Source organism: Streptomyces sp. NPDC056503 (assembly GCF_042794995.1).
Lineage (GTDB): Bacteria > Actinomycetota > Actinomycetes > Streptomycetales > Streptomycetaceae > Streptomyces.
In genome coordinates this window covers 56,344-113,432 of the sequence record NZ_JBHTST010000001.1, presented here as the reverse complement: position 1 = coordinate 113,432, position 57,089 = coordinate 56,344, and the positions used below count along the sequence as shown (strand labels likewise).

At 72.7% G+C, this 57,089-nt stretch carries 49 protein-coding genes and 1 tRNA gene (2 of these 50 only partly in view); 22 read left to right on the top strand and 28 right to left on the bottom strand.

Going from position 1 to position 57,089, the window contains the following annotated elements; genetic code table 11:
- Positions 1-1,298, bottom strand: the 5' portion of a protein-coding gene (locus ACFQ8C_RS00495; protein ID WP_383450514.1) for an ABC transporter permease. The gene continues 1,276 nt to the left of window position 1, outside the view; only the first 1,298 of its 2,574 coding nucleotides appear in the window; it begins with the start codon at positions 1,296-1,298; its stop codon lies off the left edge, out of view.
- Complete coding sequence (locus ACFQ8C_RS00490) at positions 1,295-2,083, bottom strand: ABC transporter ATP-binding protein (RefSeq protein WP_383450512.1); 789 nt, start codon at positions 2,081-2,083, stop codon at positions 1,295-1,297. The genes ACFQ8C_RS00495 and ACFQ8C_RS00490 overlap by 4 nt, the downstream gene beginning before the upstream one ends.
- Before the next feature lie 194 nt (positions 2,084-2,277).
- Here ACFQ8C_RS00490 and ACFQ8C_RS00485 point away from each other — a divergent pair, with 194 nt between their 5' ends.
- Both ACFQ8C_RS00485 and ACFQ8C_RS00480 read left to right on the top strand, forming a co-directional pair.
- Entirely contained in the window at positions 2,278-3,810 is a 1,533-nt protein-coding gene (locus ACFQ8C_RS00485) for an MFS transporter (RefSeq protein WP_383450510.1), read from the top strand.
- A gap of 55 nt (positions 3,811-3,865) precedes the next feature.
- Entirely contained in the window at positions 3,866-4,441 is a 576-nt protein-coding gene (locus ACFQ8C_RS00480; protein ID WP_383450507.1) for a nitroreductase family protein, read from the top strand.
- Positions 4,442-4,444: 3 nt separating this feature from the next.
- On the opposite strand, the gene ACFQ8C_RS00475 is transcribed toward ACFQ8C_RS00480, so the two are convergent.
- From ACFQ8C_RS00475 to ACFQ8C_RS00455, 5 genes are all read right to left on the bottom strand, one after another.
- On the bottom strand, positions 4,445-6,718 hold the full coding sequence (locus tag ACFQ8C_RS00475; protein WP_383450504.1) for an FG-GAP repeat domain-containing protein: 2,274 nt from the start codon (positions 6,716-6,718) through the stop codon (positions 4,445-4,447).
- A 261-nt stretch (positions 6,719-6,979) separates the two neighbouring features.
- The gene (locus ACFQ8C_RS00470) at positions 6,980-7,357 is read right to left on the bottom strand and encodes a VOC family protein (protein WP_383450501.1); all 378 of its coding nucleotides are present in this window, start codon (positions 7,355-7,357) and stop codon (positions 6,980-6,982) included.
- Between the two features lie 9 nt (positions 7,358-7,366).
- Entirely contained in the window at positions 7,367-8,482 is a 1,116-nt protein-coding gene (locus ACFQ8C_RS00465) for a cellulose-binding protein (protein ID WP_383450498.1), read from the bottom strand.
- A 180-nt stretch (positions 8,483-8,662) separates the two neighbouring features.
- Positions 8,663-11,158: an SUKH-4 family immunity protein gene (locus ACFQ8C_RS00460; protein WP_383450496.1), complete on the bottom strand. Its 2,496-nt coding sequence runs from the start codon at positions 11,156-11,158 to the stop codon at positions 8,663-8,665.
- Positions 11,159-11,165: 7 nt separating this feature from the next.
- Complete coding sequence (locus ACFQ8C_RS00455; protein ID WP_383450493.1) at positions 11,166-12,164, bottom strand: SMI1/KNR4 family protein; 999 nt, start codon at positions 12,162-12,164, stop codon at positions 11,166-11,168.
- Positions 12,165-12,482: 318 nt separating this feature from the next.
- Here ACFQ8C_RS00455 and ACFQ8C_RS00450 point away from each other — a divergent pair, with 318 nt between their 5' ends.
- Together ACFQ8C_RS00450 and ACFQ8C_RS00445 are read left to right on the top strand one after the other, a co-directional pair.
- Positions 12,483-12,986, top strand: coding sequence for a YwqJ-related putative deaminase (locus ACFQ8C_RS00450; protein ID WP_383450491.1), 504 nt, complete (start codon positions 12,483-12,485; stop codon positions 12,984-12,986).
- A gap of 8 nt (positions 12,987-12,994) precedes the next feature.
- Complete coding sequence (locus ACFQ8C_RS00445; protein ID WP_383450488.1) at positions 12,995-13,477, top strand: SUKH-3 domain-containing protein; 483 nt, start codon at positions 12,995-12,997, stop codon at positions 13,475-13,477.
- Here ACFQ8C_RS00445 and ACFQ8C_RS00440 read toward each other — a convergent pair.
- Positions 13,474-14,790 (bottom strand): sensor histidine kinase, encoded by a 1,317-nt coding sequence (locus ACFQ8C_RS00440; RefSeq protein WP_383450486.1) that lies wholly within the window; start codon positions 14,788-14,790, stop codon positions 13,474-13,476. The two genes, ACFQ8C_RS00445 and ACFQ8C_RS00440, sit on opposite strands and share 4 nt — an antisense overlap.
- A 128-nt stretch (positions 14,791-14,918) precedes the next feature.
- Between ACFQ8C_RS00440 and ACFQ8C_RS00435 the strand changes: the two genes are divergently transcribed.
- From ACFQ8C_RS00435 to ACFQ8C_RS00400, 8 genes are all read left to right on the top strand, one after another.
- Positions 14,919-15,776, top strand: a complete 858-nt coding sequence (locus ACFQ8C_RS00435; RefSeq protein WP_383450483.1) for a hypothetical protein — start codon at positions 14,919-14,921, stop codon at positions 15,774-15,776.
- A 28-nt stretch (positions 15,777-15,804) separates the two neighbouring features.
- Positions 15,805-15,879, top strand: a tRNA-Gln gene (locus ACFQ8C_RS00430).
- Between the two features lie 119 nt (positions 15,880-15,998).
- On the top strand, positions 15,999-17,447 hold the full coding sequence (glmU, locus tag ACFQ8C_RS00425; protein WP_383450482.1) for a bifunctional UDP-N-acetylglucosamine diphosphorylase/glucosamine-1-phosphate N-acetyltransferase GlmU: 1,449 nt from the start codon (positions 15,999-16,001) through the stop codon (positions 17,445-17,447).
- A gap of 120 nt (positions 17,448-17,567) precedes the next feature.
- A complete protein-coding gene (locus ACFQ8C_RS00420; protein ID WP_383450479.1) occupies positions 17,568-18,542 on the top strand; it encodes a ribose-phosphate diphosphokinase in 975 nt (324 codons plus the stop codon).
- Between the two features lie 246 nt (positions 18,543-18,788).
- Entirely contained in the window at positions 18,789-19,382 is a 594-nt protein-coding gene (locus tag ACFQ8C_RS00415) for a 50S ribosomal protein L25/general stress protein Ctc (RefSeq protein ID WP_383450478.1), read from the top strand.
- 90 nt (positions 19,383-19,472) lie between these two features.
- A complete protein-coding gene (pth, locus tag ACFQ8C_RS00410) occupies positions 19,473-20,069 on the top strand; it encodes an aminoacyl-tRNA hydrolase (RefSeq protein ID WP_383450475.1) in 597 nt (198 codons plus the stop codon).
- A gap of 39 nt (positions 20,070-20,108) precedes the next feature.
- The gene (locus ACFQ8C_RS00405; protein WP_383450472.1) at positions 20,109-20,552 is read left to right on the top strand and encodes a hypothetical protein; all 444 of its coding nucleotides are present in this window, start codon (positions 20,109-20,111) and stop codon (positions 20,550-20,552) included.
- A 182-nt stretch (positions 20,553-20,734) separates the two neighbouring features.
- Positions 20,735-21,562, top strand: coding sequence for an LPXTG cell wall anchor domain-containing protein (locus tag ACFQ8C_RS00400; RefSeq protein WP_383450470.1), 828 nt, complete (start codon positions 20,735-20,737; stop codon positions 21,560-21,562).
- Between the two features lie 67 nt (positions 21,563-21,629).
- Here the strand turns inward: ACFQ8C_RS00400 and ppc are convergent, their stop codons facing one another.
- Positions 21,630-24,359 (bottom strand): phosphoenolpyruvate carboxylase, encoded by a 2,730-nt coding sequence (gene ppc / locus ACFQ8C_RS00395; protein ID WP_383450467.1) that lies wholly within the window; start codon positions 24,357-24,359, stop codon positions 21,630-21,632.
- Between the two features lie 238 nt (positions 24,360-24,597).
- Between ppc and ACFQ8C_RS00390 the strand changes: the two genes are divergently transcribed.
- The 4 genes from ACFQ8C_RS00390 to ACFQ8C_RS00375 all read left to right on the top strand — a co-directional run bounded on the left by ACFQ8C_RS00390 (position 24,598) and on the right by ACFQ8C_RS00375 (position 30,108).
- A complete protein-coding gene (locus ACFQ8C_RS00390) occupies positions 24,598-25,581 on the top strand; it encodes an acyl-CoA desaturase (RefSeq protein WP_383450465.1) in 984 nt (327 codons plus the stop codon).
- Positions 25,578-26,273, top strand: a complete 696-nt coding sequence (locus ACFQ8C_RS00385) for a TetR/AcrR family transcriptional regulator (protein WP_206325414.1) — start codon at positions 25,578-25,580, stop codon at positions 26,271-26,273. The genes ACFQ8C_RS00390 and ACFQ8C_RS00385 overlap by 4 nt, the downstream gene beginning before the upstream one ends.
- A gap of 217 nt (positions 26,274-26,490) precedes the next feature.
- A complete protein-coding gene (locus ACFQ8C_RS00380; protein WP_383450461.1) occupies positions 26,491-28,206 on the top strand; it encodes an FG-GAP-like repeat-containing protein in 1,716 nt (571 codons plus the stop codon).
- A gap of 240 nt (positions 28,207-28,446) precedes the next feature.
- Positions 28,447-30,108 carry an FG-GAP repeat domain-containing protein gene (locus ACFQ8C_RS00375; RefSeq protein ID WP_383450458.1) on the top strand — a complete coding sequence of 554 codons (1,662 nt, stop codon included), beginning with the start codon at positions 28,447-28,449 and terminating at the stop codon, positions 30,106-30,108.
- 60 nt (positions 30,109-30,168) lie between these two features.
- Here ACFQ8C_RS00375 and ACFQ8C_RS00370 read toward each other — a convergent pair whose 3' ends face one another.
- A complete protein-coding gene (locus ACFQ8C_RS00370; protein ID WP_383450631.1) occupies positions 30,169-30,996 on the bottom strand; it encodes a trans-aconitate 2-methyltransferase in 828 nt (275 codons plus the stop codon).
- Positions 30,997-31,184: 188 nt separating this feature from the next.
- Between ACFQ8C_RS00370 and ACFQ8C_RS00365 the strand changes: the two genes are divergently transcribed.
- Positions 31,185-31,682: a MarR family winged helix-turn-helix transcriptional regulator gene (locus ACFQ8C_RS00365; protein WP_030494707.1), complete on the top strand. Its 498-nt coding sequence runs from the start codon at positions 31,185-31,187 to the stop codon at positions 31,680-31,682.
- Here the strand turns inward: ACFQ8C_RS00365 and ACFQ8C_RS00360 are convergent.
- From ACFQ8C_RS00360 to ACFQ8C_RS00320, 9 genes are all read right to left on the bottom strand, one after another.
- A complete protein-coding gene (locus ACFQ8C_RS00360; protein WP_383450455.1) occupies positions 31,641-32,411 on the bottom strand; it encodes a LuxR C-terminal-related transcriptional regulator in 771 nt (256 codons plus the stop codon). The two genes, ACFQ8C_RS00365 and ACFQ8C_RS00360, sit on opposite strands and share 42 nt — an antisense overlap.
- Positions 32,412-32,654: 243 nt before the next feature.
- The gene (galK, locus tag ACFQ8C_RS00355; RefSeq protein ID WP_383450452.1) at positions 32,655-33,794 is read right to left on the bottom strand and encodes a galactokinase; all 1,140 of its coding nucleotides are present in this window, start codon (positions 33,792-33,794) and stop codon (positions 32,655-32,657) included.
- A complete protein-coding gene (gene galE, locus ACFQ8C_RS00350; protein WP_383450449.1) occupies positions 33,791-34,768 on the bottom strand; it encodes a UDP-glucose 4-epimerase GalE in 978 nt (325 codons plus the stop codon). Before galE ends, galK begins: the two co-directional genes overlap by 4 nt.
- Entirely contained in the window at positions 34,765-35,808 is a 1,044-nt protein-coding gene (gene galT / locus ACFQ8C_RS00345) for a galactose-1-phosphate uridylyltransferase (protein ID WP_383450448.1), read from the bottom strand. Before galT ends, galE begins: the two co-directional genes overlap by 4 nt.
- Positions 35,809-36,094: 286 nt before the next feature.
- Entirely contained in the window at positions 36,095-36,778 is a 684-nt protein-coding gene (locus ACFQ8C_RS00340; RefSeq protein ID WP_383450446.1) for a LuxR C-terminal-related transcriptional regulator, read from the bottom strand.
- 170 nt (positions 36,779-36,948) lie between these two features.
- Positions 36,949-38,802: a PQQ-binding-like beta-propeller repeat protein gene (locus tag ACFQ8C_RS00335; protein WP_383450443.1), complete on the bottom strand. Its 1,854-nt coding sequence runs from the start codon at positions 38,800-38,802 to the stop codon at positions 36,949-36,951.
- Positions 38,803-38,815: 13 nt separating this feature from the next.
- Complete coding sequence (locus ACFQ8C_RS00330; RefSeq protein ID WP_383450440.1) at positions 38,816-40,666, bottom strand: PQQ-binding-like beta-propeller repeat protein; 1,851 nt, start codon at positions 40,664-40,666, stop codon at positions 38,816-38,818.
- A 112-nt stretch (positions 40,667-40,778) separates the two neighbouring features.
- Positions 40,779-42,584, bottom strand: a complete 1,806-nt coding sequence (locus ACFQ8C_RS00325) for an ABC-F family ATP-binding cassette domain-containing protein (RefSeq protein ID WP_383450437.1) — start codon at positions 42,582-42,584, stop codon at positions 40,779-40,781.
- 75 nt (positions 42,585-42,659) lie between these two features.
- Positions 42,660-43,943: an acyltransferase gene (locus tag ACFQ8C_RS00320; RefSeq protein WP_383450435.1), complete on the bottom strand. Its 1,284-nt coding sequence runs from the start codon at positions 43,941-43,943 to the stop codon at positions 42,660-42,662.
- Positions 43,944-44,230: 287 nt separating this feature from the next.
- On the opposite strand from ACFQ8C_RS00320, the gene ACFQ8C_RS00315 reads away from it, so the two are divergent.
- The gene (locus ACFQ8C_RS00315; RefSeq protein ID WP_383450432.1) at positions 44,231-45,202 is read left to right on the top strand and encodes a hypothetical protein; all 972 of its coding nucleotides are present in this window, start codon (positions 44,231-44,233) and stop codon (positions 45,200-45,202) included.
- 3 nt (positions 45,203-45,205) lie between these two features.
- Here the strand turns inward: ACFQ8C_RS00315 and ACFQ8C_RS00310 are convergent, their stop codons facing one another.
- The 6 genes from ACFQ8C_RS00310 to rsmI all read right to left on the bottom strand — a co-directional run bounded on the left by ACFQ8C_RS00310 (position 45,206) and on the right by rsmI (position 50,833).
- On the bottom strand, positions 45,206-46,114 hold the full coding sequence (locus ACFQ8C_RS00310; RefSeq protein WP_383450429.1) for a 4-(cytidine 5'-diphospho)-2-C-methyl-D-erythritol kinase: 909 nt from the start codon (positions 46,112-46,114) through the stop codon (positions 45,206-45,208).
- Complete coding sequence (gene rsmA, locus ACFQ8C_RS00305; RefSeq protein ID WP_383450427.1) at positions 46,111-46,983, bottom strand: 16S rRNA (adenine(1518)-N(6)/adenine(1519)-N(6))-dimethyltransferase RsmA; 873 nt, start codon at positions 46,981-46,983, stop codon at positions 46,111-46,113. Before rsmA ends, ACFQ8C_RS00310 begins: the two co-directional genes overlap by 4 nt.
- 35 nt (positions 46,984-47,018) lie before the next feature.
- Positions 47,019-48,314 (bottom strand): ubiquitin-like domain-containing protein, encoded by a 1,296-nt coding sequence (locus tag ACFQ8C_RS00300; protein WP_383450425.1) that lies wholly within the window; start codon positions 48,312-48,314, stop codon positions 47,019-47,021.
- Between the two features lie 72 nt (positions 48,315-48,386).
- A complete protein-coding gene (locus tag ACFQ8C_RS00295; protein ID WP_383450423.1) occupies positions 48,387-49,256 on the bottom strand; it encodes a TatD family hydrolase in 870 nt (289 codons plus the stop codon).
- 119 nt (positions 49,257-49,375) lie between these two features.
- On the bottom strand, positions 49,376-49,795 hold the full coding sequence (locus ACFQ8C_RS00290; RefSeq protein WP_383450421.1) for a hypothetical protein: 420 nt from the start codon (positions 49,793-49,795) through the stop codon (positions 49,376-49,378).
- Between the two features lie 192 nt (positions 49,796-49,987).
- Positions 49,988-50,833 carry a 16S rRNA (cytidine(1402)-2'-O)-methyltransferase gene (gene rsmI, locus ACFQ8C_RS00285; RefSeq protein ID WP_383450419.1) on the bottom strand — a complete coding sequence of 282 codons (846 nt, stop codon included), beginning with the start codon at positions 50,831-50,833 and terminating at the stop codon, positions 49,988-49,990.
- A gap of 117 nt (positions 50,834-50,950) precedes the next feature.
- Between rsmI and ACFQ8C_RS00280 the strand changes: the two genes are divergently transcribed.
- Positions 50,951-52,708: a dolichyl-phosphate-mannose--protein mannosyltransferase gene (locus ACFQ8C_RS00280; RefSeq protein ID WP_383450416.1), complete on the top strand. Its 1,758-nt coding sequence runs from the start codon at positions 50,951-50,953 to the stop codon at positions 52,706-52,708.
- 112 nt (positions 52,709-52,820) lie between these two features.
- Here the strand turns inward: ACFQ8C_RS00280 and ACFQ8C_RS00275 are convergent, their stop codons facing one another.
- A complete protein-coding gene (locus ACFQ8C_RS00275) occupies positions 52,821-53,417 on the bottom strand; it encodes an RDD family protein (protein WP_383450414.1) in 597 nt (198 codons plus the stop codon).
- A gap of 204 nt (positions 53,418-53,621) precedes the next feature.
- Positions 53,622-53,792 (bottom strand): hypothetical protein, encoded by a 171-nt coding sequence (locus ACFQ8C_RS00270; RefSeq protein WP_383450413.1) that lies wholly within the window; start codon positions 53,790-53,792, stop codon positions 53,622-53,624.
- Between the two features lie 188 nt (positions 53,793-53,980).
- Between ACFQ8C_RS00270 and ACFQ8C_RS00265 the strand changes: the two genes are divergently transcribed.
- The 3 genes from ACFQ8C_RS00265 (at position 53,981) to ACFQ8C_RS00255 (ending at position 57,008) form a co-directional block, all read left to right on the top strand.
- A complete protein-coding gene (locus ACFQ8C_RS00265; protein ID WP_383450410.1) occupies positions 53,981-55,612 on the top strand; it encodes a penicillin-binding transpeptidase domain-containing protein in 1,632 nt (543 codons plus the stop codon).
- A 65-nt stretch (positions 55,613-55,677) separates the two neighbouring features.
- On the top strand, positions 55,678-56,166 hold the full coding sequence (locus ACFQ8C_RS00260) for a YbaK/EbsC family protein (RefSeq protein WP_383450407.1): 489 nt from the start codon (positions 55,678-55,680) through the stop codon (positions 56,164-56,166).
- Entirely contained in the window at positions 56,163-57,008 is an 846-nt protein-coding gene (locus ACFQ8C_RS00255) for an EamA family transporter (RefSeq protein WP_383450404.1), read from the top strand. The genes ACFQ8C_RS00260 and ACFQ8C_RS00255 overlap by 4 nt, the downstream gene beginning before the upstream one ends.
- Positions 57,009-57,014: 6 nt before the next feature.
- On the opposite strand, the gene ACFQ8C_RS00250 is transcribed toward ACFQ8C_RS00255, so the two are convergent.
- Positions 57,015-57,089, bottom strand: the 3' end of a protein-coding gene (locus tag ACFQ8C_RS00250) for an SDR family NAD(P)-dependent oxidoreductase (protein WP_383450401.1). It continues 666 nt past the right edge of the window; 75 of the gene's 741 nt are visible here — the last part of the coding sequence; its start codon lies off the right edge, out of view; the stop codon is at positions 57,015-57,017.

Here is a 57,089-nt window from a genome sequence, read left to right as displayed (position 1 = left end):
GCCTCGGCCGCGGCCCACAGCGCGCCGCCGCCGGCGAGCGTGAGGAGCAGGCCGACCGCGCCGCGGACCCGTCCGGCGCGTCCGTCGGCGGGGGTGCCGGCGTCGCGGAGGGCGGCCATCGGGGAGATCTTGCCGGCCCGGCGGGCCGGGACGTAGGCGGCGAGGACGGTGACGAGGACGCCGAGGGAGAGGCCGACGACGGGCGTGGTCCAGGCGACGGTGAGGTCGCGGGTGGACAGCTCCATGCCCATGGACGACATGAGCTTCATCAGGACGACGGCGAGTCCGACACCGGCGGCGACGCCGGCGACCGAGCCGATCAGCCCGAGGAGGACGGCCTCGACGAGGACGGAACGGTTGATCTGCCTGCGGTCGGCGCCGATGGCCCGCATCAGGCCGATCTCGCGGGTGCGCTGGGCGACCAGCATGGAGAAGGTGTTGACGATGAGGAAGATGCCGACGAGGAAGGCGATCCCGGCGAAGCCGAGCATCGCGTACTTCATGACGTCCAGGAAGCCGGCCAGGTCCTCGCTGCCCTCGTCCGCGACCTCGGCGGCCGTCTGCACCGTGAAGCCGTCACCGAGCGCGGCGGCGACGTCCGCCTTCAGCGCCGTGTCCGCGACGCCCTCCTCGCCGTCGACCATGACCTGGGTGAACAGGCCCTCCTTGCCGAGCAGCTGGCGCTGCGCGGTGGCGGTGTCGAAGTAGACGAGGGTGGCGCCCGGGTTGGTGACCTTGAACTCCACGATGCCGGCGACCCGGGCGGTGAAGTCGCCGTCGGCGGTGATCGTACGGAGCGGGGTGCCGAGCTTCAGGCCGTGCTTGTCCGCGGTGCCGCGGTCGACGACGACGTCGGTGGGGCCGCGCGGCTCGTGGCCCTCGACGAGCTCCACCGTACGGAGCTCGTACGGGCTCCAGTTGGCGGCGATCGTCGGGGCGCCGCTGGTCGGGCCGACGTTCTTGTTCGCCTGGTCGACGACGGTGACGCCCATGGAGGTGACGGAGCCCTGCGCGTCGGCGACGCCCTTCGCCCCGCTCACCTCGGTGACGACGGAGGCCGGGAAGGACTCGGGGCGGCCGGTGTCCGGGCTCTCGTCCGTCGGGTCGGCCCGCTCCGGGGAGACGGTGACGTCGGAGGCGGTGACGGCGAAGAGCTTGTCGAAGGTCGTGTTCATGGTGTCGGTGAAGACCAGGGTCCCGGACACGAACGCGACGGAGAGGAGCACGGCGACGGCGGAGAGCGCCATCCGCCCCTTGTGCGCGAGGAGGTTTCTCAGCGAGGTGCGGAAGACGGTCATGACGTCCGCCCGCGCGCGTCGAAGTCCTTCATCCGGTCGAGGACGGCCTCGGCCGTCGGCCGCTCCATCTCGTCGACGATCCGCCCGTCCGCCAGGTACAGCACCCGGTCCGCGTAGGAGGCGGCGACCGGGTCGTGGGTGACCATGACGATCGTCTGCCCCAGCTCGTCCACGGAGCGCCGCAGGAAGCCGAGGACCTCGGCGCCGGCCCGCGAGTCGAGGTTCCCGGTCGGCTCGTCGCCGAAGATGATCTCCGGGCGGGCGGCGAGCGCCCGCGCGACGGCGACGCGCTGCTGCTGGCCGCCGGACAGCTCGGTCGGCCGGTGCTTCAGCCGCCCGGCGAGCCCGACGGTCTCGACGACCCGCTCCAGCCACTCCTTGTCGGGCTTGCGCCCCGCGATGTCCATCGGCAGCGTGATGTTCTCCAGCGCGCTCAGCGTCGGCAGCAGGTTGAACGCCTGGAAGATGAAGCCGATCCGGTCGCGGCGCAGCCGGGTGAGCTTCTTGTCCTTGAGCCCGGTGATCTCGGTCTCGTCGAGGAAGATCTGCCCGCCGGTGACGGTGTCGAGGCCGGCGAGGCAGTGCATCAGGGTCGACTTGCCGGACCCCGAGGGGCCCATGATCGCGGTGAACCGTCCGCGGACGATGTCCACGTCGACGTGGTCCAGGGCGACGACCCGGGTCTCCCCCGAGCCGTACGCCTTGACGACCTGCCGCGCCCGCGCGGCGACGGCCGTCCGCCCTCCAGTACCCCCGTGCCTGGGAATGGTCACAGCCGAAGTCACGGTCTTCTCCTCAACGGAAGCGAGTGGTGTGTAAGAACAAGCTAAGAACCGCACCCGTGCCTTCTCGTCCTCCGCCGGGACGACCGTCCCCTGGCTCGCATGGGGGAGCTACCCCTAGGGGTTCCTCAGTCCGTGGTCGGAGTGAGACCCTGTCCGCACTATTTAGGTGTACGAAGAAAGAGAAAGGCGGACAGGTGAAGGACGGCAGAACGGCCTCCCCACGGACCACCCCCGAGGCCCCTCCGGCAGACCCCCGCCGCGGGCCCGTCGTCGCCGCCCTCATGCTCTGCATGGCGCTCGCCGCCCTCGACGGCACCATCGTCGCCACCGCCGTCCCCCAGATCGTCGGCGACCTCGGCGGCCTCTCCGTCTTCTCCTGGCTCTTCTCCGGCTACCTCCTCGCCGTCACCGTCACCCTCCCCGTGTACGGCAAGCTCAGCGACACCTACGGACGCAAACCGGTCCTCGTCGCCGGCACGATCCTCTTCCTCATCGGCTCCGTCCTCTGCGCCGCCGCCTGGAACATGGCCGCCCTCATCGCCTTCCGCGTCGTCCAGGGCCTCGGCGGCGGCGCCCTCCAGGGCACCGTCCAGACCATCGCCGCCGACCTGTACCCCCTCAAGGAACGCCCCAGGATCCAGGCGAGGCTCTCCTCCGTCTGGGCCACGGCCTCCATAGCGGGACCGGTCCTCGGCGGAGTGTTCGCCGGATACGCGGACTGGCGCTGGATCTTCATCGTCAACCTGCCGGTCGGCGGCCTCGCCCTCTGGATGATCCTCCGCCACCTCAGGGAACCCGCCCGCCCCGCCCGCACGGCCCCGGTCCGCGTCGACTGGGCGGGCGCGCTCGGCGTCTTCGCGACCGGCGCGCTGCTCCTGACCGCGCTCGTCCAGGGCGGAGTGGCCTGGCCGTGGCTCTCGGCCCCGTCCCTGGGCCTCCTCGGCGGCGCGGCCCTCCTCGCGGCGCTCACCGTGGCCGTGGAGCGCCGGGCCGCCGAACCGATCATCCCCGGCTGGGTCTGGCGCCGCCGCACGATCGCCGCCGTCAACCTCGCGCTCGGCGCCCTCGGCCTCCTGATGGTCGCCCCGACCGTCTTCCTCCCCACCTACGCCCAGTCGGTCCTCGGCCTCGGCCCGATCGCCGCCGGCCTCGTCCTCTCCTCCTGGACGCTGAGCTGGCCCATCTCGGCCGCGCTCTCCAACCGCGTCTACACCCGCATCGGCTTCCGCCTGACCGCCGTCCTCGGCATCACCGGCGCGCTCGCCCTCCTCCTCGCCTTCCCCCTCCTCCCCTACCCCGGCGAAGCCTGGCAGCCCGCCCTCCTGATGCTCCTCCTGGGCGGCTGCCTCGGCCTCTTCCAACTCCCCCTCATGGTCGGCGTCCAGTCGACCGTCCCCTACGAGGAACGCGGCACCACCACCGCCTCCGTCCTCTTCTGCCGCCAGGTCGGCCAGAGCACCGGCGCGGCCCTCTTCGGCGCCGTCGCCAACGCCGTCCTCGCCACCCGCCTGGGCGGCGGCGACCTCGACGCGGTCGCCCGCGCCCTGGAGGCCCCCGCCTCCCTCACCGCCGAGGCCGCCGACCACCTCCGCCGGGCGGTGGCCGCGGCCGTCGACTACGTCTACCTGGGCGCGGCGGCGGCAGCCGCCCTCGCCCTCCTGGCCCTCCTCACCCTGGCCCCCCGCCGCTTCCCGGTCCTGAAGGAGGCGACGGGGGACGAGGAGTAGAGAGCGCCGCCGACAGGCCGGAATAGCCCCGTGCCGTGGCCGGTTGGAGCGGGACATGCGCCATGATCCGGAGCCGTTCGGCGGTCTGCACCCTCTGCTGGCGGGGCGGTTCAGTCCGTACCGGTTCGACCCGGCGGGCGGCGTCGACGACCACGCGCTCCGGCTGCTGCTGGAGGCGGCGCGGTGGGCGCCGTCGGCCGGGAACTCGCAGCCGTGGGGGTTCTTCACGGCGCGGCCCGGCGAGCCGGAGCACGCGCGCGTGGTGCCGCACCTCGCGCCCGGTTCGGCCCGGTGGGCGGTGGACGCGGGGCTGCTCGTGGTGACGCTGGCGCGGCGCCACGTCGACGACACGGAGCTCCTGTACTCCGAGTTCGCCGACTACGACCTCGGGCAGGCCGTCGCCCACATGACCGTCCAGGCGCAGGCGATGGGCCTGTCGGCCCACCAGTTCCGCGCCTTCGACCTGGAGGGGCTCACCGAGGAGCTGGACCCCGCCCCGGGCTGGGCCGTCGTGTCGATGGTCGCCCTGGGCAGGGCGGCCGACGCCCCGCCCGGGGGCCGGGAGCGGCGCAGCGTCGCGGAGCTGCTGGCCGCCCCCTGGTCACCGGCGGGCCGGGACCCCGGAAGGTAGGCCTCAGAACAGGGAGTCGTACGCCGAGTCCTGGGTGAGGCCCACCTTGGCGCCCCGCTTGAAGGGAGCCGCCCAGTCGCCGGTGCCGGCGTAGAAGGTCTCGTCGCCGTTCCACGCGATGAGGTCGGCGCGGCCGTCACCGTTGGCGTCGCCGACGCCGGTGAGCCCCTTGAAGGCGCCCCACCCGCCGCCGACCCGCTTGCGGGCCGCGAAGGTCCCGTCGCCCTTGCCGAGGTACAGCCAGAGGACGCCGTCCTTGTCGCGGGCGAGGAGATCGCCGGCCTTGGCGCCGCCGAGGTTCCCGGCGGCCGTCAGCTCGTTGTAGCCCCCCCAGCCGGCGCCGATCCGCTTGCGGGCCGAGAAGGGCGCCTTGGTGTTCCCCGTGCCCGGGTACAGCCACAGGACGCCGGTCTTGTCGGTGGCGAGGAGGTCGGAGCGGCCGTCGCCGGTCACGTCGGCGCCGCCGGTGATCCGGTCGTACGCCTGCCAGCCGCCGCCCACCTGCGTACGGGCGGCGAGCGGAGCGGTCCGGTCGCCGGTGCCCCGGTAGAGCCAGAGCACCCCGGAGCGGTCGCGGGCCACGCTGTCGGGGGCGGAGCTCCCCGCCACGTTCCCGACGGACACCAGCCGGTCGTACGCCTTCCAGCCGCCGCCCACCCGGGAGCCGCCGGTGTCGGTGACGGAGCCTCCCGGGGCGGTGGGCCGGGTGCCGTAGCGCCACAGCACGCCCTCGGGGTCCCGGGTGAGGAGGTCGGCGGCGCCGTCGTCGTCGTAGTCGTGCGCGGCGGCGGGGCGGGAAACGGAGAACCGGCCGGTGGCGACGAGCTCGGGGCCGATGCCCTCGTCCGGGCGGGCGGTGAGCGTCCACTCGTACGCGCCGTTGCGGGCGGGCGCGTCCCAGTCCCTGGCCTCCAGGTCCTTGCCGTCCCAGTGCCAGGCGATCCGGCGCGGGGTCCCGGCCACGGTCCCGGCGGGCTTGTCCCACCCGTCGTGCACGGTCGTCCGGCTGGGCAGGTGGGTGACGGTCAGCCACACCTCGCTGTCCCCCCGGGACAGGTCCCAGCCGAGGTCGACGCCGCGCGCGACCCGGTCGCCGGTGAGCTCGTTCGGAAGGGACGAGCCGAGGAGGGTGACGACGGTCGACTGCCCCGTCGACGCGACCTGCTCGACGGTGGGCCGGCCGCCGTCGGCGCGCGGCGAGATCCGGTAGAGGCCCTCGCCGTGCTCGGGCGTGCCACCGCGGACGAGCAGCGAACCGTCGGGCCCCGCCACCGCGGAGGAGTACGCGGTGAGGGCGACGACCTTCTCCCGGGGGTCGGCGATCGACTGGAGGACGAAGGGCCGCTTCGTCGGGTTGTGGCCGCCCGGCACGAAGGTGGACTGCTCGATGTGGGCCTTCTGGCCGGAGGCCAGCCAGCCGCCGACGACGTACAGCGGGTCGCTCCACTCGCCGGCGTCCGGGATCCACTGCTCCTGGGCCGGCGCGTCCCGGCGGACGGCGACGACCCCACTGCCCCCGCTCCGCGACTCCCGCCAGGCGACGTGCGTGGCGGAGACGCCGCCCCACCAGGGCAGTTCGCCCGGGGAGCGGGTGAACCAGCTGTTCTTCCCCGTGGCGGCATCGACGAGGACCTTGACGGTGACCCCTCCGTCGATCGAGCAGTCGTAGAGCGCGGAACGGCTGTCGGCCCAGCCCTCGTCGGCGCCCTGGCAGTCCATCGAGGGCCCGCCGACCAGCTTGCGGAGCTTCGGCGCGCCCCCGGCGAGCGTCTCGGCGTCGAGCGTGGCGGCGTACTGCACCTGGTGGTCGCCCTCGTACCGGCCGAGCAGCAGCGTGTCGCCGGCCAGGCCCGTGTACATGTAGTCGCCGAGCGCGTCGAGGTCGATCGTGACCGGCGCGGCGTCCGCCTTCGCCATGTCGTGGACCGTCAGCACCGAACTCACGGTCAGCATGGCCCGGTCGCCGGTGACCACGAGGTCCGCGCCTCCGGCCGCCGCGGCGGCGCCCGGCAGCACCACCCGGGTCCCGTCCGCGTACCGGGTCCACCGGAACTCCCGCGTGTCGCCGCGGGACTTCGACAGGAACCCGCTCGGGCCCGCGCCGACGACGTCCGCGTCGCGCGGGAACTCCACGGCCGTCTGCCGTTCGTCCTGCGTGGCGACCGGCGCGGCCGTCGCCGGGAGCGTGGTGAGCGTGCCGCCGGTGGCGGCGAGGACGACGGTGACGGCGGCGGCCGCGAGACGGCGGGCGCGCGGGCGCGCGTGTGCGATGTGCATGATCGTTTCCCTCCCCTGGGAAGGGGAGAGGTTAGCCGACGGCCGCGCTCCGGCCGTCGGCGGGGCGGCGGGCGGTGGGGCAGCCGCCGGTGGGCGACCGGCGGCGGGGCGGCCGTCGGCGGGGCGGGCGGGGCGCCGTGTCAGTCAAGTCGGTGGGGCGGGCGGGGCGCCGGTCAGACGGTCAGGCGGTCAGGCGGTCGGGCGGTCGGGCGGTCGGGCGGTCGGGCGGTCGGGCGGTCGGGCGGTCGGGCGGTCGGGCGGTCAGACGCTCCGTCGCTTCCGGGGCGAGATGCAGAAGGGGTGGCCCGCCGGGTCCAGGAGGACGCGCCAGCGGTCAGGGCGGGGCTGGGACGGGGGCAGGGTGGCGCCCAGGGCGGTCAGTTCGGCCTCCGCCTCGTCGAGGTCGTCCACGTCGAAGTCCAGGTGGAGCTGGGACGGGACCTCGCCCGTGGGCCAGGTCGGCGGGCGGTGGTCCTCGACCCGCTGGAAGCCCAGGACCAGGCCGTCGCCGTCCACCAGGGCGGCGAAGTCGGCGCCGGAGCGTTCGTGCAGGGGCAGGCCCGTGGCCTTCGCGTAGAAGCCGGCGAGGGCCAGGGGGTCGGCGCAGTCGAGGTTGACCGCCGTCAGGTTCATCCGCATGCGCGGAGACTACGGGCGCGGGTCGTCGTCCGCCTCGGGGTTTTCCGGGGCCTCCGCCGACGCCTCCGCGTCCACCCCGGGGTTCTCCGGCGCCTCCGCGTCCACCCCGGGGTTCTCCGGCGCCTCCGTGACCGCCTCGCGGTTCTCCGGGCCCTCCCCCGACGCCTCCGTGTCCGTGTCCGGGTCCGTGACCGCCTCGGGGTTCTCCGGGGCGGCGGCCTCCGCCGCCGCTTCCGGCTCCCCGCCCGCCGCCGGGCGGCCCGCGTCGGCGACCGGGCGGCCCGTCAGGGCCGCGAGGGAGTTGCGGATGTGTTCCATGTGGGAGTGGATCTCGTCGCGCGCCTCGTCGTGCTCGCGCAGCACCCGCTCCGTCCCGCGCTCCGTCCGCTCGGCCTCGAGCCGGGCCTCCGCCAGGATCTCCCCGGCCTTCGCCTCGGCGTCCTCCTGGCCGTGCCGCGCCTCCTCCTCGGTACGGGCGAGGTCCCGGCGGACCTCCTCCAGGCGCGCCTCGGCCCGGGCCACCTGCTCGGCGTGACGGGCGTCCAGCCCGGCGGCGGCCGTCTCGGCGGCGCGGTCCGCGTCGGCGCGGGCGGTGCGGTGCTCCTCGGTCTGCCGGGCCAGCAGTTCGGCCGCGCGGTGCACGGTCTCCTCGTACGCCTCCGTCGCCGCCGCCCTGGCCCCCTCCGCGTCCCGGTGGGCGATGGTGGCCTGCTCCTCGGCGCGTTCGCGGGCGGTCTCCAGGGTCGCGCGGGCCTGCGCCGCGACCGCGGTCCGTACCCCTTCCGCGTAGGCGCCGGCCGCCTCCCCGGCCTCCCGGGCCGCGGTGGCCGCCGCCTCCGCGACGGCCTGCGCCTCGGCCTCGGCGGCGCGGACGAGCCGTTCGTCCTCCTGCTCCGCGAGCTTCAGGATCTGCTCGGCGGCCTCGCCCAGGGACTCGTACCGCTGCGGCTTCAGCACCGCGACGGCCTCCCTCAGCGCGGCCAGCTCCGCCTCCCCCTCCTCGACGAGGGCGGTGAGCCGCGCGGCCCGCTCCCACGCCTCGTCGCGGTCCCCGGACAGCCCGTCGAGGTGGCGGTCGACCTGCTCCGGGCGGTACCCCCGGCCCCGTCCGACGGAGAAACTCATCCTGACGCCCCTTCCCTATGGCCTCGCCCTCCAGGATGCGCCATAAGAACGGACAAAAGGCGCCCGACGTGATCACACACCGAGCGCCCTTCGTCACATTCCGCCTAACAAGGCGTCAGAGCGGACGTCCCACGGAAGCCGTCACAGCAGCCCGCCACAGCAGCCCGCCACAGCAATCCGTCACAGCAGTCCGTCCCACATCTGCTCCAACAGCACCGACCACCAGTTCTCCGGCGACGACAGCGCCGCCGGATCCAGCATCGCCAGCTGCGCCTGGAAGTCGACCGTCCAGCGACCCGCCTGCTCCGGCGTCAGCCCGAACCGCAACCGCCACATCCGCCCCAGCAGCGCCATCGACCGCGTGAACTCCGGCAGCCCGGTGTTCACGAACTGCGGCGGCACCGACGCCCCGCCAGGACCGGCCTCCACCGGCACCGCCACGATGTGCGCGGTGCCGTACTGGACGCAGATCGCCCGCCCGAAGTCCGAACCCAGCACCAGGTACGAACTCGCGTCCGCCGCCGCCGGCACCTGCCGCTGCTGCGCCAGCTCCGCCAGCGTCGGCACCACCGGCATCGCCGGCTGCGCCCAGAAGAACGGCCCGAAGTCCGCCGGCAGCCCCGCCCACATGAGCGTCACCGCCACCAGCTCCGGCACACCCTGCCGCGACACGGCCCGCTGGTCGAACCGGAGGATCCCCGGCCCGAACGCACCCGCCAGCTCCTGCGCCACACCCTCCGGCGGCACCGGCGGCGCCGGCTGCACCTGCGGCAGCGGAGCCCGCACCGGGGCCGGCCGCGCCGGACCGTCCGCCACCTGGTGCAACTCGCCCTGGTGCGTGAGGAGCTGCCGCATACCCTGCTGCCGGCCCGCGTGATCACGACCGTACGGGGCGATGCTGGTGATCCGCGCCTGCGGCCACGTCTCGCGGATCATCCGCGCACAGTAACCACCCGGCAGCTCACAGGACTCCAGCTCCGTGTGCAGCTCCAACACCTGCTGCGGCGGCACCCCGAGCCCCCGCAGCTCGTGCAGGATCTGCCACTCCGGATGCGGGGTGCCCGGCGCCGAACGCCGGATGATCTGCTGCTCCGAACCGTCCGGAGCCCGGTACCGCAACACCGCCTGGTACCCGGGACCCACCGTCGGCACACCGGCCGGCGGCTGCTGCGGATACCCGTAGGCCGGAGCCGGACCAGGAGCCGGGACAGGGGCCGGAGCGGCGACCCGACCGGGCGCCTGCGGCGCCGCCGGAGCCGGACCCGGCGGAGGCAACGGCGCACCCGGGCCCACCGGACCCGGCTGGGCCAGCATCGTCGGCGCGTGCTCGATGCCGTGCGCCGGCGTCCCCGGACCCCCGGGAGCACCCGGCGGCGGAGGCGGCGGAGGCGGCACCGCGCCACCACCGGCAGGACCCGCCGGACCCGCCGGACCGACCTGCCCCGGATGCGCCAACATCGTCGCCGCGTGATGCACCGGCTGCGGAGGCGTCACGGGCCCCGGCGGCGCGGGCGGCGGAGGCACCCCCGGACCCCCGGAAGCACCCGGCGGCGGCGTCTGCGGCACCAACTGCGTCGGCACGTACGCGGGCGCGGGCACCGGCCCGCCGGACGTCCCACCGGGCACCCCCGGCGGAGGCGGCGGAGCGACCGGCCCGGCAGCCTGCTTCTTCGGCGGCAACGCCGCCTTGCTCGTCGCCGCGTCCGCGATGTCCCCCGCACCCGCGACCGGCGGAGCGGCGGGCGGCGGCGGAGCGGCACCCGGCACCACGGGCGGCGGCGTCACACCGGGCGGCGTCACACCGGCCGACGGAGCCGCGGCCGGATCCAGACGCGGCGCCACGGCCGTCTTCGGCAACGCGCTCCCCCCGTGCATCAACGCCGTCGGCGCGTCCGCGCCGACCAACGGCGCCGGCACGTCCTCGTCGTCGGCCCCCGACAGCGGCGGCGCGAACACCGTCGCCGGCAACGGCACACCCTCCACCCCACCGGAACTCGCGTTGGCATCCGCCCACGGACTGCCCGGCGACGCCGCCGGAACCCCGTCCATCGCCGTCGGCTCGTACGCGTCGTCATCCGACCCACCGGCCGACGACACCGAAGAGGAAGAAGAAGGCGAATCGAACGAGGGAAGCGGGATCGCCGCCGCCGGCGTCTCCGACCCGACCGCGGAATCCGCCCCCGCCGACGACACCGACGCCCCCGACACCCCACCCGGACCGACCGCGGAAACCGCACCCGCGTCCGTGTCCGTATCGGGCTCCCCCCGCTCCTCCTGCGACGCGTTCGGCCGCTGCGGCAGACCGATCTTGTCCGCCGCGTCCTGCAACCACTCCGGCGGACTCAACAGGAACGACGTCTGGTTCAGATCGATCCGCGCCGGCGGCGCGGCCGGAACCGGCGCGACCGCCTCCTCGGCGACCCCGTACTCCTCCTCGTACCGCCGGATCACCTCACCCACCGGCAAACCCGGCCACAGCGTCGCCTCGCCCGAATCCCGCGCGATCACCAACCGCTGCCGACCCACATCCGACGTCGGACCACCCTCACGGCCCTCCGCCCACACCACGAAACCGAGACCGAACTCCCGCACCCGCACCTCCTGGTGCTGATACGGCGGCAACTCGCCGTTCACCCACTCCTCGGCACGCTCCTGCGCCTGCGCGAACGTCACCACAGCCGGCTCACCCTCCCACCGGGGCCACGGGCACGGCACGCGCGAAGCCGCCGTCCACCATCAGATTCGCGACCGTCTCCAACTCCGGCGGATTACCGGCCAGCCGCAGCAGGAACGCGTCGAAATCCTCACCACAGGGAAGCAACAACCGCTCCACCCGCTCGCTCACCGACCAGCCGGCGGCCTCCTCACCGGAATCCCGCACATCGTCATAGGCACAGAACCACACCGAACCCACACCGGCGCCCCGCACCTTCAACGCGACCAGACCACCCTGCACGAAGGCCACACCCAGGTAGTCCTTCGTCAAATGATCCCGCAGACACTTGTTGACATAGACGAGGTCATTGACCCCCGCCTCCTCACGCACCGTGAAGAACGGCTGGTCCACCAGAAGCCCCAGCTCCGCGTCGAGCGCCGCACCCACCGGCGCACAACCACCCGCCACCTTCAAGAACGAGCGGTACGCCCCCGGCAGCCGATAACCGAGATCCTCCTCGACCCCCTGAAGCTGCTGCTCCGACACCGACACCCCGGACTTCGGCAACCCGAAATGCACCGGACGCGTCTCCTGCAACGGCCGCGTCCCCCGCTTCCCATGGTCCACCGCCGCCGTCGCCACACCACCGTGATGCCGCAACAACGCCTTCACCTCGACCGGAACCAACTCCAGACGACGCTCACCCACCACGTGATGCCACGTCCAACCATGCGGCGTCGCCACCGCCGGAATCGTGTCCCACAACTCATGACCGGTCGCCGCCATCGCCGCGTTCGCCGACACGTAATCCGTCAGCCGCAACTCGTCGACACCAAAACCCTCCGGCGGCTCCGCGATCTCCGCCGCCGCACGCGCATACGGCGAAAAATCCGGAAAACCCCGCTCGTCCACCCGCACCCCCCGCGGATGCCGGGAAGCGCGCACCGGATCCGGGAAACGCACGACCTGCCCGGCATAGGCCGCGTTCGGTGGCGCGGTGGACTGCCCGAGCCGACCTGTCGTCATGGCGGTTGCCCCCTGCATGGCGTCACTGGCTGCTACTGCTTGCTACTGCTTGCTCCTACCGCCGGACCCCACTGCGCACAGCTCGCCCGACCGATCCCGCACAGCCTATGCGCTGCCACAAGAGCACGAACCGGCCCGAGCCCCCACCGACCCACCCCACCCACCCACCGTCACCAACCGTCACGAAGCCATGACAGGCCGACCACGGCTCCGACACACCGACACGGCGAAACCCCCACCCAGCTTCCCCATATGGCTCCCTATTTGGCAGGCTGTGCACCGCAACTCGGGGGATTGCAGGAGGGGAAGACGAGCACCATGTACGCAAGCACGACGCCCACACAGGGTGACCCACGCCTCAACTGGAGCAGCGACACCGACAACGGTCGCGCCCCCCTACTGCTCCACCGCCGCGACGGCATCCTGCCCGCCGTCGGAGCAGCCCTCTCCGTCCGCGGCGAGACACTCACCTGCACCGCGGGCCGCGGAGAGACACCACCCACCCTCCACGCCCTCGTACAGGACTTCCTCGACACCCTCACCAGCGGACAACGCGAACGCTTCACCGGCCGCTGCCCCGAAGCCATCCTGCTCTCCCGCCACCTCACCGCCACCGAGAACAACCGCTCCAAACGCGCCCAACGCAAACCCCTCACCGCCGGCGAAGCCCGCCGCAGCCTCAAGAACGCCAAACTCACCACACGACGCATCCGCGAGGACGGCGACCCCCTCCACGGCAGCTACGCCGCACCCTGCCGCTCCTGCGCCGCCCTCCTCGACCACTTCGGCGTCCGCACCGTCACGCCCACCGAGAACGGCTGACCCGACCCATGTCCGACACCACCCGCTTCCCCGTCAACGTCGACGCCGCCCTCCGCGACGCCGGCTGGCAACCCGGACGCTGGGACATCAAAATCGCCGAAGAATGGGCCGACACCCTCCGCGCCCACGTCTCCCCCGCCGGCCACCGCCACAGCGTCTTCCCCTCCGCCGTCGAAGCCTGGGCCGAATTCGGCGGCCTCCACCTCACCGCCCCCGGCCACGGCCGCCAGATAGCACCCGCCACACTCCGCTTCGACCCCCTCGCCGGCCTCCACCTCGCCCGCACCCTCGCCGACCTCGGCCGCGCCCTCGGCACCGAACTCGCCCCCCTCGGCGAAGAAGGCGACCACCAGGCCGTCCTCGCCATGGACATCGAAGGCCGCGTCTACAGCCTCGACCACACCGGCGACTGGTACCTCGGCCGGGACATCGACACCGCCCTCGCCACCCTCGTCACCGGCACCCGGCCCACCCGCCTCACCGCCGGCTAGACGACCCGACCCCGAACCAGGGGAATCACCGCGGAGACCCTGAAACCACCCGCGTCCGTCGGACCCGACACGAACGCACCCCCCAGCCGCACCACCCGCTCCTCCATCCCCACCAAGCCGTTCCCCCCACTCGGCAACCCCGCATCCGCCACACCCGCGTCCGACGGACCGTTCTCCACCTGCGTCGCCACCTCGGCCTCCCGATGCGCGAGCCGCACCACGACCGCCGCACCCGGAGCGTGCTTGTGCACGTTCGTCAACGCCTCCTGGATCACCCGGTACGCCGTCCGCCCCACCTCCGACGGATACGCCCCCGGCTCCCCCACCACCACCAGCTCCACCGCGGCCCCCGCCAACCGCGACTCCTGACACAACCCCTCCACCGCATCGAGCCCCGGCCCGGCCGCCGCCTCCGCCGCCTCCGCCGCCGCGGCCGCCGCCCGCCCCACCGCCGCCAACGGCACCACGGCCCGAACCACCGGAGCGGACTCCTCCCGCAACACCCCCAACATCTCCCGCAACTCCGTCAACGCCTGACGCCCCATGTCACCCACCAACGCCGCGTTCCGCACCGCCTTCTGCGGATCCTTCAACGCCACCGCCTGCAACGCCGCCGCATGCACCACCATCAACGACACCCGATGCGCCACCACATCGTGCATCTCCCGCGCGATCCGCCGCCGCTCCTCCTGCCGCGCCCACTGCGCCCGCTGCTCCGCCCGGTCCGCCAGCAGCGACAACTCCTGCTCCAACGAGTCCGCCCGCTCCCGCAGACTCTCCATCAGCCGCCGACGCGCCCCTATATAGAGCCCGTACAACACCGGCGGCGCATTCAGCCCCAACGTCATGAACAACGCCATCACCGGCACGTACCAGGCACTCGGATCGAAGTCGTCCGCCTGCGCGGCGATGTCCCGCCGCAGCTCCACGGCCGTCACCACGAACACCGCGACCGTCGCCATCCCCGCCAGCACCGCCGTGTACCGCCGCGGCACCTCGGACGCGGCCAGCGTGTACAACCCGACGATCCCCATCAGGAAACCCGTCTCGGCCGGCGCCACCGCGACGGAGACCAGCACCACCGTGATCGGCCACCGCCGCCGCACCAGCAGCACGGCCCCCACGAGAAACCCCAACAGCGCCCCCAACGCCTCCGGCGCCCCCGCCCTCCCCGCGAACGACACCCCCTCGACGGCACACTCCACCGCCGACACCAGCGCCAAACCCGCATCGAGCACGACACTCCGCCGCCGCGCCCACCACCACATGGTCCGCGCGCCCGGCGCGTCCCGATCTGCCCCCGTTGCGGTCATGCCCCCACCCTACGGGCGCCTCCCTGCGAAATCCGAAGGACGTCAACACCTCGCACACCAGTCCCTCGAACTGCTGAATCGCCCGCTTTTTCGACACACGCGTCCGCATTCCGGACGACGCTCATCACATGACCGCAGAAATGAACCGCTACGCGGACTTCGAGGGCCTACGCGCCGAGGCGGTGGCCCTGCGCCGCGAGGGCCTCAGCCTCCGCCAGATCCGCGACCGTCTGAAGATCTTCAACAACGACCTCCTCCAGCGCCTCGTCAAGGGCGAACCCCCACCGGAGTGGACCAAGCGCCCCAACGCCAAGGACGACCTCCGCGCCCGCGCCCGAGAACTCCGTCTCCAGGGCATGACCTACGACCAGATCCAGGTCGAGCTGGGCTGCTCGAAGAGCTCGATCAGCCTGTGGGTACGGGACCTGCCGAAGCCGGAACGGAAGCGGACCCGGGAGGAGGCGTCCGAGATCGCCCGGCGGGGGTGGGAGCCCACGATGCGCCGGCGCGAGGAACACCGGCGGGAGACCAAGCGCGCCGCGGCCGAGGGAATCGGCGCCATGTCGGACCGCGAGCTCTTCATCCTGGGCGTGGGGCTCTACTGGGCCGAAGGCACGAAGGACAAGGCGCATGCGCGGCGCGAGCGCGTCGCCTTCGTCAACAGCGACCCCGGGATGGTGCGGGTCTTCGCGGCCTGGCTCGACCTCCTGGGCATCCCCGCCGCGCGGCGCACGTACAGCCTCATGATCCACGAGACCGCCGATGTCGCCGGAGCCGAGCGCTACTGGGCGGAACTCGTCGGGGTCGATCCGACTCGCCTCGGCAAGACGACCCTCAAGCGGCACAACCCGAAGACGATCCGCAAGAACATCGGCGCGGAGTACCGGGGATGCCTTGTCATTCGCGTTCTCGGCAGCGCCGACTTGTACCGTCGCATCGAGGGTGCCTGGTACGGCATAGTGGGGGCCGTCGCGTCGATGGACTAGCGAATTGTCCGTTTTGACGAGAATGCCATCCCCTGTGGTGTAATCGGCAACACATGTCACTTTGGATGATATGTTCCAGGTTCGAGTCCTGGCAGGGGAGCCACGACGCACAAAGCTCCGGTTCGGGCCCTGACCTCCCAGGTCAGGGCCCTTCCTCATGGCCGCCCCCTGGCGCCCCGGTATCCTTCGTGCGTCCACCACCCAAAGCCGAAGGGCATATCCGTGAGCGCCAACCGCCCGGCAGCCGTCGTCGTCCTCGCAGCGGGTGAGGGCACCCGCATGAAGTCCAAGACCCCCAAGGTCCTGCACGAGATCGCCGGGCGTTCGCTCGTGGGGCATGTCGTGTCCGCCGCGCGCGAGCTGGAGCCCGAGCACCTCGTCGTGGTCGTGGGGCACGCGCGGGAGCAGGTCCGGGGGCACCTGGAGGAGGTGTACCCGGGGACCCGTACCGCCGTGCAGGAGGAGCAGAACGGCACCGGGCACGCGGTGCGGATGGCGCTGGAGGAGCTGGGGGCGGCTCCCGAGGGGACCGTGGTCGTCGTCTGCGGCGACACTCCGCTGCTGTCCGGCGCGACGCTGCGGGCGCTCGCCGAGACGCACGCCGGTGACGGCAACGCGGTGACCGTGCTGACCGCCGAGGTGCCGGACGCCACGGGGTACGGGCGGATCGTGCGGGACCTGTCCACCGGGGCCGTGACCGCGATCGTCGAGCACAAGGACGCCTCGCCCGGTCAGCTCGACATCCGGGAGATCAACTCCGGGGTGTTCGCCTTCGACGGGGCGCTGCTCTCGCAGGCGATCAAGCAGCTGCGGACGGACAACAGCCAGGGCGAGGAGTACCTCACCGACGTGCTGTCGATCCTGCGCGAGGCCGGGCACCGGGTCGGTGCGTCCGTGGCCGCCGACCACCGGGAGATCCTCGGGATCAACAACCGGGTGCAGCTGGCCGAGGCCCGTACGCTGCTGAACCAGCGGCTGCTGGAGGCCGCGATGACGGCCGGGGTGACCGTGGTCGACCCGTCGTCCGTCGTCGTGGATGTGACCGTGACGTTCGAGCCGGATGCGGTGATCCACCCGGGTACGCAGCTGCTGGGTGCCACGCACATCGGCGAGGACGCCGAGGTCGGGCCGAACACGCGGCTGAAGGACACGACCGTGGGTCGGGGCGCGCGGGTGGACAACACCGTGGCGGATTCGGCCGTGGTGGGCGAGGGCGCTTCCGTGGGTCCGTTCGCCTACCTGCGGCCGGGGACGAGGCTCGGTGCGAAGGCGAAGGCCGGTACGTACGTCGAGATGAAGAACGCGACGATCGGCGAGGGCACCAAGGTTCCCCACCTGTCGTACGTGGGCGATGCGACGATCGGCGAGTACTCGAACATCGGTGCCGCGAGCGTCTTCGTGAACTACGACGGCGTGGCGAAGCACCACACCACGATCGGGTCCCACTGCCGGACCGGTTCGGACAACATGTTTGTGGCTCCCATCACGATCGGGGACGGTGCCTACACGGCTGCCGGGTCCGTGATCACGAAGGACGTGCCGGCGGGTGCGCTGGCCGTCGCCCGGGGCCAGCAGCGGAATATCGAGGGCTGGGTCGCGCGGAAGCGGCCCGGTAGTGCCGCGGCGAACGCGGCCGAGGCGGCCTCGGAGGGTTCGGCCGGCGAAAGCTGACCGGAAACAGGTACGTCGATCGAGGCGTACCGTGATACGTGCACACAAATTCGGCTGGTTCGCACATGCGCTCGGTGGCGCGGGTCTGCGGCCAGGGAACACGTCTGAGGAGACAGTGCTGTGACCGGGATCAAGACGACCGGCGAGAAGAAGCTGATGCTCTTCTCCGGCCGCGCCCACCCCGAGCTGGCCGAGGAGGTCGCGCACCAGCTGGGTGTCGGTCTCGTTCCGACCAAGGCGTTCGACTTCGCCAACGGTGAGATCTACGTCCGCTTCCAGGAGTCGGCGCGCGGCGCGGACTGCTTCCTGATCCAGAGCCACACGGCTCCGATCAACAAGTGGATCATGGAGCAGCTGATCATGATCGATGCTCTGAAGCGGGCCTCGGCCCGGAGCATCACCGTGATCGTCCCGTCGTACGGCTACGCCCGTCAGGACAAGAAGCACCGCGGCCGCGAGCCGATCTCGGCCCGTCTGGTGGCGGATCTGATGAAGACGGCGGGCGCGGACCGGATCCTGACCGTGGACCTGCACACGGACCAGATCCAGGGCTTCTTCGACGGCCCGGTGGACCACCTGTCGGCGCTGCCGGTGCTGGCGGACTACGTGGGCGGCAAGGTCGACCGCGCGAAGCTGACGATCGTCTCCCCGGACGCGGGCCGCGTGCGGGTCGCCGACCGCTGGTGCGACCGTCTGGACGCGCCGCTGGCGATCGTGCACAAGCGCCGTGACAAGGACGTCGCCAACCAGGTGACCGTCCACGAGGTCGTCGGTGACGTGAAGGGCCGTGTCTGTGTCCTGGTGGACGACATGGTCGACACGGGCGGCACGATCTGCGCGGCGGCCGAGGCGCTCTTCGCGCACGGTGCGGAGGACGTCATCGTGACGGCCACGCACGGCATCCTGTCGGGTCCCGCGGCGGACCGCCTGAAGAACTCGAAGGTGAGCGAGTTCGTGTTCACGGACACGCTGCCGGTGCCGGGTTCCCTGGAGCTGGACAAGATCACGGTGCTGTCGATCGCGCCGACGATCGCGCGTGCGGTGCGCGAGGTGTTCGAGGACGGTTCGGTGACGAGCCTCTTCGAGGAGCACTGAGTCCCGGGATTCGCCGCGGAGGGCCGTCTTCCCCGTTCGGGGGAGGCGGCCCTCCGCCGTTCCCGGGTCCGTGATCCATTTGGGGGGCCGGGGGTGGGCGGGTAGACTGCCCTGGTTGCTCGGCGAGGGAGGCCGGTACCCGTTTCGGGTCGGCGCTCCGTTATCGACGCGCTCTTCGTAGCAGGCCATCGCCAGTCGGCGGCCGGGTGACAGTCACAGATGTCACCACCACTACGAGGAGTGCACATGTCCGAGGTGAAGCTCGCCGCCGCCGTCCGCACCGAGTTCGGCAAGGGCGCCGCCCGCAAGATCCGCCGCGCCGCCGCCATTCCGGCCGTTCTCTACGGTCACGGCACGGACCCGGTCCACCTGACGCTGCCGGCGCACGAGACCACGATGGCGCTGCGTACCCCGAACGTCCTGCTGGCCCTGGACATCGAGGGCAAGGGCTCCGAGCTGGCCATCCCGAAGGCCGCCCAGCGCGACCCGCTGAAGGGTGACCTGGAGCACGTCGACCTCCTCCTGGTCAAGCGCGGCGAGAAGGTCGTCGTCGAGGTTCCGGTCGTCGCCGAGGGCGAGCTCGCCGCCGGTGGCAACCTGCTGGAGCACGTCCTCAACACCCTCTCCGTCGAGGCCGAGGCCACCCACCTCCCCGAGTCCGTGACGGTCTCCGTCGAGGGCCTGGAGGCCGGTTCCTCCGTCGCCGCCGGTGCCATCACGCTGCCGAAGGGCGTCACCCTGGTGACCGAGGCCGACGCCGTGGTCCTCCAGGTCCTGGCCGCCCAGGCCGAGGAGCCGGCCGCGGAGTCCGCCGAGGGCGACGAGGCCGCCGAGGCCTGAGCCGTAGGCTCTGTCCGACGTTGACGGGGTGACGGGCCGCGCTGCGGTCCGTCGCCCCGTTTCCTTGTGTGGGGTGAATGGGAGATGGCGATGACCGACGACGCGAACGCGCCCTGGCTGATCGTCGGCCTCGGCAATCCGGGGCCGGAGTACGCGGGCAACCGCCACAACATCGGCTTCATGGTGGTGGATCTGCTGGCGGACCGGATCGGCGGGAAGTTCAAGCGGGCGCAGAAGGCGCAGGCGCAGGTCGTGGAGGGCCGGATCGGTCCGGTGGGTCCGGCGAACCGGCGGGTGGTGCTGGCGAAGCCGATGTCGTTCATGAACCTGTCCGGTGGTCCGGTGACCGCGCTGCGGGACTTCTACAAGGTGCCGACCGCGCACGTGCTGGCGATCCACGACGAGCTGGACATCGACTACCCGACGCTGCGGCTGAAGCTGGGTGGCGGGGACAACGGGCACAACGGGCTGAAGTCGATGACGAAGTCGATGGGGCCCGACTACCACCGGGTGCGGTGCGGGATCGGGCGTCCGCCGGGCCGGATGCAGGTGGCGGACTTCGTGCTGAAGGACTTCTCGTCGACCGAGCGCAAGGAGCTGGACTGGTTCGTGGACCGGTCGGCGGACGCGGTGGAGTGTCTGGTGACGGAGGGCCTGGAGCGGGCCCAGTCGGCGTACAACTCCTGAGCGTCGTCTTTCGGCCGTACGACTGTACGATCGCGGGTCATGACGCACGTCCGCAACGCCGCCATGGTCCTCGTCGCCGTCCTGCTCGTCGTCGCGGGGGTGTGGGCGTCGTGGGCGTCGGCGCAGCACGTCCTGTTGGCGAAGGGTCGTGAGCACGGGACGCTGACGGTGACGGGGTGTGCGGACGAGCGGTGTCGCGGTGCGTACGTGCCGGACGATTCCGGTGCGCCCCGTCGCACGTTGGTGATCGAGCGGTCGGTGGCGGCGGGTCCGGGTGCGGTGATCCCGGTGGTGGTGAAGCCGGGGACGGACGAGGGCGTGCGGGCCGGCTGGGGTGGTGGGCTGCACGCGTGGCTCCCGCTGGGCGGGGCGCTGGTGTTGGCCGCGCCGCTGGTGGCGGGGGGTCTGCGGCTGCGTCGGACGGCGTGGTCGCTGGCGGGGGCGGGTGCGGCGTTGTGGGTGGCGGCGTTCGTCACGTTGTGACGGGTCTTGTCGAGGGGCGTGTTCCACCGGTTCTCGGCGGGATTGTTATGAGGCTCTGGGTTAAGGGTGACTTAAAGGGACGGATAAGCTGCGGGCGCCGCCCCCCACGGCATCCCTCATCCACAGATGGACGACTGCACATGCGACGTTCCCTGATTCCTGCCGCCACGCTTGTCGCGGCCATGGCGGGCTCTCTGATCCTGGCGCCGACCGCCTTCGCGTCGAACGGCCCCAAGGGTGACAACGGCACCGTCAAGATCCACGACTCGAAGACGGGCGAGGAGTTCAAGCAGAACGAGCCCAAGGTCTGCGAGTTCTACCTCGACGCGTTCCACTTCGACGCCGAGCAGAAGGCGACCTGGAGCATCGAGGCCTGGTCGAACAACGACCAGGAGAAGCACACCGAGGTCAAGAAGGGTGCGATCGCCCTCGACGCCGAGGGGCACGGCCGCACCGAGGACATGACTCTCGCCGACGGCCAGTACAAGCTGTTCTGGAACTTCGACGGCGAGAACGGCAAGGCCAAGCACAAGGTCTTCAAGGTCGCGTGCGAGCCGGGCGAGGAGACCTCCGGCGGTAGCACCACGGGTGAGACCACCACGGGTGAGACCACCACCGGTGAGACGACCACCACGGGTGAGACCACCACGGGCGAGACGACCGCCACCGGTGAGACCACCACGGGCGAGACCACCGCCACGGGTGAGACGACCTCCACGGGTGAGACGACCGCGACCGGTGAGACCACCGCGACCGGCGGCTCCTCCGCGACCGGTGAGACCACCGCGACCGGCGGCTCCTCCGCGACCGGTGAGACGACCGCCACGGGTGGCGACGCCGCCACCGGTGACGTCAAGGGTGACACCGACACCAAGGGCGGCTCCGAGGAGGGCAACCTCGCGGAGACCGGTTCCAGCGCGCCGGTCGGCGTTCTGGCCGGTGTCGCCGCCGCGCTCGCCGCGGCCGGCGCGTTCCTGGTGATGCGCCGCCGCAAGGCCGCGCAGGGCTGACGTACCCCGTCATGACGGAAGTGCCCCCACGGGAGTCCCGTGGGGGCACTTCTCGTGTGCCGTGTCGTCAGCCGGTGTTGCGGAGGCCCGCCGCGACGCCGTTGACCGTGAGCAGCAGGGCCCGCGCGAGCAGCGGGTCCGGCTCCTCGCCGGCCTCGGCGGCGGCGCGCTGGCGGGCGAGGAGGGCGACCTGGAGGTAGGAGATCGGGTCCAGGTAGGCGTCGCGGATGGCGAAGGTCTGCTGGAGGACCGGGTGGGAGTCCAGCAGGGTCTGGCCGCCCGTGATCTTGAGGACCTCCTCGACCGTGAGCGCGTGCTCCTCCTCGATCGTCTCGAAGACGTGCTTGAGCTCGTCGGGGACGAGGGTGTCGACGTAGTGGCGGGCGATCCGGAGGTCCGTCTTCGCGAGCGTCATCTCCACGTTGGAGAGGAAGTTGCGGAAGAAGTGCCACTGTTCGTGCATCTCGCCGAGGACCGCGTCGAGGCCGGCCTCGCGCAGCGCCTTGAGGCCGGAGCCGACGCCGAACCAGCCGGGGACGATCTGGCGGGACTGGGTCCAGCCGAAGACCCACGGGATGGCGCGCAGTCCGTCGAGCGAGACGCCGGAGCCGGGGCGGCGGGCGGGCCGCGAGCCCAGGTGCAGGTCGGCGAGCTGGTCGACCGGCGTGGAGGCGAGGAAGTACGTCGGCAGGTCGGGGTCCTCGACGAAGGCGCGGTAGGCGGCGTGGGCGGCTTCGGAGGCGACGTCCATCGCCGCGTCCCAGCGGGCGAGGGCCTCGTCGGACTGGCGGGGCGCGGTGTGCAGGGCGGAGGCCTGCAGCGTCGCGGCGACGGTCAGTTCGAGGTTCTCGCGGGCGAGGGAGGGGATGAGGTACTTGTCGGAGATGACCTCGCCCTGTTCGGTGACCTTGATCTCGCCTTCCAGGGTGCCCCAGGGCTGGGCGAGGATCGCGTCGTGCGAGGGGCCGCCGCCGCGGCCGACGGTGCCGCCGCGGCCGTGGAAGAGGCGGAGGCGGACGCCGTAGCGGTGGGCGACGTCGCGCAGGCGGCGCTGGGCGCGGTGGATCTCCCACTGGCTGGTGGTGATGCCGCCGAACTTGGAGGAGTCGGAGTAGCCGAGCATGACCTCCTGGACGTCGCCGCGGAGGGCGACGAGGCGTCGGTAGGAGGGGTCGGCGAGCATGTCGTTGAGGATGACGTCGGCGGCGCGGAGCTCGTCGGTGGTCTCCAGGAGCGGCACGATGCCGATCTTGGCCCAGCCGGCGTGCAGGTCGAGGAGGCCGGCCTCGCGGGCGAGGACGGTAGCGGCGAAGACGTCGTCGGCGCCCTGGCACATCGAGATGATGTAGGACTCGATGACTTCGGGGCCGAAGCGCTCGAAGGCTTCCTTGATGGTGTGGAAGACGCCGAGGGTCTTCTGGCCGGGTGCGTCGAGCGGGGCGGGGGTGGGGGCGAGCGGTCGGCGGGAGCGGAGTTCCTTGGCGAGGAGCTTCTGCCGGTAGTCGCGGGGCATGTCGGCGTATCGCCAGGACTCCTCGCCGAGGCGGTCGAAGAGCTGGCCGAGCGCGTGGTGGTGGGCGTCGGCGTGTTCGCGGACGTCCATGGTGGCGAGCTGGAGGCCGAAGGCGGCGAGGGTGCGGATGGTGCGGTCCATGCGGCCGTCGGCGAAGAGGCCGCCGCGGTGCTGGCGCAGGGAGGTCTGGATGAGGGTGAGGTCGCGGATGAGTTCGGCGGTGCCGAGGTAGTCGCGGCCTTCCTGGTGGGGGGTGCCGGCGGCGAGGCGTTCGCGGGTGTTGAGGAGCTTCTGGCGGACGCAGGTGGCCTTGAGGCGGTAGGGCTCTTCGGCGTTGAGCCGCTTGTAGCGCGGGCTGATCTCGGGGAGGAGGTCGAGGTCGCGCTGGAGGGAGTCCAGGAGTTCCTGGGTGGCTCCGGTGTAGCGGATGGAGTTGGAGAGCAGGCCGCGGAGGAAGTCGATGAGTTCCAGGGCGTCGGTGATGCCGTGCTCGTGCTGGAGGATCAGGATGTCCCAGGTCACCTGGGGGGTGACGTTGGGGTTGCCGTCGCGGTCGCCGCCGATCCAGGTGCCGAAGGTGAGGGGGCGGGTGCCGGCGGGGAGTTCGTAGCCGACGCGCTCCAGTTCGGCGGCGAGGTCCTCCAGGACGTCGCCGACGGCGTTGGCGTGGAGTTCGTCGAGGTAGTAGATGGCGTTGCGGGCCTCGTCGGCGGGCTCCGGACGGACGACGCGGAGTTCGTCGGTCTGCCAGATGAGGTCGATGTTCTCGGCGAGGCGGAGGTCGTGGCGGCGCCGGTCGGCGTCGATGACCGGGCTCTCCAGGAGGGCGCCGATGCGGCGGAGCTTGTTGAGGACGGAGCGGCGGGCGGCCTCGGTGGGGTGCGCGGTGAAGACGGGGCGGACGTTGAGGTTCTTGACCGTCTCGCGTACGTGGGCGGGGTCGCCGTCCTTGAGCATGTCGGCGGTGCGGGCGAGGAGGCTGCCCTCGGCGGCGCGCTTCTCGCGGAGCTCGCGGCCGCGGTGGACCTGCTCGGTGACGTTCGCCAGGTGGAAGTAGGTGGAGAAGGCGCGGACGAGCTTGGCGGCGGTCTCCAGTTCGACGCCGCGGAGGAGCTCGGCGGCGGCGTCGCCGTCCTCGCGGGTGAGGCTGCGGACCTTCTCGACGAGGTCGAGGAGGTCGTGGCCTTCCTGGCGGACGAGGGTCTCGCCGAGGAGGTCGCCCAGTCGGCGGATGTCGGCGCGCAGCTCGGCGTTGGTGGTGGGGGTCTGGTCGGCACTGCTCACAGGTGCGGCTCCTTGCAGTGTTCAAGCACGTCTGGAGGGTTCTGGAGGCTTGCGGACCGCGCTGTCCGACGTTCCCAGGATAGGTGTCCATTCCCTGGACGTGGGCGAGCCCCCCGGTTGTGCCCTCTTGCCGCGCGTCGCCGCGCTGCCATACTTACGTCGCCGTAGGTTACGCAGCCGTAGCCTCGGCCTGATCTTTCCCGTTCGTACCCTCACCCTCACCCCCCAGGGGACACGCATGACCATCACCCCCGAGGTGACCTCGGCGTCCGAGACGCCGGACTCGGTCCAGGCTCTGCCCTCCGCCACGCTCGGCGGGGACAGCAAGCGTTCCATCGAGCAGATCGCCCTGCTGCTCTTCATCACGCTGCCGTTCGTGGCGCTGCTGGCGGCGGTGCCGCTGGCGTGGGGCTGGGGGGTGAGCTGGTTGGACCTGGGGCTGATGACGGCGATGTACTTCGTCGGCTGCCACGGCATCACGATCGGTTTCCACCGGTACTTCACGCACGGTTCGTTCAAGGCGAAGCGGCCGCTGCGGATCGCGCTGGCGATCATGGGGTCGATGGCGGTCGAGGGGCCGCTGGTGCGGTGGGTGGCGGATCACCGCAAGCACCACAAGTTCTCGGACGCGGAGGGTGACCCGCATTCGCCGTGGCGGTTCGGCGAGACGCTGCCGGCGCTGATGAAGGGCCTGTGGTGGGCGCACATCGGCTGGCTGTTCGACGAGGAGCAGACGCCGCAGCACAAGTACGCGCCCGATCTGATCAAGGATCCGGCGATCCGGCGGATCTCGCGCCAGTTCGTGCTGTGGACGATCGTGTCGCTGGCGATCCCGCCGGTGGTGGGCGGTCTGGTGACCTGGTCGTGGTGGGGGGCGTTCACGGCGTTCTTCTGGGGTTCGCTGGTCCGGGTCGCCCTGCTCCACCATGTGACGTGGTCGATCAACTCGATCTGTCACGCGGTGGGCAAGCGTCCGTTCAAGTCCCGCGACCGCTCGGGGAACGTGTGGTGGCTGGCGGTGCTGTCCTGTGGCGAGTCGTGGCACAACCTGCACCACGCGGACCCGACCTCGGCGCGGCACGGTGTGCTGAAGGGGCAGGTGGACTCCAGCGCGCGGCTGATCCGCTGGTTCGAGCTGGCGGGCTGGGCCTCCGACGTGCGGTGGCCGGTGCAGTCCCGGATCGACGCCCGGCGCCAGTCCGCCTCCGTCGACGCGGCATGATGGAGGACGTGGCGATCGACGGCAGTTCCAGCAGCACCAGCGGTACGGGCGGTACCGGAGCGAAGCCCCGGCGGAGCCGTCGGGTGCGGATGACCGGTGCGGAGCGCCGGGAGCAGCTTCTGGACATCGGCCGGACGCTCTTCGCCGAGAAGGGGTTCGAGGGGACGTCGGTGGAGGAGATCGCGGCGAAGGCCGGGGTCTCGAAGCCGGTGGTGTACGAGCACTTCGGCGGCAAGGAGGGGTTGTACGCGGTCGTGGTCGACCGGGAGATGCGCCAGCTGCTCGACGGGGTGACGGGCGCGCTGACCGCGGGTCATCCGCGGGAGCTCCTTGAACAGGCGGCGTTCGCGCTGCTCGACTACATCGAGAACTACACGGACGGTTTCCGGATCCTGGTCCGGGATTCTCCGGTGGCGCAGTCCACGGGGACGTTCGCCTCGTTGATCAGCGATATCGCCACGCAGGTCGAGGACATCCTCGGTCTGGAGTTCAAGGCTCGGGGTTTCGATCCGAAGCTGGCGCCGTTGTACGCGCAGGCGCTCGTCGGCAGTGTGGCGCTGACCGGCCAGTGGTGGCTGGACGTCCGCAAGCCGAAGAAGGCGGAGGTCGCGGCGCATCTGGTGAATCTGGCGTGGCACGGGCTGGACGGGCTGGAGCAGAAGCCGCGGTTGATAGGGCACCGGAAGAACTGACCGTCGCGCGTCCGGGCCCGGGGTCGGGACCGCGCCCGGGGTCGGGACCGGGACTTGACGGATGCCCGAAAGATTCGTTGCCGAATCAACGATCAAGGTTATGATCCCCCCACATCCGGGGGGGTGTCCGCCCTCCGCACGTGCCCTTCTGCCGTGCGGAGCAGGTGCGGAGCCCTGCCCTGGAACCTGTTCTCACGTTCCCCAGGGGGGGATCACTTTGCGTACCGCCTTCTCCCTGCGCGGCCGTCGTGTCGCCGCGTGCACCGCGCTCGCCCTCTCCGCCGGCATGCTGCTGGCGTCTCCCGCCGTGGCGGGGCCCGCGCCCCATCCGACGGCCTCGGAGCAGCCGCGCCGTGCCGCGGCCCCACTGCCCGGCCTCGACCTGTCGCCGCTGCGCTCCGGCGCGACCGCCCGCACCGCGCAGGCCGCCGGGGCGTCGGCGTCCCGCTTCGACGTGGACGGCGACGGCTTCACGGACGTCCTCTACCGCGACTGGGGCGGCGAGCTCGGCGTGGTGCCGAGCGGCCCGGGCCAGGGCGCGTCGTGGTACCGCTCGGGTGCCGCCGAGGTCCCGATGGACCTGGTCCCGCTCGGCGACCAGAACGGCAACGGCCAGCCCGAGGTGCTGGTGCTGACCCAGTACGGGAAGGCCGAGCTCCAGGGCGACGCCACCCTGGGCGGCGGCACGAACTACTGGACCGGCGGCGGCTGGAACGTCTACAACAAGGTCTTCTCGCCCGGTGACGTCGACGGCGACGGGCGCTTCGACGTGCTGGCCCGTAAGCACAACGGCGAGCTGTACTTCTACCGGGGTACCGGCAACCTCTACGCGCCGTTCTCGGCGCCGGTGAAGGCGGGCGTCGGCTGGGGCGCCTTCGACCAGCTCGTCGGCATCGGCGACAACGACGGCGACGGCAAGGGCGACGTGGTGGCCCGGACGCCCGGCGGCACCCTGTACTTCTACGGCAGCACCGGGGTCAAGACGAGCCCGTTCAAGCCGAAGCGGCTCATCGGCGGCGGCTGGAACACGTACAACCAGCTCCTTTCGGCCGACGACACGAACGGCGACGGGCACGCCGAGCTGTTCGCCCGGTCCGTCGACGGCACGCTGTGGGGGTACCAGGGCCGGGGCAACGGCACCTTCACCTCCCGCTCGCGTCTCTCGTCGTCCGGCGGGTACCTGTCGGTCGACCAGTTCGCGGGCTCCGGCGCCCTCGCCTTCGCGGGCAAGAACGCGCTGATGGCCCGGACCGCCGGGGGCACCCTGTACTGGTACGGGGCGACGAACAACGGCAGGCTGACCGCCCGCGAGCAGATCGGCGACTCGGGCGACTGGGCCGGCGCCCCGATGGGCTTCGCGGCCACGCTCGACGGGGACGGCTTCGGCGATCTGTACTTCACCGTCGACGGCACGCTGTACACCGGCGACTGGAGCGGCGGCGGCTGGGGCTCGTACAACCGCCTCCTCGGCCCCGGCGACCTGAACGGCGACGGCAAGGGCGACCTGCTGGCCCGGGACCGCTCGGGCGTGCTGTGGCTGATGCGGGGCAACGGCCAGCGGACCGGTTTCGCCTCCCGGGTCCGGGTGGGCAGCGGCTGGGGCTCGTACAACCGCCTGGTCGGCGCCGGTGACGTCTCCGGCGACGGGCGCGCCGACGTCCTCGCGCGGGACGGCTCGGGCACGCTGTGGCTGTACAAGGGCACCGGCGTGTCGACCCGCCCGTTCCAGACCCGGGTCAGGGTCGGCGGCGGATGGGGCGCGTACCGGCAGATCGTGGTCCCGGGCGACGTGGACGGCGACGGCCGCGCGGACCTGCTCGCGACGACCGGGGGCGGCACGCTGTACCGCTACCACGCGACGGCCACGGCGGGCGTCTTCGCGCCGCGGGTCAAGGTCGGCGACGGCTGGCAGGTCTACCCGGACCTGTACTAGTCCGGTGTGACGGGAGGGGTTCGTGCCGTGGTGTGTCCGTGCGGTACGGGTCCCTCCCGTTCGATATCCGTTCGTCCGGATGTCGGGGTGCGGAGGTACACTCACGGCACATCCGAGGGGGGTGTCCGCCCTCTGCGCGCGGACGCGCGGAGGCGCTGCGGACCCCTGCCCCGGTTTCGGACACTTCGTTCCCCAGGGGGGGAAATTTTGCGTTCCGCTTTCTCCGGGCGTGGCCGCCGTGTGGCCGCCTGCACCGCACTCGCCCTCTCCGCCGGCATGGTGCTGGCGACCCCCGCGTCGGCCGCCGAGCCCGCGCCGCGTCCTTCCGTCGAGAAGGCCCAGCCGTCCTTCACCGCGCCGAAGCTGGTCCGTCCGGACCTGGCGGGCGGCTCCGCCCGCGCCGGCGCGCAGGCGGCCGAGGCCACCTCGCCGCCGCTGTCCGACCTGGACCTCGACGGCGTCGACGACATCATCTACCGCTGGGCCGACGGTCAGCTGTACTCGACCGCCAGCGACACCGAGGTCGTCGAGCTGGCCCGTGTCGACGACATCGCCAAGGACATCATCCCGATCGGCAACCAGAACGGTGAGGCCGAGCCCGAGGTCCTGGTCCTCTCCGAGAACGGCGCGCTGACGCTGTACCAGGACGTCGCCCCGTACGGCACGCCGTACGAGTACCCGGTCGGCGGCGGCTGGCAGACGTACAACAAGATCACCTCGCCCGGTGACGTGAACGGCGACGGCCGCGCCGACGTGATCGCCCGCACCAAGGACGGTCAGCTCTACCTGTACCTGGCCACCGGCAGCGCGACCAAGCCGCTCGGCACCCGGATCAGCGTCGGCTCCGGCTGGGGCGTCTACGACCAGCTCGTGGGTGTCGGCGACGCCACCGGCGACGGCCGCGCCGACCTGTACGGGCGGACCGCCGACGGCCGGCTGTACTTCTACGCCGGCACGGGCGACACCACCCGTCCCTTCGCCACCCGCAAGGACATCGGCTCCGGCTGGGGCATCTACAACCAGCTCCTCCCGGCGGGCCAGGACGGCTCCCTGTGGGCGCGGGACAACGCGGGCGCGTTCTACCTGTACATGCCCAAGGGCACCGGCGCGCTGAACGCCCGCGAGAAGGTCGCCGAGGCGGGCGAGTTCGCGGGCATCGAGCAGTTCGCGCTCGGTGGCAACATCCCGTACACCGGCAAGGACGGCCTGGTCGCCCGTGACGGCGCCGGCACGCTCTGGTTCTACGACGGCTCGACCACGGGCAGGCTCGCCAAGCGCCAGGCGATCAGCGACACCGGCGAGTGGGCGGGCACCACCTGGACGGCCCTGTCCTCGATGAACTCGGACGGCCTGACCGACGTCCTGCAGAGCCTCGACGGCGACCTGTACGTCGACATGCTCTACATCGGCGGCGGCTGGGGTGGCTACAACGCCTACGTCGGCGCGGGCGACCTGAGCGGCGACGGCAAGGGCGACCTGCTGGCCCGTGACCGCTCCGGTGTCCTGTACCTGTACAAGGGCAACGGCGAGGGCGACGCCTTCGCCTCGCGGATCAAGGTCGGCAGCGGCTGGGGCGGCTACGACAAGCTGTTCGGCGCGGGTGACTACACCGGCGACGGCCGCACGGACCTCCTGGCCCGCACCACCGGCGGCGACCTGTACCTGTACGCGGGCACCGGCAACACCGCGGCGCCGTTCAAGGCCCGGGTGAAGATCGGTTCCGGCTGGAACACGTACAAGCACCTGGCCGCGGCCGGCGACCTCAACGCCGACGGCAAGGGCGACATCGTCGGCGCCACCTCCGGCGGCGACCTGTACACCTACCTGAACACGACGCCGGGCAAGTTCTCCGCCCGCGTGAAGTTCGGCCCGGGCTTCCAGATCTACAACCAGATCTCCTAGTCCCCCAGCTCCACCACGGCCGCCCCGCACCGGATCCCTCCGGTGCGGGGCGGTCGTGTCTCACGCGGGTTTTCGGGCGACGGCGAAGACGCGGCGGAAGGGGAAGACCGTGCCGTCCGGGCCCGGCGGGTAGGCCTCGCGCAGGAGGGCGCGGTACTGGGCGAGGAAGGCGTCGACCGCTTCCCGGTCGTCGCCGAGGGTGGTGAGGACGGGGCGCAGCGCGGTGCCCTTGACCCAGTCGAGGACGGGGTCGTCGCCCTGGAGGAGCTGGCAGTAGACGGTCTCCCAGACGTCGGTCTCGCAGCCGAGGGCGGTGAGGCGGGTGAGGTAGTCGGCGGGTTCGAGGATGTGGACGAAGCGCCGGCCCTGGCCGTCGAGGCGGGCGCGCCACTCGGGGCGGGCGCAGAGCTCGCCGAGGAGGGCGTGGCTCGGGGAGGTGAAGTTCCCGGGGACCTGGAAGGCGAGGGTGCCGCCGGGGCGGAGTCCGTCGATCCAGGCGGCGAAGGACTCGGGGTGGTTGGGGACCCACTGGAGGGCCGCGTTGGAGACGATCAGGTCGTAGGGCTCGGTGGGGGTCCAGTGGGCGGCGTCGGCGGGGCGGAAGTCGAGCCAGCCGCCGCCTGAGGTGGTGCCGGACCAGTCCTTCTCCGCCTGTTCGAGCATCTCGGGCGAGAGGTCGAAGCCGGTGATGTGGGCATCGGGCCAGCGGTCGGCGAGGAGGGCGGTGACGTTGCCGGGGCCGCAGCCGAGGTCGGCGACGCGGGCGGGGCGGCCGTGGTCGGGGAGGCGCGGTATTCGGTGGAGGAGGTCGAGGAAGGGGCGGGTGCGGTGGGTGGAGTGGCGGAGGTACTGGTGCGGGTCCCAGACCGGTGCGGTGGCGGATTCCATGGCTGGCACGGACGGCACGGAATACATGTTCGAAGCCCCCTTGCAGGCGCGAGTCGGTGAAGCGGAACCGGTTCCGGCCGGGTCCCTTCCCTTCCTTCCGGCCAAATATATCTCGATGCCAAGATTCATGATGTCGAGAAACTTGAATGCAAGAGACTTTATGTCAACAGACCCACTACACTGATCACATGGAGGACGAGGTCGACCGGCTGGTCGCTGCATGGCGCCGAGAGCGCCCGGACCTCGACGTGGAGCCGTTGGAGGTCCTCAGCCGCGTCTCCCGGCTGGCCCGGCACCTCGACCGCGCGCGCCGGCTCGCCTTCTCCGAGCACCAGCTGGAGCCCTGGGAGTTCGACGTCCTCACCTCGCTGCGCCGCGCCGGAGCCCCGTACCAGCTCTCCCCCGGCCAGCTCCTCACCCAGACCCTGGTCACCTCCGGCACCATGACCAACCGCATCGACCGGCTCACCAAGAAGGGCCTGGTCGAACGGCTGCCGGACCCCAGCGACCGGCGCGGGGTCCTGGTCCGCCTCACCCCCGAGGGACGCGACCGCGCCGACGAGGCGCTCGCCGGGCTGCTCGCCCAGGAGCGGGCCATCCTCGCCCAGCTCTCCCGCCCCCAGCGCGCCGAACTCGCCGCCCTGCTACGCCGGCTGACCGCCCCGTTCGACAACGTCCCCGGCTAGGACCGGCAGCGGCGCCGGGCCCACGCCCGCCCTCCGGGCCAGGGCCACCGCCGCCAGGGTCGAGTGGACGCCCAGCTTCCCCAGCACGTTCTGCATGTGCGTGCGGACCGTGTGCGGGGAGAGGAAGAGACGCTCGGCGACCGCCTTGCGGCCCAGGCCCGCCACCATGCAGCGCAGCACCTCCCGCTCGCGCGGGGTCAGCGACTCCACGAGCCGCTCGCTCTCCGTCCGGTGCCTCCGGGCCGCCGTCAGCTCCCTCAGCACCCCCGTCAGCAGCGCCGGCGGCAGATGCGTCTCGTCCCGCAGCACGCCCCGCACCACGGCGAGCAGCCGCTGGAGCGAGCAGTCCTTCGCCACCCAGCCACAGGCCCCCGCCTGGAGCGCCAGCGCGGCGCGGCGGGCGTCGTCCCTCTCGGCAAGGACGACCGTACGGACCGCGGGCTGGACCTTCCGCACCCCCGCGACCAGCGAGATCCCGTCCACGGCGGACTCGCCCTCGGGGCCGGCCGGTACGACCGCCGGGGACGCGGGGACCACGCCCAGATCGGCGTCGACGAGCAGCACGTCGAACCGGCGCCCCTCCGCGACGCCCCGGTCCAGACAGCGCATGGCGGCGGGACCGCTGCCCGCCGCGGCGACGTCGACGTCCGGCTCGGCCGCGAGCGCGGCGGCCAGCGATTCGGCGAAGACGCGGTGGTCGTCCACCACCAGGACCCGGATTCGTGCCACGGACACCCCCAAGTGTCGAGGAGAGACCGGCGCGGTACGGCGCCGGGAGGCGGGTCCGCCCGGCGCACGGCCGCCGCCGTGCCCAGACTGGTACCCCGCTCCCGGCGCCGTACCCGACGGGTCTCGCCCCCTGAACGACGCCGGCCCCCACCGGCGCTGCCCCACACAGTAGGGGCGGGGCGGCGCCGTGGGGGCCGATTGGCGGAAGTGTCCGAAGTCGACCGTCCGTGTGAACGACCGGGGTCAGAGCCGGCGGGCACCCGCCGAGGGGACGGCCGGGAAGATCCCGGGCTCCGCGTACCCGGCGCCGGCGAAGGCCTTCCGCACGGCCGTCGCGATCTCCTGGGCCCGCTCCGCCTCCACCAGGACCACCGCGGAGCCGCCGAAGCCGCCGCCGGTCATCCGGGCGCCGAGCGCCCCCGCCGCGTTCGCCGCCTCGACCACCAGGTCCAGCTCCGGGCAGGAGACCCGCAGGTCGTCCCGGAGCGAGGCGTGGCCCTCGGTGAGGACCGGACCGACCGCCCGGGTCGCGCCCGCGTCGAGCAGGGCGATCACCCGGACCACCCGGTCATTGTCCGAAACCACATGCCGGACGTACCGCAGAATCGTCCCGTCGCTCAGACGATCGAGCGCTGCGGGCAGATGCGTGGCGTCCACCTCGCGCAGGGCGCGCACCCCGAGCGCCCGCGCGCCCGCCTCACAACCGGCGCGCCGCTCCGCGTACGCGCCGTCCCCGAGCTCGTGCTTCACCCGGGTGTCGACGACCAGCAGGGCGAGCCCCTCGGCGGCGAGGTCGAAGGGCACCTGCCGGTACGACAGGTCACGGGTGTCCAGGTGGAGGGCGTGGCCCTCCTCCGCGCAGGCGGAGGCCATCTGGTCCATGACCCCGCAGGGCACGCCGACGAAGGCGTTCTCGGCGCGCTGCGCGATCCGGGCCAGCTCGGGCCGGGTGAGCCCGAGGCCGAAGAGGTCGTTCAGGGCGAGGGCGGTGACGACCTCCAGGGCCGCCGAGGAGGAGAGCCCGGCGCCGGTGGGCACGGTGGAGGAGAGGTGCACGTCGGCGCCGCGCACCGGGTGCCCGGCCTCCCGCAGCGCCCAGACGACACCGGCCGGATAGGCGGCCCAGCCGCCGCCGGAGAGCGGTTCGAGGGAGTCGACGTCGAGCTGGACGATCCCTCCGTCGACGTCTCCGGAGTGCAGGCGCAGGACGCCGTCGTCGCGGCGCGAGACGGCGGCGACGGTGGTGTGCGGCAGGGCGAGCGGCAGCACGAAGCCGTCGTTGAAGTCGGTGTACTCCCCGATGAGGTTGACCCGCCCGGGGGCGGCCCAGACACCGTCGGGGACGGCGCCGTACAGCGCCTCGAAGTCGGCGGCCACGGTCACGGGCGTGCTCCTTCCCTCTGCCGGGCGAAGGCCCAGGCGTCGGCGACGACGTCCGCCAGGTCGGGGCGGGACGGGATCCAGCCGAGCCGCTCGCGGGCGGCGTCGGCGGAGGCGACCAGGACGGCCGGGTCGCCGGGGCGGCGCTCGGCGGCGAGCTCGGGGATCGGGTGGCCGGTGACCTTCCGGACCGTCTCGATCACCTCGCGGACGGAGAAGCCGTTGCCGTTGCCGAGGTTGCAGATCAGGTGCTCGCCGGCGGTCATGGCGTCCAGGGCGAGGAGGTGGGCCTCGGCGAGGTCGGCGACGTGGATGTAGTCGCGGACGCAGGTGCCGTCGGGCGTCGGATAGTCCTCGCCGTAGACGGAGATGGCCTCGCGGCGGCCGAGGGCGACCTGGAGGACGAGCGGGATGAGGTGCGACTCGGGGTCGTGGCGCTCGCCGAGCCCGCCGTAGGCCCCGGCGACGTTGAAGTAGCGCAGGGAGGCGGCGGCGAGGCCGTGGGCGGCGCACTCGCCGGTGATCATGTGGTCGACGGCCAGCTTGCTCGCCCCGTAGGGGCTGGTGGGGGCGGTCGGCGCGGCCTCGGTGATCGGCACCGTCTCCGGCTCGCCGTAGGTGGCGGCGGTGGAGGAGAAGACCAGCTTGCGGACGCCGGCGCCGCGCATCGCGGCGAGGAGCGCCATGGTGCCGCCGACGTTGTTCTCCCAGTACTTCTCCGGCTTGGCGACGGACTCGCCGACCTGCGAGAACGCGGCGAAGTGCAGCACGCCGTCGTAGGAGTCGTCGAGCCAGCGGGCGGCGTCCTGGATCCGGCCCTCGATGAACTCGGCGCCGGCCGGGACGCCCTCCCGGAAGCCGGTGGAGAGGTCGTCGAGGACGGTGACCCGGTGGCCCCGCTCCAGGAGATGGGCGGCGACCACCCCGCCCACATAGCCCGCCCCGCCCGTGACCAGGTACTTCTTGGAAGTCGTCATGCGCTTGCCACCTCTCGGATGCGCCGGGCCGCGTCCTCCGGCTGGATGTCGTTCATGAACGCGCCCATGCCGGACTCGGTGCCCGCGAGGAACTTCAGCTTGCCGGAGGCGCGCCGGACCGTGAACAGCTCCAGGTGCAGTCCGAAGTCCTCCCGCCGCTCGTCCGTGAACGGCGCCTGGTGCCAGGCGGCGATGTAGGGCGTGGGCGGCTCCGCCGGGCCGAAGATCCGGTCGAAGCGCCTCAAGAGTTCCAGATAGACCTGTGGGAACTCCGTGCGGGCGGCCTCGTCGAGGCCGAGGAGGTCGGGGACGCGCCGCTTCGGGTGGAGGTGGATCTCGTACGGCCACTTGGCGGCGTAGGGCACGAAGGCGATCCAGTGGTCGGTCTCCAGAACCACCCGTTCGGCGTGGGCGCGCTCGCGGGCGACGAGGTCGTCGAAGAGGTTCCGGCCGGTGGTGCGGCGGTGCTCGTCGAGGCGGCGGCGCATCAGGGCCGTGCGGGGGGTGACGTACGGGAAGGCGTAGATCTGGCCGTGCGCGTGCGGCAGGGTGACGCCGATCTCCTGGCCCCGGTTCTCGAAGCAGTAGACCTGCTGGACGCCGGGGAGGGCGGAGAGCCCGGCGGTGCGGTCGGTCCAGGCGTCGAGGACGAGGCGGGCCCGCTCCTCGGTGAGGTCGGCGAAGGAGGCGGTGTGGTCGTCGGTGAAGCAGACGACCTCGCAGCGGCCGACGCCGCCGGAGAGGGACGGGAAGCGGTTCTCGAAGACCGCGACCTCGTAGCTCTCCTCGGGGATCTCGCTCTCGCGGCCGTTCCTGGCCGGGCAGAGCGGGCAGGCGTCGGCCGGCGGGAGGTAGGTGCGGCTCTGCCGGTGGGAGGCGACGGCGACGTGGTCGCCGGTCAGCTCGTCGTACCGGATCTCGGAGCGGGAGGTGACGGGGGTGAGCGGGCGCGGGTCGACGGCGGTGCGGACGAGGTCGTCCCGGCTGTCGTAGTAGATGAGCTCGCGCCCGTCGGCGAGCGTGGTGACGGTCTTCTTCACGGGGGTGCCCTCCGGGCGCGAACAAACAGAACCACGCACAAAGAACCACAACCGAACATCAGGGTCAAGGGCGCGTCCGCGCGCGACCCCACCCGAGGCCCGCGTGACCCCTCATCCGAAGCCCCCGCCGACCTCGGCCGAGGCCCGCACGCGCGTCCTCGCCCGAGGCCCGCACGGCGTCCTCACCCACGGCCCGCGCGCGTCCTCACCCGAGGCCCGTACGGCGCTCTCACCCGAGGCCCGCGCGGCACCCCCGACCGCGGCCGGCGCGGCACCTCGCCGGCGGTCAGCGCGCCGTGCGCTGCCCCGGCACCGCCCGGTCGAGCAGCCCGGTCCTGGCCGCCAGCGCCGCCGCCTCCAGCCGGGACCCGACACCCAGCTTCATCAGCACCCGCTGCACATGCGTGCGCGCCGTGCTCGGCGCGATCCCCATCCCCACCGCGATCAGCCGGGTGTCCTCCCCCTCCGCGACCCGCACCAGCACCTCCACCTCGCGGTGGGTCAGCAGCCGCAGCAGCCGCTGCGCCTCGTCGTCCGGTTGCGCCGCCGGGTTCAGCAGCTCGGCGAAGGCGCCCGCGAGCAGCTGCGGCGCCACCGCCGCCTCCCCCGCCCTGGCCTTCAGGAGCGCCCGCTCCACGCCCTCGATCCGCTCGTCGTGCCGGACGTAGCCCGACGCCCCGGCGGCGAAGGCGGCCGCGATCCCGCGCGGCGACGGCACCGGGCCCAGCACCACCACGGCCACCTGCGGCCGCTCCCGCTTGATCCGCGCGATCGGTTCGAAGGCCCCGGCGACGGCCGGGGCCGCCGTGCCGAAGAGGCAGACCTCGGGGGCCCGGCCCACCACGACCTCCGCGGCCCCCGTCGCCGGCGCGGCCGCCGCGAGCACCCGGTGCCCGCGCAGCTTCAGCGCCGAGGCGAGCGCCTCCGCGTGCAGGCGGTGATCGTCCACGACCACGAGCCGAACGCCCATCCCGTCATCCCCCATCCCCCGGGCGTGCCGTCCCCCGGCACCTCTGACCCGGCAAGCTACACGCTCCCCCGCCCCGCGGTCCGTCAACCTCCGCCGCCCGAAAGGGGGAAACGGACGCGCGAAGGGCCTCCCCGGTGTCCCGGGGAGGCCCTTCGCGTCGGTCGCGGACGTCAGCCCTTGGTGCTGAACGAGACCGCGAGGTACTTCTTGTCCAGCGCGGAGCCGGTCTCCCGCGCCTTGTTGGCGTAGGTGGCCGAGATGAAGAACCGGCCGTCGCCGTAGAGGAGTTCGGCGCCGGTGATCGAGAAGCTGTTCTCGATGGACCGGTTCCCCTTGTCCGAGGGGTTCTCCAGGAGCAGCGTCGACTTCATCGTGCCCGCGTGGACGGAGACGAGCTGGCCGCCCTTGTCGTACGGGGGCACCTTGTACGCGATGAGGTCGCCGCCGTCCATGCGCAGCGGCATCAGCGTGTAGCCGTCGCCCGCGTCGGCCTTCTCGGACGCCATCTTGCCGTCGGCGAGGGCGAAGGCGACGATCTCGTTGGTCTCGTCGCCGTACTCGCCGGTGGAGCCCTCGTGCTCCTCGGTCGGCAGGTAGAGCCGGTCGTCGCCGACGAGGACCTGCGAGCAGTCCTCGACCGAGGTGGAGCCGCAACGGGCCGCGTAGCGGTCCGCGTTGGCCGTGATCTTGGTCCGCAGCTTCCCGGTCTTCTCGTCGATGGAGAAGAAGTCCGAGATGCCGCTGCCGTCGTCGGCGGCGTCGCCGACGTTGGCCGCGACCACCAGCGGCTTGGTCGAGACGACCGCCGCGTACTTCACGCCCTGCGGCATCTTGAACTGCGAGAGGGGCTTGCCCGACTTCGGGTCCAGGTTCTGGACGAGGACGGACTCGGCGCCGTACTTGCCGCACTTGCGGACCGCGACGAGGCCGGCGCCGCCGCCGTACCCCATGTCGTAGCAGTTCTGGTCGTTGGACTGGGGCTTCCAGCGCACCTTGCCGGTGGCCGCGTCGAAGGCCGCGCCGCCGTCGGTGCCGCCGGCCGCGACGGTGCCGCCGCTGAGCGTCACCTCGCTGAAGCGGGCCTTCTCGTCGCCGCCGCCGCTGACGGAGGTGGACCAGAGCAGCTTGCCGGTGTTCAGGTCGAGCATGCCGACCTGGTTGCAGCTCTGGTAGTAGCGGGGCGCGACGCGCTTCTTCTCCTCGAAGAGGATCGGCACCTTGTTGTCCTCGGTCTTGTGCCGGGACGCGCCGCAGACCTGGCCGGCCAGCGGGATGGTCCAGGCGACCGTGCCCTTGTCGATGTCGTAGCCGACGACCGAGTCGACGCCCGTCTTCACGAAGGTCTTGTCGGTCAGCCAGGAGCCGTCGACGGGCGTGGTGTCGGGCACCGTGGGGACGTCGATCCGGAAGGCGAGGCGGGCGCCGGTCTTCTCGCCCGGCTTCTCCTTGCCGTCGCCGCCCAGACCGCTGTCGGAGCCGCCGCCGGTGGTGGCGCCGGAGGCGTCTCCGCCGCCGTTCGGGGACTGGCTGGTGCCGCCCGTGGGCTTGGCGTCCGGAGCCGGGTCCGAGCCGGAGTTGGCGTACCAGACGCCGCCGCCGACGATCAGGGCGACGGCCACGACCGCCGCGATGATGATCTGCGTCTGCGCGGACGGCTTCCGGCCGCCGCCGCCCGGCGCGGGCGCCGGGACGTGCTGCTGGGGCTGGGTCGGGTAGCCGTACGGCTGCTGGGGCTGGGTCGGGTAGCCGTACGGCGGCGGGACCGGCTGCTGGTGCTGCGGCGGCTGCTCCGGGTAGCCGTAGCCGGGCTGTCCCTGCGGGGCCTGCGGGTAGCCGTAGCCGGGCTCGCCCTGCGGCTGCTGCGGGTAGCCGTAGCCGGGCTGTCCCTGCGGCGGGGGCGGGGGCGTCGGCACGCCGAAGCCGCCCTGGCCCTGGCCCGGATCCTGCGGGGCGCCGAAGCCGCCCGGGGGCGGCGGGTAGCCGCCCGGGGGCTGGTTCGGCGGCGGAGGGGGTGGCTGGGTCATCGGTCCGCGTACCTCACTTGCTGAAGCCCATCATCGTCTTGGTCTCCTTCTCCTCGGCGTCGCTGGTCGCCGAGACCCGCCCCGCCGCCACCACGAAGGTGCCGTTGCCGTAGGCGTAGCCCGCGCTGAAGAAGCCGCTCTCGATCTGCGCGACCGAGACCGGGTGCTTGAGCAGGATCTTCGGCGCGCCGCCGGCCGGGGCGATCGTCGCGACCGCGCCGCCCTTGTCGTACTTGGGCGCGACGTAGACCAGGACCTCGCCGCCCTCCATGCCCAGCGGCGTCATCTGCTGCTCGGCGGGGGCCTTCGAGCGCCACTTGGGCTTGCCGGTCTTGAGGTCGAAGGCGACGACCTCGTTGGAGGTGCCGTAGGAGGTGTCGGTCGCCATGTAGAAGGTGTCGCCGGCTGCGGCGACGCCGGTGCAGCCCTGGAGGTTGCGGCCGAAGATGACCAGGCCGCCGCCGCAGCGCGGGGCGTACTTGTCCTTGCCGCCCTGGATCTCGGAGCGCACCGAGCCGTTCGGGTTGAGCGCGACGATCGACCACTTCTTCTGCTCGCGCTGGAAGGCGGAGACGACGAGCGGGTTCACCGAGTAGACCTTGTCGACCTCCCAGGTGGCGGCCAGGCGGTAGGTCCACTTGGCCTTGCCCGTGTTGGGGTCGACCTCGCTGATCGTGTGCTGTTCCTTGTTCACGTCCGCGGTGCGGCACTGGCTGGCCGCGACCAGCTTGGTGGCGTCGCCCGCGTAGGCGTACGGCTTGCAGTCGCCGGTGGGGCCGGTGAAGACCTGGCGGCCGTCGGTGAGGGAGAAGCCGTAGGCGCTGCTGCTGCCGGCCGCGGTGACCGTGTTGGCGCCGATGGCGAGGGTGTTGTCGGAGAAGGCGAAGAGCCCTTCGGGCTTCGGGACGGCCTTCTTCCAGCCCGCCTTGCCGGACTTGAGGTCGATCTGCTGGAGCATCGTGCACTTGGCGCCGTCCTTGGCGCTCTCCTCGTACCCGAAGACCATGATGCCGTTCGCGCCCGGCTGGGCCGGGGCCGCGCACAGCTTGAAGGGCAGGTCGACCTGCCACTTCTTGGCGCCGTCGGAGAGGCTGTAGCCGGAGACGCCCTTGTACATCGCCTTGACGACGGTGTCGCCGACGATCCAGGGGCCGAAGACCTCGGAGCCGTTGCGGGGCAGGTCGACGTCGTTGGTGGTGAGGAAGTTGACCTTCGCCTCGCCCTCCTGGCGGGCCGCGTTGAGGTCGTCCTCGCCGCCCTTGTCGCCGCCGGAGCCGTCGCCCTCGTCGGCCGACTCGCTCGGCTTGGGGTCGGCGGTGGTGGTGCCGGTGCTGCTCGTCGGCGACTGCGCGATGGTCGGCTTGTCGTCGTCACCACCGCCGACGACGGCCCAGGTGGTGACACCGGCGACGAGCACGACGGCGGCCGCGACGATCGCGACGAGGCCGGTACGGCCCTTGAACGGGCCCCCGCCGGAACCGCCGCCCGGGGCGGGCGCGCCCGGGTAGGCCGGCTGGGTCTGCCCCGGGTAGCCGCCGTAGGGGTTCGGCTGCTGGCCGTACGGACCGGGCTGCTGGCCGTACGGGCCGGGCTGCGGGGCCTGCTGCGGGTAGCCGTACGGGGGCGGGACGGGCTGCTGGTGCTGCGGCTGCTGCGGGTATCCGTAGCCGGGCTGTCCCTGCGGCGGCTGGCCGGGAGCCTGCGGCGGCTGGGCCGGTGCCTGCGGCGGGACCGGCGGCATCTGCGGCGGCTGGGCCGGCATCTGCGGCGGGGTCGCCGGCGGGACGGGCGGCATGCCGCCCTGGTTCGGATCCTGGGGAGCTCCGAAGCCCCCCGGCGGCTGGTTGCTGGGCGGCTGGGTCATCAGCGCTTCCCCCTTGCTGTGAGCGGGTTTTCTTTCTACCACTCGCCCACCGGCGCAAAAGCGACCGGTCCATCCCTTGTGCCCAAGGGAGGACCGGCCTGTGATGTCCTCGTTATGCGTTCTCTGCCAGTTCGAGCCAGCGCAGCTCCAACTCTTCACGTTCTCCAGAAAGTTCTCGCAACTCGGCGTCGAGCTTCGCGACCTTCTCGAAATCGGTCGCGTTCTCGGCGATCTGCGTGTGCAGCTTCGCCTCCCGCTCGGAGATCTTGTCGAGCTGCCGCTCGACCTTCTGGAGCTCCTTCTTCGCGGCGCGCGCGTCCGCCGCGGAGACGCCGGACGCCGGCTGGGCCGGGGCGGCGGGGGCCGCCGGGACGGCCGCCTCGATCATCCGCCGGCGCCGCTCCAGGTACTCGTCGATGCCGCGCGGCAGCATCCGCAGGGCCCGGTCGCCGAGCAGGGCGAAGGTCCGGTCGGTGGTGCGCTCCAGGAAGAAGCGGTCGTGGGAGATGACGACCATGGAGCCCGGCCAGCCGTCGAGGAGGTCCTCCAGCTGGGTCAGGGTCTCGATGTCGAGGTCGTTGGTGGGCTCGTCGAGGAAGAGGACGTTCGGCTCGTCCATCAGCAGGCGCAGCAGCTGGAGCCGCCGCCGCTCGCCACCGGACAGGTCGCCGACGGGAGTCCACTGCTTCTCCTTGCCGAAGCCGAACTGCTCGCAGAGCTGCCCGGCGGACATCTCGCGCCCCTTGCCGAGGTCGACCCGGTCGCGGATCTGCTGCACGGCCTCCAGGACGCGCAGCTGCGCCGGGAGTTCGGTGACGTCCTGGGAGAGGTAGGCGAGCCGCACGGTCTTGCCGACGACGATCCGCCCGGACGGCGGCTGCTCCTCGCCCTGGGAGACGGCGGCGTCCGCGAGCGCACGGAGGAGTGAGGTCTTGCCGGCGCCGTTGACGCCGACGAGGCCGACGCGGTCACCGGGGCCGAGCTGCCAGGTCAGGTGCTGGAGCAGGGTCTTCGGTCCGGCGGTGACGGTCACGTCCTCCAGGTCGAAGACGGTCCTGCCGAGCCGGGCGTTGGCGAACTTCATCAGCTCGCTGCTGTCGCGGGGCTCCGGCACGTCCGCGATGAGCGCGTTGGCCGCCTCGATGCGGAAGCGGGGCTTGGAGGTACGGGCCGGGGCGCCGCGCCGCAGCCAGGCCAGCTCCTTGCGGACCAGGTTCTGCCGCTTGACCTCCTCGGTCGCGGCGATCCGCTCCCGCTCGGCCCGGGCGAAGACGTAGTCGGAGTAGCCGCCCTCGTACTCGTACACCGCACCGCGCTGCACGTCCCACATGCGGGTGCAGACCTGGTCGAGGAACCAGCGGTCGTGGGTGACGCAGACGAGTGCCGAGCGGCGGACCTGGAGGTGGCCGGCGAGCCAGGCGATGCCCTCGACGTCGAGGTGGTTCGTCGGCTCGTCGAGGACGAGCAGGTCCTGCTCCTCGATGAGCAGCTTGGCGAGCGCGATGCGGCGCCGCTCGCCGCCGGAGAGCGGCCCGATGACGGTGTCGAGACCGTTCTCGAACCCGGACAGGTCCAGCCCCCCGAACAGGCCCGTGAGCACGTCCCGGATCCTGGCGCTGCCGGCCCACTCGTGGTCGGCCATGTCGCCGATGACCTCGTGCCGGATGGTGGCCTTCGGGTCGAGCGAGTCGTGCTGCGTCAGCACCCCGATCCTCAGCCCGCCGCTGTGCGTGACGCGGCCGGTGTCGGCCTCCTCCAGACGCGCGAGCATCCGGATGAGCGTCGTCTTCCCGTCGCCGTTGCGGCCCACGACCCCGATCCGGTCCCCTTCGGAGACGCCGAGCGAGACCCCGTCGAGCAGGGCACGGGTGCCGTACACCTTGCTGACGTTCTCGACATTGACCAGGTTGACGGCCACGTTGACTCCAGTGCGGGGTGATCGATCGACGTACCAGGGTACGTCCCCGCGCCCGTCCGCGGCCCGCCGGCGACGTCAGGGCCGGGAGCGGCCCGGCCGGTCGACCAGCAGCCAGCCCACCAGGGCCATGGCGACCGCCGCCGGGGCGGTGACCCTGACCGCGATCAGGGTGGCGGTGTGGCCCTCCAGGAGGCCGCCGAAGCCCGTCATGGACAGCCCCAGGACGCCCAGCAGGGCGAGCGCGATGCCGAGGGCGGCCAGCGGGCCCGAGCCGCCGGTGCGGGGGACCGGGGACGGGGCCTCGAAGCGGCGGAAGACCGCGACGAGGAGCGCCGTGAGCAGGACCGCCGCGACGAGCCTGAGCGGCAGCTGCCCCCACCAGGCGGCCGTCGCCGGGGCCGGGAGCCGTACGCCGAGCGCGAGCATCCCGCCGTACACGCCGAGCATCGCCGTCAGGTGCCACAGGAACGCGGTCATCGCGATGCCGTTCGCCGCGACCACCGCCCGCCAGACCCGCGCCCGGGCCGCGAACCGCGTCCCCGGGCCGCGCAGCAGCTCCACCGCGCCGATCAGCCACAGGCCGTGGCAGAGGAGGGCCAGCGTCGGCGGGGCCATGTTCGACACCTTCTCGCCGGGCATCCCCACCATGGACAGCGGATACGGGCCGAAGGCCACGAGCAGGCCCGCGCCCGCGAGCCCCGCCGCCGCGAGCGGCGCCGGGCGCCGGATGGCCCCGTCCGCCCGCAGGAAGCCCAGCTGGTGCACGGCCAGCCACACGAAGGCGAAGTTCAGGAACTCGACGTACGGGACACCGGCGGCGAAGCGCAGCACGTCGACGAGGACGGCGGCGGCGGCGAGCCCCGCGAAGGCGCCCCAGCCGTACCGCTCGTGCGCCCGCAGCAGCGGCGGCGTGAACGCGACCATCGCGAGGTAGATCCCGATGAACCACAGCGGCTGGGTGACCAGGCGCAGCGCGACGCCGGTCAGCCCTCCGTCGGCCCCGGCCGCCTGGAGCGCCAGCGCCGCCGCGCCCCACACCGCGACGAAGACCATCGTCGGCCGCAGCAGGCGGCGCAGCCGGGCCCGCAGGAAGTCCGCGTACCGGGGGCGGGAGCGGTACGCCAGCGCGTGCGCGAACCCGCCGACGAAGAAGAACACCGGCATCACCTGGAGCGCCCAGGTCGCCACCTGGAGCTCCGGCACGACGGCCAGCAGGTTTCCGACCCCGTCGCCGGTCACCGCCGCCATCAGCCAGTGGCCGAGGACGACGACCGCGAGCGAGGCGACCCGGAGCAGGTCGACGTACCGGTCCCGCGTCGCGGGGGTGGCGGCGGCGAGTTCGCGTGCGCTGGTTCCCATGCGCTCACGGTCCCGCGCCCCGCCCGCCGGGGACAGGGCGCGGATACTCAGCCGGCCGCTGAGTACCGGCTCGGGTCGGGCCCAGGGCGGCCCCGGGGCCCGAGGCCGGACCCGGTCCCGGCCTCGGGCCGGGCCGGGACGGGCCGGGCCAACCGGCCCCATGTCGTCGGCCACGCGGGCGACCTCGCGGCCGGGGCTACCGGAGGCTTCGGATGACGAACCGTCATGTTCTCCTCGGATCACCCACTCCGCCCCGCCCCAGCCCACCCCACTCCGAGGAGAGACCCATGTCGGGACATCCACGCCTGGCCGCCGTCGCCGGCGCCGCCGTCGCGCTCACCGTGCTCGCCGCCGGCCCCGCGTCGGCCGGCGATCCGACCGTGACCGATCCCCGCGTCGTCGCCCACTTCGACTTCGCCGCCGGGCAGACCCCGGAGAACATCGCCCTCGAACCCGACGGCTCCGCCGACATCACCTTCGCCTTCGCCCACCAGGTCGCCCGCGTCACGAAGCAGGGCGCCACGACGATCCTCGCCACCCTGCCCGAGGTACCGGGCGCGCAGACCCCCGTCGGCGGGGCCGTCGCCCTCGGCATCGCCCGCGCCCACGACGGCACGCTGTACGTCACCTACGCCACCGGCGAGAAGGAGACGGGCATCTGGCGCGTCGCGCCCGGCGGCGGCGTGCCGGAGCAGATCGGGTTCTTCCCCGCCGACGCCTTCCCCAACGGCCTCGCCCTCGACGAGGACTGCGGCACCCTCTACACCGCCGACACGCGCCTCGGCACGGTGTGGAGCCTCCCGGTGACCGGCGGCGAGCCCACGGCCTGGGCCACCGGGACCGCGCTCGAACCCACCGCCGAGATCCCCTTCGGGGCCAACGGCCTCAAGGTCCACGACGGCGCCGTCTGGGTGTCCAACACGGCCAGGGCGACCCTGCTGCGCATCCCGATCCGGAAGGACCGGACCGCCGGCCCGGTCGAGACCCGGGCGACCGGTCTCGACTTCATCGACGACTTCGCCTTCACCGGGCACGGCGACACCGTCCTCGCCGCGCTGATCATGGCCGACAAGGTGGAACTCGTCCGGCCCGACGGCACCCACAAGACCGTGCTCACCGCGGCGGACGGGCTCGCCAACCCGACCTCCCTGGCGGTGCGCCACAAGACTGCCTACGTGAACAGCGCGGCCTTCTTCGACCCCACGGACCCGGACCCGAACCTGCTCCTGGCCCGGATCTCCAAGAACAAGCTCCGGTAGGTCCTAGAGGACCGTCGCGCCCGCCGCCGGCGAGGTCGCCGTGCGCGCCGTGCGGCAGGTGCCGGAGGCGACGAGGGCGGCGGCGACCGCGTCCGCGCTCTCCGCGTCCTTCACCAGGAACGCCGTCGTCGGCCCCGAGCCGGACACCAGGGACGCGAGGGCGCCCGCCTCCGTGCCGGCCGTCAGGGTCGCGGCCAGCGACGGCCGCAGGGAGAGCGCCGGGGCCTGGAGGTCGTTGGCGAGGGCGCCCGCGAGGGCCGTGGTGTCGCCGTCGCGCAGGGCTTCCAGGAGCGCCGGGGAGGCGGTCGGCTCGGGGATCTCCACGCCCTCCGCGAGCCGGTCGAACTCGCGGAACACCGTCGGCGTCGACAGCCCGCCGTCCGCCACCGCGAAGACCCAGTGGAAGGGGCCGGCGACCGGGAGCTCCGTGAGGCGCTCGCCCCGGCCGACGCCGAGCGCCGCGCCGCCGACGAGGCTGAAGGGGACGTCCGAGCCGAGCTCGGCGCAGATGTCGAGGAGCTCCTCGCGCGGGGAGTCCAGGCCCCACAGCGCGTCGCAGGCGAGCAGCGCGCCGGCGCCGTCGGCGCTGCCGCCGGCCATGCCGCCGGCCACCGGGATCGCCTTGGCGATGTGGAGGTGGACGTCCGGGGTGAGGCCGTGCCGGGCCGCGAGCAGCTCCGCGGCGCGGGCCGCGAGGTTGGTGCGGTCGAGGGGGACCTTGTCCGCGTCGGGGCCCTCGCAGGTGACCGTCAGGCGCTCCGCCGGGGTCGCCGTCACCTCGTCGTACAGGGAGACCGCGAGGAAGACGCTGGCGAGGTCGTGGAAGCCGTCGGGGCGGGCCGCGCCCACCGCCAGCTGGACGTTGACCTTGGCGGGGACCCGGACGGTGATGCCCTTCCCGCCGCCGTTCACGCCTTCGCCTCCGCGATCCGGGCGAACTCCTCCACCGTCAGCGCCTCGCCGCGGGCCTGCGGCGAGATCCCGGCCTTCACCAGCGCCTCCTCGGCGGCGGCGGGCGAGCCCGCCCAGCCGGCGAGGGCGGCCCGCAGCGTCTTGCGGCGCTGCGCGAAGGCCGCGTCGACGACCGCGAAGACCTCCGCCTTGGTGGCGGTGGTCGCGACGGGCTCGGCGCGGCGGACCAGGGAGACGAGGCCCGAGTCGACGTTGGGCGCGGGCCAGAAGACGTTGCGGCCGATGGCCCCGGCGCGCTTGACGTCGGCGTACCAGTTCGCCTTCACGGAGGGGACCCCGTACACCTTGTTGCCCGGTCCGGCGGCGAGCCGGTCCGCGACCTCGGCCTGGACCATGACGAGGGTCCGCTCGATGGTCGGGAAGCGGTCGAGCATGTGGAGGAGGACGGGCACGGCCACGTTGTACGGGAGGTTGGCGACGAGCGCGGTCGGCGCCGGGCCCGGCAGCTCCTGGACGAGCATGGCGTCGGAGTGGACCAGCGCGAACCGGTCCTGGCGCCCCGGCATCCGCGCGGCGATCGTCGCCGGCAGCGCGGCGGCGAGGACGTCGTCGATCTCGACGGCGGTCACCCGGTCGGCGGCCTCCAGGAGCGCCAGGGTGAGGGAGCCGAGCCCGGGCCCCACCTCGACGACCACGTCGTCCGGGCGCACGCCCGCGGTGCGGACGATGCGCCGGACGGTGTTGGCGTCGATGACGAAGTTCTGGCCCTTCTGCTTCGTGGGGCGCACGCCGAGGGCGGCGGCCAGCTCACGGATGTCGGCGGGGCCGAGGAGGGCGTCGGGGCCGTCGGGGCCGGTGGTGGTGCTCACCGGTACAGCCTAGGCCCTGTCCGGAGGACCCTGCCTCATCCGAAGAGCCTGCGTCCGCAGTGCGGCCACGGGCCGGCGCCGCGCTGCACGTACAGCTTCTTCGCCCGGAAGGTCTGCTCGGCGGCGGGGGCGTTCTGGGCGACCCCGGTGCCGCCGAGGGAGCGCCACGTACCGGGGTCGAACTGGTAGAGGCCGCCGTAGGTGCCCGAGGGGTCGACCGCGTTCGGCCGGCCGCCGGACTCGCAGGCGGCGAGCGCGCCCCAGTCCAGGCCGTCGGCGCCGGCCACGGAGGTGGGGAGCGCGCGGGTGCCGACGCGGACCTTGCGGGAGACGGGCTCGCGGACGAGCTCCTCGCCGGTGCGGCGCGGCTTCTGCCTCACCCCGTTGACGGACCGGAGGTGGTAGGTGATCCGGCGCAGGCCCGGTACGCCCTGTCGTTCGACGACCTCGGTGCCGGCGAAGAGCTCCGGGTCGCGGACGCGCTCGACGGCGTACGGGACGGGCTCCTCGCGGGTCTGGGTGGAGCCGGTGATCCGCAGCACGGTGACGGTCTGCCCGTCCCGGGGGAAGGCCTCGCGGGGGACGGAGGTGGTGTCCTCGCCGCCGAGGGTGATCCCGGCCTCGTCGAGGGCCTCGGCGATGGTGGCCGCGTTGGTGCGGACGGTCCGCTCGCGTCCGTCGGCGAGGAAGGTGACCGCGCGTTCGGTGCGGACGTCGAGCGCGAGGCCGGTCCGGGAGATCGCGGCGGAGCGGGAGACCGACAGGTAGGCGCCCTCGGCGCGGACGCCCAGCTGGCGCAGGGCGCCGTCGACGGTGTCGGCGGTGGTCCACACCTGGCGGCGGTACCCGTCGAGGGTGAGCGAGACCGGACGGCCGTAGCGGAGGACGATCTCGTCACCGCTGGCCAGCGGCTCGTCGGGGGCGGGGGCGACGAGGTCGTGCTCGCCGATCTCCAGGCCCTCGTCGGCGAGGAGCTCCCGCACGTCGTCGGAGAAGGTGTGCAGGGTGCGCGGGACGCCGTCGACGGAGAGCCGCACGGCCTTGTCGTCGGCGACGAAGGCGCTGGTGCCGCCGGCCAGGAAGGCGACGACGAGGGCCTGCGGGACGAGCCTGCGCAGCCCGTCGCCGGCCGGGCGGGCGGCCTTGCGGCGCCGGGCCCCGCGCCGGGCGGCGGCCCGGCCCTGCGCGGGGACGGGTGCGGGCGCGGGTCCGGGCCCGGGCACGGGGGCGGCGACGGCCAGCGGGGCGACCTGGGTGGGCTGCTCGTGGACGGGCAGCGTGGCCGCCGCCCCCCGCCGTGCGGCGCGGTGACTGCCCTGGGAAGTGCTCACGAGGCCGGGACCCTAGCCCCGCCGACGGTCACTCTCCACGGCGACCCGACCACGTTGCGTAACCGTTATGGATCAGTAATCGAAGGCGCGGGCCGTGTTCACGGCGAGTGCCTCCGCCATCGCGGTCTCGTCGATCCCGCGCACCGCCGCCATCGCCCGGACGGTGACCGGGATCAGGTACGGGGCGTTGGGGCGGCCCCGGAAGGGCGCCGGGGTGAGGAAGGGGGCGTCGGTCTCGACGAGGACGAGGTCCAGCGGGGCGACGGCGAGGGCGTCCCGCAGCGGCTGGGCGTTCTTGAAGGTCATGTTGCCGGCGAAGGACATGTAGTAGCCCTTGGCGGCGCAGATGCCGGCCATCTCCGCGTCGCCGGAGTAGCAGTGGAAGACGGTCCGGTCGGGGGCGCCCTCCTCGTCGAGGACGCGCAGGACGTCGGCGTGGGCCTCCCGGTCGTGGATGACGAGGGTCTTGCCGTGCCGCTTGGCGATCTCGATGTGGGCGCGGAAGGAACGCTCCTGCGCGGCCATGCCGTCGGGGCCGGTGCGGAAGAAGTCGAGGCCCGTCTCGCCGACGCCGAGGACGTGCGGGAGGGCGGCGAGCCGGTCGATCTCGGCGAGCGCGTCGTCGAGCGCCGCGTCACCGCCCGCCTCCCTGGCCCCCTGCCGCGACCACCCGTCGGGATCGCCCAGGACGATCCTCGGGGCCTCGTTGGGGTGCAGGGCGACGGCCGCGTGCACGTTCGCGTGGGCGGCCGCGGTCTCCGCCGCCCACCGGGAGCCCTTCACGTCGCAGCCGACCTGCACGACCGTCGTCACGCCGACGGCCGCGGCCTTGGTCAGCGCCTCCTCGACCGTGCCGGACTGCATGTCGAGGTGGGTGTGCGAGTCCGCGACCCCCACGAGCAGGGGTTCGGGCAGCGGCGGCGGGGCGTCCTTGGCACTCATGGCCCCGATCGTACGAGGGCCATGAGCGGGTCCGCGCGGCGGTTCCGGCGCCGGGACACGGAATCCCGGCGCGGAATCCCGATGCGGAATCCCGGTGCCGGATTCTCAGTGCCGGATTCTCAGTGGCGGGAGCGGAAGGGGTGGAGCAGGTCGGAGAGGTGCCAGTGGTGCGGGACCGGCGGCGGGGCCTCCCCGTCCTCGGTCAGCTCCTGGCCGATCGGTCCGGTCATCGAGACGGGCCTGGCCTCCTTCGCCCCGCGCCCGTGGTGCTCCATCGACGCGATCAGGTCGAGCACGGTGGACACCTGCCCGGCGCGCATGATCCGCACCACGTGTCCGCCGCAGTTCATGCAGGTCGGGTTCGAGAGCGGGGAGGGAACCCGCTCCCCGTCCGCCTTGTACACGACGAACGCCTGACCGCGCGCGTCCGTGTGGTGCTCTATCTCGTAGGACTGCTCCCAGCCGTACCCGCACCTCATGCAGGCGAAGGCGTAGGCCTCATGGGCGACGGGCGTTCCGGTGCCGGTGGTCTCGCTCATGCCAGCTCCTCTCCACTGGTCCAGTGGACGCCTTTTCGGGCCGGAGCGCATCAGCACGGAAGAAACCATGGAAAGACCGTGGAGCGGTTTTTGGCGTTCCCTTGCCAAGTGCTCCGTGAAGACTCCCGGCGCCGGTTTCGGCTTTGCCTTAAAGATTAGCCCTTTACCGATTCCGGGGCTCGGAGACCGTTTTCAGGACGCGTTCTTTGCCGCGACGACGGCATCGAACACCTCGCGCTTGGGCAGCCCCGCCGCGGCGGCCACCGCGGCGATCGCCTCCTTGCGCCGCTCCCCCGCCTCCTCGCGCACCCGCACCCTGCGCACCAGCTCGGCGGCGTCCAGCTCCTCGGGGCCGGTCTCGGGGGCGCCCTCGACGACGACCGTGATCTCGCCGCGCACCCCTTCCTTCGCCCAGGCCGCCAGCTCGCCCAGCGGGCCCCGCTTGACCTCCTCGTAGGTCTTGGTCAGCTCGCGGCAGACGGCGGCGCGGCGGTCGGCGCCGAACACCTCGGCCATCGCGTCGAGGGTGTCGTCGAGGCGGTGCGGGGCCTCGAAGTAGACGAGGGTCCGCCGCTCGGCCGCGACCTCCTTCAGCCGCCCGAGCCGCTCGCCGGCCTTCCTCGGCAGGAAGCCCTCGAAGCAGAACCGGTCGACCGGCAGCCCGGAGAGCGCGAGCGCGGTGAGCACGGCGGACGGGCCGGGGACCGCGGTCACCTTGATGTCCGCCTCGACGGCGGCGGCGACCAGCCGGTAGCCCGGGTCGGAGACGGACGGCATGCCCGCGTCGGTCACGAGCAGCACGCGGGCGCCGCCGGCCAGCGCCTCGACCAGCTCGGGCGTCCGGGCGGACTCGTTCCCCTCGAAGTACGACACCACCCGCCCCGTGGTGTGCACGCCGAGCGCCCGGGTCAGTCCGCGCAGCCGCCGGGTGTCCTCGGCCGCGACGATGTCCGCCCCCTCCAGCTCGGCGACGAGCCGCGGCGGCGCGTCCGCGACGTCACCGATGGGGGTCCCTGCGAGTACCAGCGTTCCAGTCACCCGACCATCCTCCCAGCCCGGAAAGGCCCGCGCCGACCCCGGGCGGGCGACCCGCGCCGACGAGCTGCGCGGGCCGGGTCCCTACGCGCGCACAGGCGCAGTCCCTACGATGGCGCGGTGACCCGTACCGCACCCGAGGCCCTGGAGGGCCAGCACTCCATGGCGAAGACCGTGGCCGAGGCCTCTTCGTGGCAGCAGCGGCTGCGGCGCTTCGGCTACCGTCCGCCCGCCGCAGGCACGCTCTCCATCGGCACGAGGGACCGGCTCGACCCGCCGTACACCCGGCCGTCGCCGCGGGTCATGTCGCTGCTCGGGTTCGGCCCGGCCGCGGCCGACCGGCTGTGGCGGCTGGCCGCGTGGGGCGGTCCGCTGTTCGTCGCGGCCGTCGCGGGCGTGCTCCGGTTCTGGAACCTGGGCAAGCCGCACGCGGTGATATTCGACGAGACGTACTACGCCAAGGACTCGTGGGCCCTGATCAACCAGGGGTACGAGGGGGCGTGGCCGAAGGACATCGACAAGACGATCCTGACGAACCCCGACTCGGTCCTGATCCCGACCGACCCCGGGTACGTCGTCCACCCGCCGATGGGCAAGTGGGTCATCGGCCTCGGCGAGAAGATCTTCGGCTTCGAGCCGTTCGGCTGGCGGTTCATGGTGGCGCTGCTCGGGACGCTCTCCGTCCTGATGCTGTGCCGGATCGGCCGCCGTCTCTTCCGCTCGACCTTCCTCGGCTGCCTGGCGGGCCTGCTGCTCGCCGTCGACGGCCTGCACTTCGTGATGAGCCGGACCGCGCTCCTCGACCAGGTGCTGATGTTCTTCGTGCTGGCGGCCTTCGGCTGTCTGGTCCTCGACCGGGACCGGACGCGGAAACGGCTCGCGGCGGCGCTCCCGGAGGACGAGGAGGGGGTGCTGCGCCCCGACGCGGAGATCGCCGAGACCCTGCGCCTCGGCTGGCGCCCGTGGCGGCTCGCGGCCGGCGTGATGCTGGGCCTCGCGGCCGCCACCAAGTGGAACGGCCTGTACGTGATGGCCGCCTTCGGCCTGATGACGGTCCTGTGGGACCTCGGCGCCCGCCGCACGGCCGGCGCGGTCCGCCCGTACCTCGCGGTCCTGAAGAAGGACCTGCTCCCGGCCTTCGTCTCGGTCGTGCCGGTGGGCGTGCTGACGTACCTGGCGACGTGGACGGGGTGGCTCGTCACCGACAAGGGCTACTTCCGCGACTGGGCCGAGAAGCAGGACCGGCTCCCGAACGGCGGCGGCACCTGGTCCTGGCTGCCGGACTGGCTGCGGAGCCTGTGGCACTACGAGACCGAGGTCTACAACTTCCACGTCGGCCTCACCTCGCCCCACACGTACGAGTCGAACCCCTGGTCCTGGATCGTCCTCGGCCGCCCCGTCTCCTACTTCTACGAGTCCCCGGCCCCGGGCGCCGCGGGCTGCCCCGCCTCCGCGAAGGAGAAGTGCGCCCAGGAGATCCTCGCGCTCGGCACCCCGCTCCTGTGGTGGGCGGCCTGCTTCGCCCTCGTGTACGTGCTCTGGCGCTGGGCCTTCCGCCGCGACTGGCGCGCGGGCGCGATCGCCTGCGCCGTCGCCGCGGGCTGGGTCCCCTGGTTCCTCTACCAGGAGCGCACGATCTTCCTCTTCTACGCCGTCGTCTTCGTCCCCTACCTGTGCCTGGCGGTGGCGATGATGATCGGCGCGATCATCGGCCCGAAGAACTCCACGGAGAGACGCCGCACCTTCGGCGCGGTCGCCGCCGGCTGCCTGGTCCTCCTGATCGTCTGGAACTTCATCTACTTCTGGCCGATCTACACGGCGACCCCGATCCCGCTGGACCAGTGGCGGGCCCGGATGTGGCTGGACACCTGGGTCTAGCAGGGCGAACGTGACAGGAGGGCGCGGCCGGTGGTCGCGCCCTCCTGGTCGTTACCGGTGGGCTTCGGTGGACATCCGCGTCTCGGCGGCCCGGACGCCCCCGCCCCTCCCCCTACCTGGTCGAGTACACCCGCGTGAAGGACATCCAGTCGTGCAGGGCGCGGTGGGTCGGCAGCAGCACGAGGAACATGCCGCCGAACACCACCCATTGGGCCACGTCGAGGGCCATGGGGTAGTCGCTGCGGCCCGCGAGCGCGTACATCCAGGCGACCACCAGGACCGCCGTGGGAACCCCGATGATCACACCCGACCGGATCAGCGCGCGCACGATTCCGGGCCGGGTGCCGTCGAAGCGCTCGACCCGCAGTCCCAGCGCCGCCTTGCCGAGGGTGCGGCCGAACAGGGCGTGCGCGAGCCAGTCGTAGAGGAGCCAGAGGGCGAGGGCGAACACCATCAGCCCGACGGCGATCGTGCCGACCGTCTCGCCGATCGCCGTCACCGAGTCCCCCAGGCTCTCCCTGACCACCTGACCGTCCAGGCCGGACGAGACGATCTCCGCCCCCTCGCGCCGCGCCAGCGCGCGGACGCGGTTGCCGACCACCACCTCCATGAACGGCAGAGCCGCCCACCCCAGGACCACCGTCGGCAGCGCGACGACGAACCCGTCGACCGTCCGCGCCCCGAACCGTCTCACCACGTACCCCGCCATACCGTCCCCCTCAGGTCAGCCGGGGGACATGGTGGTCGATCGGACCGGCGGCGACACGGCGAGAGCGGAAGGATTCACCCTGCTTGTGGACATCGCGTGGACACCACGCGTAGACCTCGGGCGTCGTCCCGGACCCGGAAGGCCGTCGAGAGCCCGTACGGGGCTCCTCGGGGTAACGCGGCGGAAGGCGGCGGGCGAACCGGTCTACTTGACCTTCTTCGGCTTCTTCGGCTTGTCCACATGGTCCTGAAGGACCACGTGTCCGCTGTCGCTCACGGCCGAGGCCGCCTCGATGACCGCTGGTGCGGCGAGGGCTCCGCAGAGGGCGAAGGCCCCTGCCGCGGCGGCCGCGCGCCTGCGTATCACGGCTTGCATGGGAATCACCGATCCTTCTCCAGGACCTCACTCCCATCATCCGCCGGCCCCGGGAGGCGGTCAAAGGGAACCCTTCGCGCGCGGTGGTACCGGTGGGGCGGACGTGACGGGTGTGGCCGGTTCGCGCTCGACACCTGTCAGTGGCGGCTGCTTGACTCGACGGTCCACACGGGGAGGGGAACCCAGACATGAGAAGTGGAGTCAAGGTCGCGGTCGTCGGGGGCGTTTTCGCCGTCGTCGCCGGCGGGGTCGCGTACGGGGGGTACAACCTCTGGAACGGGGTCACGGGCGGCTCGCAGGACGTCGGTACGCGGTCGGCGCCGCAGACCGGGCCGGTGACGGCGGAGGAAGTGACCGCCACCGCGCGGGACTTCCTCGCCGCCTGGGCGGCCGGCGAGTTCGACCGGGCGGGGCAGCTGACGAACGATCCGGTGACGGCGGGCCCGGCGATCGCCTCGTACCGGCAGGAGGTCGGCGTCACGGAGGCCGAGATCACGCCGGGGACGCCGACGGGGGCGGTCGTGCCGTTCACGGTGAAGGCGACCGTCACGTACGACGGGGTGTCGAAGCCCTGGACGTACCAGTCGAAGCTCGGCGTCGTCCGCGGCGAGTCCACCGGCCGCCCGCTGGTGCGGTGGACGCCCACCGTGCTGCACCCGAAGCTGACCGCCGGCGCCACGCTGCGGACCGGCACGGCGAAGATCCCGCCGGTGAGGGCGCTCGACCACGAGGGCGTCGCGCTGCCGCCCGAGAAGTACCCGTCGCTGGCGCCCGTCCTGGACGCGCTGCGGCAGCGGTACGGCGGGAAGGCCGGCGGCAAGGCGGGGGTCGAGACCTGGATCGAGAGCGCCGACGGCACGCCGGGCACCACGCTCCTCGTCCTGTCCACCGGCAAGCCGGGCGAGCTGCGCACGACGATCGACGCGAAGGTGCAGGCGGCGGCGGAGAAGGCGGTGAAGGAGTTCCCGACGGCGGCCGTGGCGGCGGTCGAACCGTCGACGGGCGCGATCCGGGCGGTCGCCAACAACCCGGCGAGCGGCTTCAACACCGCGTTCCAGGGGAAGCAGGCGCCCGGGTCCACGATGAAGATCGTGACCGGGGCGATGATGATGCGGTACGGGATCGCCGAGCCGGGCACGCGGGTCGAGTGTCCGGCGTACGTGGACTGGGACGGGACCCGCTTCAACAACCTGGGGGGCTTCTCCACCAGCGGCGACCTCACCAACTCCTTCGCGATGTCCTGCAACACCGCCTTCATCAAGGCGATCAAGCCGCTGAGCGAGAAGGGCGTCCACAACACCGCGCTCGGCGACACCGCCCGCACGTGGTTCGGGATCGGCGAGACCTGGTCGGTCGGCGTGCTGACCGAGGACGGGTCCGTGCCCGAGTCCAGCGGGTCCGAGACGGCCGCCTCGTACATCGGCCAGGGCAGGATCACGATGAACGCGCTCAACATGGCGTCGGTCTCCGCGACCGTGCGGAACGGCGGCTTCCTCCAGCCGTACCTGGTCCCGAAGGACGTGGACGGCCGGGAGTTCGCCACGGCCGAGCGGCTGCCGGGCGAGGTCGCCACCGGGCTGCGGAAGATGATGAAGGAGGCGGCCACCGGCCCGCGCGGCACCGCCGTGCGTTCGATGGCCGGAGTGCCGTCGCCGAAGGGCGCGAAGACCGGCTCGGCGGAGGTCGACGGCCAGGGGAACTCCAACAGCTGGTTCACCGGCTACTCCGGCGACCTCGCCGCGGCGGCCGTCGTCGAGGCGGGCGGCCACGGCAGCGACGCGGCGGGGCCGGTGGTCGCGGCCGTGCTGAAGGCGGGCTGACGGCGGACCGGCGGAGGCGGAAAGGAGGTCGCGTGCCCCGTACACCCACCGCTACCGTGCGGGGCATGACGACCGACACCTCCGCCGCCCACCCCCAGTTCGCCGCCGCCCTCGCCGAGTCGGGCCTCGACGTCGAGGTCCGCCGCTTCCCCGACGAGACCCGGACCGCCCAGCAGGCCGCCGACGCCATCGGCTGCGCGGTCTCCGAGATCGTGAAGTCGCTGGTCTTCGCCGCCGACGGGGTGCCGGTCCTCGTCCTCATGGACGGGGCCTCGCGGGTGGACGTCGAGCGGGTGCGGGAGGCGCTGGGCGCCGGGGAGGTCACGCGGGCGGACGCGCGCGTGGTCCGCGAGACCACCGGGTACGCGATCGGGGGCGTACCGCCCTTCGGGCACCGCGTCCGGACCCGCGTCCTGGCCGACGAGGGCCTGCTCGACCACGCCCTGGTGTGGGCGGCGGCCGGCACCCCGCACTCCGTCTTCGCCCTGCCCCCGAAGGAACTGATCGCCCACGCCGGCGCGACCCTCGTGGACGTGCGCGAGCGCACCGCGTGACGCCGCTGGTCGCGTGCGCGGTCCTGGTCGCGGCGGTCACGCACGCCTCGTGGAACGCCCTGGCCCACCACATCCGCGACCAGCTGCTCTCCTTCACCCTCATCTCCGGCGGCGGGGCCCTGATCGGGCTGGCGCTCGTCCCCTTCACCCCCCTCCCGGCCGCCGGGGCGTGGCCGTACCTGCTCGCGTCCGCCGCCCTGCACCTCGCGTACTACGCGCTGCTGATGAAGTCCTTCGCCCTGGGCGACTTCGGCCAGGTGTACCCGATCGCCCGCGGCACGGCGCCGCTGGTGGTCACGCTCCTCGCGGCCGTCTTCGTCGGCGAGGTCCCCGACGGCGGGCAGCTGCTCGGCGTGGCGGTGGCGTGCGCGGGTCTGACGGGCCTGGCCCTGTGGGGGATCCGCGGGAAGGGCGCGCACGGGGCGGCCCTCCTCGCGGCCCTCGCCACCGGCCTCTCCATCGCCCTGTACACGGTCGTCGACGGCGTCGGCGTCCGCGCCTCCGGCAGCACCCTCGGCTACATCGCCTGGCTGATGGTCCTGGAGGGCCTGGTCATCCCGGTGTACGCCCTGGCGGTCCGCCGCCGGGCGCTCCTGCCCGCCCTCCGCCCGCACGCGGCCCGCGGTCTTCTCGGCGCGGCCCTCTCGGTCGCCGCCTACGCCCTCGTCCTCTGGGCCCAGACCCGGGCGCCCCTGGCCCCCGTCGCCGCCCTCCGCGAGTCCTCCATCATCGTCGGAGCCGCCATCGGCGCCCTCTTCTTCAGGGAACGCTTCGGCGGACCGAGGGTCGCCGCGGCCGGCCTGATGGTGGTGGGCATCGGCCTCATGCTGACCAGCGGCTGAGGCGGGTCACGCGTCCTCGCCCAGGATCTCGCGGAAGTGGCTGTTCACGGCCAGCAGGCCGCCGTCGACGCGGAGGGTGGT

What these genes read in the sequence shown, in the direction of transcription:
- ACFQ8C_RS00480 (WP_383450507.1), top strand. Translation starts at nt 3,866, where the DNA reads ATGCGCCATGATCCGGAGCCGTTCGGCGGTCTGCACCCTCTGCTGGCG.
- ACFQ8C_RS00475 (WP_383450504.1), bottom strand. Translation starts at nt 6,718, where the DNA reads ATGCACATCGCACACGCGCGCCCGCGCGCCCGCCGTCTCGCGGCCGCC.
- ACFQ8C_RS00470 (WP_383450501.1), bottom strand. Translation starts at nt 7,357, where the DNA reads ATGCGGATGAACCTGACGGCGGTCAACCTCGACTGCGCCGACCCCCTG.
- ACFQ8C_RS00465 (WP_383450498.1), bottom strand. Translation starts at nt 8,482, where the DNA reads ATGAGTTTCTCCGTCGGACGGGGCCGGGGGTACCGCCCGGAGCAGGTC.
- ACFQ8C_RS00455 (WP_383450493.1), bottom strand. Translation starts at nt 12,164, where the DNA reads ATGACGACAGGTCGGCTCGGGCAGTCCACCGCGCCACCGAACGCGGCC.
- ACFQ8C_RS00450 (WP_383450491.1), top strand. Translation starts at nt 12,483, where the DNA reads ATGTACGCAAGCACGACGCCCACACAGGGTGACCCACGCCTCAACTGG.
- ACFQ8C_RS00445 (WP_383450488.1), top strand. Translation starts at nt 12,995, where the DNA reads ATGTCCGACACCACCCGCTTCCCCGTCAACGTCGACGCCGCCCTCCGC.
- ACFQ8C_RS00440 (WP_383450486.1), bottom strand. Translation starts at nt 14,790, where the DNA reads ATGACCGCAACGGGGGCAGATCGGGACGCGCCGGGCGCGCGGACCATG.
- ACFQ8C_RS00435 (WP_383450483.1), top strand. Translation starts at nt 14,919, where the DNA reads ATGACCGCAGAAATGAACCGCTACGCGGACTTCGAGGGCCTACGCGCC.
- ACFQ8C_RS00415 (WP_383450478.1), top strand. Translation starts at nt 18,789, where the DNA reads ATGTCCGAGGTGAAGCTCGCCGCCGCCGTCCGCACCGAGTTCGGCAAG.
- pth (WP_383450475.1), top strand. Translation starts at nt 19,473, where the DNA reads ATGACCGACGACGCGAACGCGCCCTGGCTGATCGTCGGCCTCGGCAAT.
- ACFQ8C_RS00405 (WP_383450472.1), top strand. Translation starts at nt 20,109, where the DNA reads ATGACGCACGTCCGCAACGCCGCCATGGTCCTCGTCGCCGTCCTGCTC.
- ACFQ8C_RS00400 (WP_383450470.1), top strand. Translation starts at nt 20,735, where the DNA reads ATGGCGGGCTCTCTGATCCTGGCGCCGACCGCCTTCGCGTCGAACGGC.
- ACFQ8C_RS00390 (WP_383450465.1), top strand. Translation starts at nt 24,598, where the DNA reads ATGACCATCACCCCCGAGGTGACCTCGGCGTCCGAGACGCCGGACTCG.
- ACFQ8C_RS00385 (WP_206325414.1), top strand. Translation starts at nt 25,578, where the DNA reads ATGATGGAGGACGTGGCGATCGACGGCAGTTCCAGCAGCACCAGCGGT.
- ACFQ8C_RS00370 (WP_383450631.1), bottom strand. Translation starts at nt 30,996, where the DNA reads ATGGAATCCGCCACCGCACCGGTCTGGGACCCGCACCAGTACCTCCGC.
- ACFQ8C_RS00365 (WP_030494707.1), top strand. Translation starts at nt 31,185, where the DNA reads ATGGAGGACGAGGTCGACCGGCTGGTCGCTGCATGGCGCCGAGAGCGC.
- galE (WP_383450449.1), bottom strand. Translation starts at nt 34,768, where the DNA reads ATGACGACTTCCAAGAAGTACCTGGTCACGGGCGGGGCGGGCTATGTG.
- ACFQ8C_RS00340 (WP_383450446.1), bottom strand. Translation starts at nt 36,778, where the DNA reads ATGGGCGTTCGGCTCGTGGTCGTGGACGATCACCGCCTGCACGCGGAG.
- ACFQ8C_RS00335 (WP_383450443.1), bottom strand. Translation starts at nt 38,802, where the DNA reads ATGACCCAGCCACCCCCTCCGCCGCCGAACCAGCCCCCGGGCGGCTAC.
- ACFQ8C_RS00330 (WP_383450440.1), bottom strand. Translation starts at nt 40,666, where the DNA reads ATGACCCAGCCGCCCAGCAACCAGCCGCCGGGGGGCTTCGGAGCTCCC.
- ACFQ8C_RS00320 (WP_383450435.1), bottom strand. Translation starts at nt 43,943, where the DNA reads ATGGGAACCAGCGCACGCGAACTCGCCGCCGCCACCCCCGCGACGCGG.
- ACFQ8C_RS00315 (WP_383450432.1), top strand. Translation starts at nt 44,231, where the DNA reads ATGTCGGGACATCCACGCCTGGCCGCCGTCGCCGGCGCCGCCGTCGCG.
- ACFQ8C_RS00295 (WP_383450423.1), bottom strand. Translation starts at nt 49,256, where the DNA reads ATGAGTGCCAAGGACGCCCCGCCGCCGCTGCCCGAACCCCTGCTCGTG.
- ACFQ8C_RS00290 (WP_383450421.1), bottom strand. Translation starts at nt 49,795, where the DNA reads ATGAGCGAGACCACCGGCACCGGAACGCCCGTCGCCCATGAGGCCTAC.
- ACFQ8C_RS00275 (WP_383450414.1), bottom strand. Translation starts at nt 53,417, where the DNA reads ATGGCGGGGTACGTGGTGAGACGGTTCGGGGCGCGGACGGTCGACGGG.
- ACFQ8C_RS00270 (WP_383450413.1), bottom strand. Translation starts at nt 53,792, where the DNA reads ATGCAAGCCGTGATACGCAGGCGCGCGGCCGCCGCGGCAGGGGCCTTC.
- ACFQ8C_RS00265 (WP_383450410.1), top strand. Translation starts at nt 53,981, where the DNA reads ATGAGAAGTGGAGTCAAGGTCGCGGTCGTCGGGGGCGTTTTCGCCGTC.
- ACFQ8C_RS00260 (WP_383450407.1), top strand. Translation starts at nt 55,678, where the DNA reads ATGACGACCGACACCTCCGCCGCCCACCCCCAGTTCGCCGCCGCCCTC.